The sequence below is a fragment of the Leisingera thetidis genome (genome assembly GCF_025857195.1).
GTDB classification, from domain to species: Bacteria; Pseudomonadota; Alphaproteobacteria; order Rhodobacterales; family Rhodobacteraceae; genus Leisingera; species Leisingera thetidis.
Genome location: NZ_CP109787.1, coordinates 2,305,189 through 2,358,950, shown reverse-complemented (window position 1 = coordinate 2,358,950; position 53,762 = coordinate 2,305,189). Strand labels below are relative to the sequence as shown.

The window sequence follows — 53,762 nt, the reverse complement described above, 5'->3', positions numbered from 1 at the left end:
TCGCAGGATTTCATCCGCACCGCGCGCGCCAAGGGGATTTCGCCGGCGCGGGTCTATTTCAAACATGCGCTGGGCAATGCGCTGCTGCCGATCGTCACCATCTTCGGGCTGAACACCGGCCTGCTGATTTCCGGCGCGGTGTTCATCGAGCTGATCTTCGACTGGCCGGGGCTGGGCCGCTACACCGCAAACGCCATCTCGGCCTCGGATTACAACGCCATCATGGCGATCACCCTGGTGGTGTCGGTGGCCTACACGCTGATCAACTTCCTGGTTGATCTGAGCTATTCCTTCCTTGACCCGCGGGTGGATCTGACATGAGCACCGGAACCTCTCTGCCCCAGGCCCGCGCCCGTCTGCCCGAAGCGCTGGGCCGCATCCTCCGCCCGGTGGCTGGTTTCGCCGGCTCGTCAGGCCAGGCGGCGCTGGCGGTGGCAATTGCCGCCCTGGTGGTGGCGGTTGCCATCCTGGCGTTCGGCGCCCATCTGATGGACACCCATATCACCGCCTTCGACCCGCTCAGGATGAACATCCGGGCGCGGCTTGAGGCGCCCTCGGCGGAGCATTGGATGGGCACCGACAAGATCGGCCGGGACATGCTGGCGCGGGTGGTGGCGGGATCCTGGATCTCGCTGTCTGTGTCCTTTGCGGTGCTGGCCGTTGCCGCAGTGATCGGCACCAGTTTCGGGCTGATTGCGGGCTACGCCGGCGGGCTGGCCGATGAGATCCTGATGCGCGTCACCGACCTGTTCCTGGCGTTCCCGGCGCTGATCTTGGCGGCTGCGATTGCCGCCAGCTTCGGCGGCGGCATGCTCTCCACCGCCATTGCACTGTCGGCCGTGTTCTGGCCCTGGTACGCCCGGCTGATCCGCAGCCGCATCCTGTCGCTGAAGGAACAGGAGTTCATCGCCGCCGCCCGCTGCATGGGCGCCTCGCACCTGCGGCTGATCTTCTCCGACCTGCTGCCGATGGTGTGGCCTCTGGTGATCGTTCAGGCCACCACTGACGTGGGCTTTGTGATCCTGGCGGCGTCGGGCTTGTCGTTCCTCGGGCTTGGCGCGCAACCGCCAACGCCGGAGTGGGGCGCGATGATCTTTGACAGCCTCACCCATCAGCCTGCCTCCTGGTGGCTGGCGGTGTTCCCCGGCGGCGCCATCGCGCTGGTCGCAATCGGCTTCAACCTGCTGGGCGACAGCCTGCGCGACCACCTGGACCCCTCGCTCGGCGCTTCCGAGGCCGGCATTTGAACAAGGAAATCCGATATGAACCGAAGACATTTTCTCGCCTCCGCAACAGCGGCGCTGACCGGCACGCTGGCAGCACACCCTGCCGCCGCGGCCCGGTCCGTAAACTACGCAAAGACCGGAGCAGAAGTTATTCCGGGCAGCGCTGCCGCGGATGGTTTTGCCTTCCCGGCCGAATGGGAGAGGCACGAACGCACGCTGATGCAATTCCCGCCGCCGCAGAACTGGCATTCCGGCCAGCTGAGGGCCGCACGGAGGGAATGGGCGGATGCGGCCAATACCGTGGCGGAGTTTGAACCCGTCACCATGGCGGTGCGGCGGCAGGACAGGACGGCGGCGGAAAAGCTGCTGTCTGCGGAAATCACCCTGATCGAGATGCCGCTGAATGACGCCTGGTCGCGTGACAGCGGACCGATGATCGTCCAGAACAAGAACGGTGAGCGCCGGGTGGCCGGATTCACTTTCAACGGCTGGGGCCGCAAGTTTCCGCCCTACAGGCAGGACACGCTGGCCAAAGGCCGGTTTGCGGCGCATCTGGGCCTGCCGATGCAGGTCTCGGACCTGGTGCTGGAAGGCGGTGCGGTGGCGGTGGACGGGCAGGGGACCCTGCTGACCACCGAGGAATGCCTGCTGCACAGGAACCGCAATCCGGGCTGGAGCAAGGCGCAGGTGGAAGCCGAGCTGAAGGCATTTCTGGGGGTGCGCAAGGTGATCTGGCTGCCCCGCGGGCTGACGCCGGACCCGATCACGGACGGGCATGTGGACGGCATCGCGGCTTTTGCCGCGCCGGGCGTGGTGCTGCTGCACACAACCGATGACCGTGCCGACCCGAATTTCCGGATCACCCAGACCGCCAAGCGCATTCTTCAGGAGGCAACGGACGCCGGCGGGCGGCGCTTTGAGATCCTTGAAATCCCGCTGACCAGTTATGACGTGGTCCACATGAATTTCTATGTCTGCAACGGCGCTGTCGTGGTGCCGGTGTCGGGCCGGAAGGGCGAGGATGACCAGCCGCTTGCCATCCTGCGCGAGGCTTTTCCGGGGCGGCGGGTTGTTGGGGTTTCCGGCCGCATGATCGGCGGCGGCGGCGGCGGGGTGCATTGCATCACCCAGCAGGTGCCCGCGGCCTGACTGCGGATTGAGTACAAAAAAGGAAGGGGCCAATTGCTTGGCCCCTTTTTCAGTCGGGGGAGAGGGGTTTGTCGTACTTCACGAAAGGTGTCAGCGCGGCAACCTGGTCGTAGAGCCTGCGTGCGGTGTTATTGAACTCCTGCGTGTGCCAGTACAGGAGCGTGGCATTTCCGGCTGTCGCGCGCCTTGCTACCTCGTCAATCAGCGCACGCCCGATGCCGGCGCCGCGCGCCTCGGGGCCGACATACAGATCCTGAAGGTAGCAGGTGTCCTCAACCGTCCACATGTCGCGGTGCAGCAGATAATGGGCGAGGCCAATGGCTTCGCCATTCAATTCGGCGATCAGCCCGCGGTACTCGCGTGCATCCGCCGACAGCAGTCTGGCAAAGCTGCTGTCGTAGATCTGCGCGGGGAGGGAAGTCTTGTAGAAGGTGAGGTAGCCGGTCCACAGACGGTCCCAGCTTTGACGGTCCTGAGCCTTGATGGGCCTGATGGTCAGCAGATCGGTCATCCCGGGCTCCCGGTCCTGCCGTCCAGTGTGTGCAGTGCCCCGTACATATGCGGCCTGCGGTCCCGGAACACGCCCCAGCTGCTGCGGTAGCGCGCGGCGGCCTCCAGATCGGCGGTTGCGGTGATGAAGGTCTCCTCCGCGCGGCCGGCCTCCGCCAGGATTTCCCCGGTGTGGCCGGTGATGAAGGAGGTGCCGTAAAACACACCGGCGGTTCCGCCCTCCCGCTCGGTGCCGACGCGGTTGGACGCCACCACCGGGATCATGTTTGCTGCCGCATGGCCCTGCATCGTGCGCCGCCAGTGGCCGCTGCTGTCCAGGTCCGGGTTTTTCGGCTCGGTGCCGATGGCGGTCGGGAACAGCAGCACCTCGGCGCCCTGCAGGGCGAGGCAGCGGGCGGTCTCCGGGAACCACTGGTCCCAGCAGATGCCGCAGCCGATCCGGCCGAATCGGGTCTCAACCACCTGAAAACCGCTGTCGCCCGGCGAGAAATAGAATTTCTCCTCATACCCCGGGGCCTGCGGGATATGGGTCTTGCGGCAGTTGGCCAGAATGGTCCCGTCCGCATCGGCGATGGCCAGCGAGTTGTAGCGCGCCAGCCCCGCCTCCTCGTAGTAGGAGATCGGCAGTACCACGCCGAGCTTTCCGGCCAGCGACGCGAAATGCGACACCACGCGGCTTTGCTCCAACGGCCGGGCCAGTGCCAGGTGGCCAAGCGACTGTTCGAGGCAGAAATACGGGGTTTCGAACAGCTCCTGCAGCAGGATGATCTGCGCCCCGGCTTCGGCGGCGCCGGTCACCAGCGCTTCGGCCTTGGCAATGTTATCGTCGATGTCCCAGCTGCAGGCCATCTGGGTCGCGGCAAGCGTTATCTGGCGCATGTTTCACTCCTGGCTGGCGATGAAGTCCCGGATCGAGCCGGCAACGGCCCCGATCAGCTCATCGCATTGGTCCCTGCTGATGATCAAAGGCGGCGACAGGACGATCCGGTCCCCGACCGGGCGCACGATGACGCCGCGCTCAACGCAGCCCTTGAACACCTTGGCGGCGGCCTGCTCGGACAGTCCGATCGGGGCCTTGCTGGCCTTGCCGGCAACCAGATCGATGCCCAGCATCAGATGGCTGCCGCGCACATCGCCCACGATTGGCAGGTTGAGCAGGGATTGGGCGCTGTTCTGAAAGTAGGGGCCAACTGCCTGTACATGCTCAAGAATTCCCTCGCGCTCGATAATCTCGATGTTCTTGAGCGCCGCGGCGCAGGCCACGGGATGCCCGAAATAGGTGAACCCCATCGAAAACACCCCGCCCTCGCATTGCGGCCTGGCGATGGTGTCATGGATTTCGTCCGAGATCAGGGTTGCGCCCAGCGGGATATAGCCGGAGGTCAGCCCCTTGGCGCAGACCAGGATGTCCGGCGCATAGCCGAACAGCGTTTCCGAGGCGAACCATTCGCCCAGGCGGCCAAAGCCGGTGACCACTTCATCGGCGATATAGAGCATGCCATGGGTCTTGCAGACCTCATGCATGCGCTTGTGGTAACCCTCGGGCGCAACCAGCACGCCGCCGGCGCCCATGATCGGCTCGGCAATGAAGGCGGCCACGTTATCGGGGCCAAGCTGCTGAATACGCGCTTCGAACTCGCGCACCAGATCATCGCAGTATTCGGCATCGCTCCAGCCCTCCGGCTTGGCATAGAGGTTGGCCTCCGAGACATGGCTGATGAAGTCCTCGCCGATCCGGTCGAACCCGTATTTGGTGCCATGGATGCCGGTGAGCGAGGCGGCCACGTAGGTTGCGCCGTGATAGCCGTTCAGCCGCGAGATGATCTTTTTCTTCCGGGGCAGTCCCTTCATGTCGAAGTAATAGTGCACCAGCCGCACCGCGGCATCATTGGCGGTGGAGCCGCCGCAGCTGTAATAGACGTGGTTCAGGTCTCCCGGCGCCAGCTCCGCCAGCTTGGCGCCAAGCCGGGCGGCCGGCACGTTGGTGCTGTGGCCGAACGGGTTGTAATACTGCATGTCCATCACCTGCCTGGCGATGGTCTCGGCCATCTCTTCACGGCCATGGCCGATGTTCACGCACCAGAGCCCGGCGATGCCGTCCAGCAGCCGGTTGCCGTCCGCATCAGTGACATGCATGCCCTCGGCGCGCTCGATCACATGGCAGCCCTCATCGGCAAATGCGGCGAAATCCGTGTAAGGGTGCAAAAGGTGGGCGCGGTCCTGTGCCCATGCTGTCTGCGTGCCGGGTGCGGTCATCGGGGCTCTCCTGAATGTGGCCGGGGTGTGCCCCAGCTTCCCTCAGGCCGCCATGCCATCACAGTCCCCCGCTGGGGGTATTGGCGCGGCCCGCTGCCTGCGAAAGACCCTGGTCCGGGCTGCGCGCACGGTGGCCACCCGTGCCGGCCGCTGAAAAGCAGCGCCTGAGGGGCAGACCGGAGCTTTACCGGACCGCCCTGCAGGGGCCGCCCGCCGCCGGCGTGCAGTGCATGCCACCGAAGCGGCCCGTTACGTCCGGCGGTTTTTCCATCATTGTTGTCCCTTGCCGCAGCCGGCTGCCGGCTATTCAGAAGACCGGCCTGAGAGAGGGTGCAGCCCAATTGCGCATGATTTCCGGACCACTGGGTACCCCGCCGCCTTGCTCGCCCTGGAACCTGCGGTTATCAAGGGTACACGCGCAGAACCCCGGTTTGGCAGCGCAAGGCGGGCCGGGCACTGCAACGGCTGGCGGAAGGAATGCGGATTCTGGCCTGGCTCTTTCAGAGGGGACCATTTCATGGCAAGCGGCAGTCCGGTATCCGAATTCCGCATTGAAGATTTCAAGATCCTGAACTATGACCCGGACCCGGCGGTCAAGATGCCGGTTGCGGTCTGAATTCAAAGGAAGACATTCATGATTACCCTGATCGCCGCGCGGGCGCGCAACGGGGCCATTGGCAAGGACAACGGCATTCCCTGGCACGCACCGGAGGATCTGAAAGCGTTTCAGCGTGAAACCCTGGGCGGCGCCGTCATCATGGGCCGCAATACCTGGGACAGTCTGCCGTTCAAGCCGTTGAAAAACCGGTTGAACCTGGTGGTGTCCTCGAATCCGGGCGCGGCAGAGACCGTGCTGCCCTCGATCGCTGACGCAGTGCAGGAAGCCTATGCGCAGGGCTACCGCCGCATCTACGGTATCGGCGGCGAGCGGATTTACCGCGGCATGCTGGACATGGCCGACCGGCTGCTGGTTACCGAGGTGGATCTGACTGTTGAGGATGCAGATGCCTTTTTCCCGGAGTTCCAGGCCGACGGCTGGAGCAAGGCCGGGGAAACCGTGCTGCGCGGCAGCGATCCGGCCTGCGTTATGGCCGAGTATCTGCGGCGGGCCTGACCGGCCCCGTTTGCCTGCGCCCAGTCTGACCCCGGGCGCAGTGCTGAATTGCAGATGTCAAATCGCCTTGAGTTCTGCCGCCATTTGCCGGCCGTCGCGCCCTTCGGACAGCTCGTAGCCGACTTTCATGTTGTCGGCGAGGCCGGTCATGCCGGACCGCTCAACCGCGGAAATGTGCACAAACACATCCTTGCCGCCTTCATCGGGTTCAATAAACCCGTACCCTTTGGTGGTGTTGAACCACTTCACGGTGCCGCTTGGCATTTCCCGTGTCTCCTTCTACTTTGCACTTCGCCTTGGGGCATCCCAAGGCATCCAGCCCGTCCCTTGGCCGACGTGCACAAGGCTTGGCTGGACAACTTCAAGTTTTACACGGGCTGACTGAAAATCAAGAGAAACTGGTGAATTCTACCATAAATTGTGCGAAATCGGCCGGGAACATAGGGGGATTTATGAAGATATTTGGGCTGAAGAACTGTGATGCATGCCGTAAGGCATTGAAAAACTTGCCGGGTTCCGTCCTGGTCGATATCCGCGCCGAGGCTGTGCCAGAGGCGGTTCTGTCCGCGGCCTATGCCGAATTCGGTGCCAAGCTGGTCAACACGCGCTCAACCACCTGGCGCGGCCTCGGCGAGGAAGAGCGGGCGGGTGAACCGCTGGCGCTGCTGCGCGCGCATCCTGCGCTGATGAAGCGGCCGCTGATCGAGCGTGACGGGGAATTATTCCTGGGTTGGGATCAGAACGTGCAGTCGGCTCTTGGGGCTGCGTGACCTGCTGCTTATGTCGGCAAGGCAGGTTTCGGGAGATTGAGGATGCGCAACGCGGCCCTGGTTCTGGGGATCATTGCCGGGATTTTCGGAATGATCGTTGGTTTTTTCGGCTATGGCTACACCGCCGCGGTGGAGCATTTCGGCGAGCTTGAGGGGTTGGCCGAGCAGGTCGAGAACGTTGAACAGCTGCGGCTTCTGTCGGTGCTGTCGCCAATGCTGGCGATTGCCGGCGGGGCGATGGCGCGGGCGCGCGCCCTTTGGGGCGGTGTGCTGCTGCTGGGCTCGGCGGCGGGGATGTATGCGGGTTTTGGCTTCAATGTCTTTACCATCTTCCCGATCAGCTTTGCTGCAACCGCCGGGCTGATGGCGCTGGCGGCGGGCCGGCCGGATGAGCCCAAGGCGCATTTCTGATCCTCACCGGCCCGCAGGAAAAAGGCGCCGCTGCCGGAGGCAGGGCGCCATTTCTGCAGGGGACAGCCGGGTCAGGCGGCAACAGGCTCCATCCGGCGGCGCAGCAGGGCGTCGACGGACAGGGCACCTGCGCCCTTGATCACCAGAACCGCCAGCAGGAAGACCCAGAACAGGCGCTGGTCGAGGATCACCGCATCGGGGAAACGGTCGAACAGGGCGCCGAGCGTCTTGTCATCGGTGGCGCCATGGCCGTAGACGTCGGTCAGCGACTGCACGGCGACAAAGCCGATCATGCCGAGCGAGGCAAGGCGGGCAGCCAAGCCGATCACGATCAGCAGCGGCAGGATGAATTCGGCATAGGTGCCGGCAAGAACCACCAGTTTATGGAAAAAGCTGAACTGGGAAACGTCATAGCCCGCGGCCTCCAGCTGTTTCGGAAAGATCTGGCTGTAGGCGCCGATCGAGGGGCTGAACAGGCCGCGGAAGCCGCTGCCCAGCTTGGTCAGGCCGGAGTTCCAGAAATAGAACAGCAGCGTGGACGCGAAGACAAAGCGCGCGGCCAGCGGCAGCAGCCAACTGCCGGCCCGTTCCACCTGGCCGAAGACTGCGTTGTGAATGGAGACAAGTGCGTGCATGGTCTTACCTTTTGCTGTCCAGTCCTGTGATCGCGCCACCCTGCAGCAGCAGGGCCAGGGTGGCACCCAGGTCGAAGGTTTCGTCTTCTTCGGCGGCCTGTTCCAGGGCAGCGCCGATGGTGGCGCCCCCCATCAGGGCGCGGATCCAGACCGCGCCTGCAGGCGGCAGCAGCTGGGGAATGGGGTCGAATTCGGGGCGGGTGATCAGCACGTCCTGTGCTTCGGCCCGGGGCTTGGGCGCGCCGTCTTCGGTGTTGTAGCGCCACAGGCCGTGAATGGGCCAGGGCGAGCGCAGCACCTGCAGCGCCGGCGCCAGCGTCAGACTGGTGTCCAGCAGCGCATCCGGTGGCAGCGCGCCAAGCGTTTCCGGCGGAATCGGGGCGGCGTCGGCGGCGTGGTAGGCACGGCGCAGGGCCAGCTCCAGCCTTGCCACATCACCGAGATAGCCGAGGTGGTTCAGCTGCTCCATACCCTCCAAAAAGGCCGGGAAGTGCTCGCCGTAGAACATCATCAGCGGTGAGGACGGCGGGTGCCGGCGCAGGTAGAGGCCGGCAAGGCCGTCCATGTTCTGCTTGCCCAAGAGCTTGGCAATCACCGGAAAGGCGCTGTGCATCGCCTCGGTCAATGAGACGGCGACATTGTTGCGGTAGACGCTGAAGCGGCGGCCTGCAGGCCGGGCCTGATGATCCACCAGCCCGTCCGGCACCGCCTGGCCCGCATCCATCAGGGCGCGGGCGAACTCTGCCTGGCTGACGCTCATGCCGGAATGCGCTCCAGCGCGGCTGCAGCGCGGGCGGCTTCGGCCTCCAGCACCACCCAGTCCGGCACGGCGTTGTCCCATTCGATGAGCACTGGCCTGGGGCCGGATTTGGCCAGCGTGTAATCCAGCAGTGCCCAGACCGGGTCCGCAACCGCGCGCCCGTGGCTGTCGATCAGCAGCGGGCGGCCGTCATCGTCCTCATCCGCGTCATGGCCGCCGAGGTGGATTTCGCCGACGTTCGCCAGCGGGAAGGCGTCGATGTAGCCTTGGGGCGAAAAATCCAGGTTGGCGGCCGAGACAAACACGTTGTTCACGTCCAGCAGCAGCCCGCAGCCGGTGCGGCGGGAAATTTCAGCCAGAAACTCCGGTTCGGACCAGGTGCTTTCGGCAAAGGCGAGATAGCTGGAGGGGTTTTCCAGCAGCATCCGGCGGCCGATGGTGTCTTGAAGTTCGCCGATGTGATCGCAGATCCGCTGCAGGCTGGCATCCGTGCAGGGCAGCGGCAGCAGGTCGTTGTAAAAGTGGCTGTCATGGGTGGACCAGGCCAAATGTTCGGAGAAGCTGGCGGGGTTCAGCCAGCCAACCAGATGCTTAAGCCGGGCGAGGTGATCCGCATCCAGCGGCCCTTCGCCGCCGATCGACAGGCCGACGCCATGCACCGAGATGGCAAAGCGTTCAGCCAGGCGGCGCAGCTGCGCGAGCGGACGGCCGCCGTCGCCCATGTAGTTCTCCGCGTGGATTTCTAGCCATTCGACGCAGCCCGGATCCGCAGTGATCCGGGTGAAATGCTGCGGCTTGTAGCCAACACCGGCGGCGGCGGGCAGGGTTTCATGGGCAGCGGCGTCAAGCATGGGGACTCCGGACTCAGGTTGCAAAAGGGGCGGGAATTCATACTCCCGCCCCTGAATTCACACAGCGCTTAGGCCGGCTGGTCGCGCTCCAGCGGCTCCAGCGAGCCTTTGCGCTCAGTGCCGTCTGCCATGGCCGGCAGTTCCAGGCCTTCGCAGGTGCCGGCGTCAACCAAGGTCCAGGCGTTGCCCTGGTAATCGGTGGTCGAGGTGCCTGCACAAGTGGTGCCGGGGCCGGCCGCGCAGTCGTTCTGGCCTGCCAGCGACACGCCGTAGCATTTTTCTTTGGTGGCGGCGGCGGCGGGGATGGTCGAAGCGGCGGTCAAAGCGGCAGCAACGGCGCTGGCAACGGCCAGGGATTTTGCAGTGTTCGACATCTCGTGAAATCCTTTCGGTTATGCATGCGGTGTCGTGGATGACAAGGAAACACTAACCCGCGGTTTTGCTGAGTGTAAATCACGAGGCCGTGTCTCACGCCCGCGTCAGCACATGTGACGGAAACTGCCGGGAAAACCCGGTGCAAAGCCATGTAATCGCGGGGCTTTGCCGCGGGCTGAAACAAAACGGCCCCCGTGTGGGGGCCGCTGAAGCTGTATTTGGCGCGGAATGTTACAGGAGGTCCGGCGGGGTGGCCTCGGTGGCCAGCGCCTTTGTAACATTTTCCAAGGACTCTACCTTGGTCTGCTTTTCGCCGAGGCGGCGCACGGAAACGGTGCGTTCCTCCACCTCGCGGTGGCCGACGGCGAGAATGACCGGCACCTTGCCCACGGAATGCTCGCGGACCTTGTAGTTGATCTTCTCGTTGCGGATGTCGGCCTCGGCGCGCACGCCGGCCTTCTGCAGCGCGGCCACGACCTCCTGCACGTAGTCATCGGCTTCCGAGGTGATCGAGGCAACCACCACCTGCCGCGGCGCCAGCCAGAACGGCAGCTTGCCTGCGTGTTCCTCGATCAGGATGCCGATGAAGCGCTCGAAGGAACCCAGCGTGGCGCGGTGCAGCATGACCGGGCGGTGCTTGGCGCCGTCGGCGCCGATATAGGTGGCGTCCAGCCGTTCCGGCAGAACAAAGTCGACCTGGTGGGTGCCGCACTGCCAGTCGCGTCCGATGGCATCGGTCAGCACGAACTCCAGCTTGGGACCATAGAAGGCGCCTTCGCCCGGGTTCAGTTCCGGCTCGATCCCGGCGGCGCGGGTTGCGGACAGCAGGGCGGCCTCAGCCTTGTCCCAGACCTCATCGGAGCCGGCGCGGGTGTCCGGGCGGTCGGAGAATTTGACCGAGAACTTCTCGAATCCGAGGTCCTTGTAGATCGTCGACAGGAAGTCGATGAAGGTGGCGGTCTCGGCTTCGATCTGATCTTCCGAGCAGAAGATATGCGCGTCATCCTGGGTGAAGCCGCGCACCCGCATGATGCCGTGCAGCGCGCCCGAGGGCTCGTAGCGGTTGCAGGAGCCGAATTCGGCCATGCGCAGCGGCAGGTCGCGGTACGATTTCAGGCCCTGCTTGAAGATCTCCACGTGGCAGGGGCAGTTCATCGGCTTCAGCGCGTTCACTGCCTTTTCGCGGGCGTGCTCCTCGTCGACTTCGACGATGAACATGTTTTCCTGATACTTGTCCCAGTGGCCCGAGCGTTCCCACAGCTTGCGGTCCACCACCTGCGGGGTGTTCACCTCGACATAGCCGCCGCGGCGCTGCTGGCGGCGCATGTAGTCCTGCAGCTGGGTGTAGACGGTCCAGCCGTTCGGGTGCCAGAAGATCTGGCCCGGCGCCTCTTCCTGCATGTGGAACAGATCCATCTCGCGGCCGAGCTTGCGGTGGTCGCGCTTGGCGGCCTCTTCCAGCATGGTGAGATGCGCCTTCAGCTTTTCCTTGCCGGTGAAGGCGACGCCGTAGATCCGCTGCAGCATCTGGCGCGAGGAGTCGCCGCGCCAGTAGGCGCCGGCAATCGACATCAGCTTGAAGGCATCGCCCGGCAGCTGGCCGGTGTGCTGCAGATGCGGGCCGCGGCACAGGTCCTGCCAGTCGCCGTGCCAGTACATCCGCAGCGGCTCATCGCCCGGGATGCTTTCGATCAGCTCGACCTTATAGGGCTCATTGTTGTCGGTGTAATGCTGGATCGCGCGGCCGCGCTCCCACACCTCGGTGCGGACCTCATCACGCTTGTTGATGATTTCCTTCATCTTTTTCTCGATGGCGCCGAGGTCCTCGGGGGTGAAGGGTTCGGCGCGGTCGAAGTCGTAGTACCAGCCGTTTTCGATCACCGGGCCGATGGTGACCTTGGTGTCGGGCCAGATTTCCTGCACCGCGCGGGCCATCACATGCGCCAGATCGTGGCGGATCAGCTCATTGGCCTGGGCCTCGTCCTTCATGGTGTGGATGGCGATGGCGGCGTCACTCTCGATCGGCCACTGCAGGTCCCAGTGCTGATCGTTGACGGTGGCGGAGATGGCCTTCTTGGCCAGCGAGGTGGAAATGCTGGAGGCCACCTGCGCAGGGGTCACGCCTGCGTCATAGGATCGTGCATTGCCATCGGGAAAGGTGAGAGAGATTTGGGCCATGGTCTGGCTGCTCCTCGTCGGTTTGGCGCCCACAGAACGCCCGGTTGCGGGTATGTGTTTGGTCCGCGCGTTTTGCGGTCAAAGCAGGGTCAAGTCAAGATGGGTCTGCATGTGGCTGATATCCCGCTGGAAATCCTCATTGTGTGCCTGTGCATGCGGTTGCACATATGTGTATACCGGTAAGCATCTGAAAAATAACAAAAAAATATTGCAATGGGAGGCGGGTTGGGGCAGTGTGGCCGAAAGCTGCGAAACTATGGACATACCCGGAGGAGTGTTCCGATGACCCGCCCGAACCCGAGCTTTGACCTGACGGCCGAAGATGTGGACCTGATTGAAACTGCGCTTAACCAATCCAAGCAGATCCTGGCGCACCGCCATTTGTCATATGAGCATTGCGCGCATGTCGAAGGCGGGCCGAGCGGCGAGAAGGCACAGCGGGTCGGCGAGACCTTGACCCGGATTCAGGATTTGCTGGGGCGGCTGAATTCTCAGAAGCTCGTCTGCGGCCCGGCTGCCAGCCTTTCGTGACACCGTCAGCGGCAAAACTGCGGCGCTGACCGGCTGGCAGATGGCCGGGCTGCCGGAGAACGCTCGGCTGCAGCGCATGCGGCCTCTTCGGATGCAAGGCAGGCGAGGGGCGGCCCCTCGCGCTTCCCGGGGCATTTCTGACCGGAAAAAAGCCGGATCAGTTCACGGCGGGCAAGGGGACCCCTTCGCGGATCACGCTGGAGAAGTCCGGGGTGATGCCGTGCGCCTGGGCGATGGGGGTGATGCTGCCAAGGGCGCGCAGTTCTTCGACGCTGCGGCTCTGGTCGAGCACGCCTTGCTCCCATGCGTAGTCGGGCAGATAGCCGTTTGCCAGAACCCGCCAGTCCAGCGGAACATCATCCGCAATGGTGCGGATCAGGGCCATCACCACGGTGGTGCAATTGGTGGTCAGCGAGTTGTACCATTGCGGTTGCGCGGCGAGGCTGTTGGCAGAGTCCACATATTTCATCAGGAGTGCCTTGGCGGTGTCCTGGCTGACGCCGATGCGGAACAGCTGCACGTCTTCGCCGCGGGCATTGGTGCGGGTGCCGACAAGGTCGCGTTCATCGGCGGCGATCAGGACCAGCGTGTTGGATTTGAACAGATCCGCGACAGGAGAGAAGCCGCCGCCGAGCCGGCGCCGCACTTCCGCCGACCAGGCGATCCGCTCGCCGTTCTCGAATCCGAAACTGACGATCATATGCGCCATTTGCGGGCCGGCCCAATACGACATGAACAGGTCCACTGTTTCGAGCGTGGCCAGGTGGTAGCTGCGGACCTCCCAGTTTTCGCTGTACTCTTCGGGAGTCTGCCAGTCGAAGTTGCGCACATCTGTAAGGGTGAGAACGCCGTCCTCCACTTGTCCTGTGACCTGGCGGGCCACGTCGGGGGACCAGTTGCGCTCGGCGGGCGGCGTGAGGGTGGACCACCAAAAGACCACCGCGGCCAGCGCCAGCGCAAATGTGGCCAGCGCGCGCAAGGCGCGCCTGCGGAACAGACCGGCGATGACGGCGAGGCCGAGCAGGGCAAATCCGGCGGCCAGCGCGCCGCGCGGAATTGTGCCGAGGGGCAGCCGGTACCATAGCGCCAGCGCGGCCCAGGCCGTCGCCAGGGCGACGGCTGCGATGATGATGGCGGCCAAAATGCCCCTGATGAGTCTGAACATGCCTCGGTCCCTTGAAATTTTGGCGGACCCTAAGGAGCGGGCGGATGGCTTGCAAGCGGGCTGTGCCGCCGCTTGCGGGGCAGGCGCTGCCGTGCCACATCATAGGAAAAGGACAGGAGACCAACGACATGCCCGCCACATCATTTCTCGACACCGCCCAAGGCCGCCGGATCGCCTATCACAAGAGCGAAGGGCAGGGGCCGTGCGTGGTGTTTCTGGGCGGGCTGAAATCGGACATGGAGGGCACCAAGGCGGTGCATCTGGAGGCCTGGGCCAAGGCGCGCGGGCTGGCGTTTCTGCGGTTCGACTATTCCGGCCACGGCGAAAGCTCCGGCACCTTCGAGGAGGGCTGCATCGGCGACTGGCACGAGGACACGCTGGAAGCGGTGGCGCATCTGACCGAAGGCGGGATCGTGCCGGTGGGCTCGTCGATGGGCGGCTGGCAGGCGCTGCTGCTGGCGCGGGCGGTACCGGAGCGGATCAAGGGGATGGTGACCATCGCCGCGGCGCCGGATTTCACCGAGGATGGATATTGGGCCAATTTTTCCGACGCGCAGAAAGCGGAGCTGGACACCCGCGGCTATGTGGAATTGCCCAGTGATTACATGGAGCCCTATCACATCTCCAAACGGATGATTGAGGACGGGCGCGCGCGGCTGGTGCTGCGCACGCCCTTGTTCCTGCCGTTCAAGGTCCGGTGCCTGCAGGGCACGGCGGATACCGCGGTGACAACAGAGACCGCGCTGCGGCTGATGGCGCATGCGGTCTGTCCGGATATGCGGCTGAACCTGGTGAAGGATGCAGATCACCGGTTTTCGGACGAAGCGTGCCTGACGATGATCGAAGACGCCGTGCAGGACGTTTTGGGCAGCGCCTGATGCGGCGGTTTGCCCGCTCCCCGGGGCACGGGCCGCAGGCGGCCTTTTTCATGCGGTTCCGCCAATGGCGGCGATGCTGAAACGGGTGCGGGGGATGGATATCAGCTGCCTTGATGTTCCTGTATTGTTCCGGTGACGAAATGCGGATAATGTGATGCCGCCTGATAGCACGCCGGGATTGCATTCCGGCGGGCGGGGCGGTTTTGCCCGGTCAGACGCAGGACGCTGCGGCGGGGCAGTTTGAAGTGGTCGGAAAAACAAGGGATTGAATCATGGAACAGAGGGTGAGCCTGATTACGCTGGGTGTGCCGGATATGGAAAAGGCAGCGGCTTTTTATCAAGCCCTGGGCTGGCAGCGGGCGGACAGTCCGGATGGGGTGATTGCCTTTGATCTGATTTCGCAGACCTTGGGCCTGTACCCGCTGGCCGCACTTGCAGCCGAGATCGGCCTGCCTGAAACGGAGCTGGGCACTGGCGCAATGACGCTGAGCCACAACACCCGCAGCAAGGAAGACGTGGCCGCGCTGCTGGCGGCTGCGGAGGAGGCTGGCGCAGAGGTTCTGAAGCCCGCGCAGGATGTGTTCTGGGGCGGCCACCACGGATATTTCCGCAGCCCCGACAGGCACATCTGGGAGATCGCCTTCAACCCGTTCTCTCCGCTGGCTGGGGATGGGGCGTTCCGCTGGAACGGTTACTGAACGTGGCGCGGTAGCGGCAGCCGTCTGGTAAAACGCCGCCGCCGCGAGGTTTTTCTTGATCCTTTGGTTTGCGCTCCGCACAGTTGAAGCAACGGGTGGCAGGCAAACCGCGAGGGCAGGACATGCCTTATGACCAGCAACCGTGCCGCGAACCTTTGGTTCTGCTGCCGGGAATGATGTGCGACGGCCGGATTTTTGACGCTCAGATCAGGACCTTTTCCGGCAGCATGCCGGTAATGGTGCTGCCGCTGGCGGGCGGCGACACGGTGGAAAAGATCGCCGCCCGGATGCTGGCCCACCTGCCGCCGCGGTTTTCCCTGGCAGGCATGTCGATGGGCGGGATGCTGGCAATGGAGCTGGTGCGCCGGGCGCCGGAACGGATCAGCCGGTTGTGCATCATGGGAGCCAGCCCGCTGGCGGAAACACCGGAGCAGGCCGCCGACCGGGAGCCGCATATCATCGCAGCGCGCAGCGGACGGCTGGAGGATGTGCTGCGCGAGACGCTGCCGATGGAGGCGCTGGCACCGGGGCCGGGACGGCTGGCGGTGCATAACCTGTTCTGCCATATGGGAATGGAGCTGGGGCCGGAGCTGTACGTGGCGCAGGCCCGTGCCTTGCAGCGGCGGCCCGATCAGCAGGCGACGCTGCGGCGGGTGCATGTGCCGACACTGGTGCTGGCCGGGGAGCATGACACGATCACCCCTGTCGCCAAGCTCCAGCTGCTGGCGCAGCTGGTCCCGGTTGCGCAGCTCGAGGTCATCCCCGAGGCCGGGCATTTCCCGGTTCTGGAACAGCCTGATGCAGTGAACCGGGCGCTGTTGCGCTGGCTGGCGGTGCCGGTTGCCTAAAGGCAGAGTTTGGCGCGCTGATCTTTGCTGAGCGTTGCGGGCTCGGCCACAGGCTTGCCGGTTTCCACGTTGAAGAACGGCGTTTCCCTCCAACGGCCGGACAGGCGCGATGCGATCATCCGGCTGAGGATGCCCCAAGCCATCGCCCCGCCGCCCTTGGTCCGGGACTGCTTGCCCGCTGCGGGGATGAACGCCCGGGCGCGGATCCTGCCGAGGGCTGGCTTGTCCTGGAACACATCCGAGCGCATGCCCGCAAAGGGCAGCGTGGGCTTGGCCAGCGTATTGGCAAGCGGCGTGCCGCAGCAGGCGGCGTACCAGCGCAGGGGGCCGCGGGGGCCGAGGCGGATCGCCTTCAGGTGCTCGGCGCCCTGGGTGATGGATATGCTGTCCGGCGCCAGCTGGATCAGGTCCACCGGATCCGGCGCCGGGTCTGGCTGACCGTGATACAGCTCATTGGCGCGGCAGTCGGCGCAATAGCAGACAACACGGGTGCCGCCCTTGATGCCCTGCGCGGAAACTTCACCGCGCAAGGCTTTGCAATTGCAGGAGAACGCCAGCCCGCCGCCCATGCCGTCAGGCAGCCGTGTTCTTGTTGGCCGGCTTGCGGGCCGGTTTGTTGCGGCTGTTGGAATTCATGAAATCGATCACGAGCGGGCGGATGTTGTCGCGCCAGCTGCGGCCCGCAAAGATGCCGTAGTGGCCGGCGCCCGGTTCCACATGGCTGGCTTTCTTGTCCTCCGGCAGGCCGGTGCAAAGGTCCAGCGCGGCGACGCATTGGCCGGGGGCGGAGATATCGTCCTTGGCGCCTTCAACGGTTTTCACGGCCACATCGGTGATCTTGCTGAAGTCCACCTTGTGGCCGTTGACGATGAACTGGTTGCGGGCGATCTCACGGTTTTTGAACACCCGCTCCACCGTTGACAGGTAGAATTCCGCGGTCATGTCCATCACCGCCAGATATTCGTCATAGAAACGGTTGTGGGCATCGTGGTCCGAAGCTTCGCCCCGGGAGACGCGCTGGATCTGGTCCATGAAGGCCTGGGAGTGGCGTTCGCCGTTCATCGACATGAAGGAGGCCAGCTGCAGCAGGCCCGGATAGACCTTGCGGCCCACACCCGGGTATTTGAAGCCGACCTGCTGGATCATGGTCTCTTCCAGCTGGCCCATGGTGACGCGGCGGCCGAAGTCGGTGACCTCGGTCGGGGTTGCGTCGGGGTCGACCGGGCCGCCGATCAGGGTCAGCGAGGAGGGCTGCGCGTTGGGGTCGCGCTCGGCCAGGTAGGCGGTGGCGGCCAGCGTCAGCGGCACCGGCTGGCAGACCGCGACCACATGGGTGTCAGGGCCCAGCTCGCGCATGAAATCGACGAGGTAGAGCGTATAGTCCTCGACGTCGAATTTCCCGGCGGAAACAGGAATGTCGCGGGCGTTGTGCCAATCCGTCACATAGACTTCACAGTTGACGATCAAGCTTTTGACGGTGGAACGCAGGAGGGTGGCGTAATGGCCGGACATCGGAGCAACCAGCAGCACCTTGCGCGGCTGTTCCTCGCGTCCGTTGACCTTGAAATGGATCAGATCGCCAAAAGGACGTTCAACCACGGTGGTGATATCGACAAGGTGATCCTTGCCGTCTTCACAGGTGAAGGTGCGGATGCCCCAGGCGGGTTTGGCGACCATCCGCTGGTAAGTACGTTCCGTCACTTCGCCCCAGGCGGCCATCCAGCTGAGGGCAGGGTTTGGCAAGGCGGAAAAGACCGGGTAAGATGCCATGGAGAGGGCGGTGGCGCCCAACCATTGGTTGGTGTTCCGGACGGTCTCCATCAGGTCGTAGGTCATCATGTATCGCATGTGCGTCTCCTTCGGGCTTTGCCCCTGCGTTATCGGACCAATAAATCCGGAACATTGGACCAGTCGCCGATTTGCCCTGAAAAATGCAGAAGAGTATTCTGCATAGCAGAAAGCCTATGAGGGATTCATTTATATGACAACTAGTGACGATTTATCCGCAGCGGCCAATTCTGAGAGCATTGAAAAGCTTAAGGAAAACATGAGCCGTGTCGAGGAGCTGAGCAAGCGTCTGGCGGATGTCATGTCCCGGAAGGTCCCGCACAACCCGGCTTTGGACGGTCCGAATCAAGAGCTTTTTGCGCGTGCAGCAACAGCCTACTGGACAGAGGCGATGCAAAACCCGGCCAAGCTTCTGGAGCAGCAGATCGGGTACTGGAGCCAATCTGTGCTGAATTTCGCCGAAGCGCAGAAGGCTCTGACCGGACAATTGGACAGCACGGATGACGGCGGCCCCAAGGACCGCCGTTTTTCGAATCCGCTGTGGGAAAGCAGCCCGTACTTCAATTTTGTGAAGCAGCAGTACCTGACCAATGCGGATGCGATCCGCAAAGCGGTGCAGGAGGCCGGCGAAATGAATGGCAAGGACAAGCAGCGCCTGAGCTATTTTGCCGACCAGATCATCGAGATGATGTCGCCGACCAATTTCCTGCCCACCAACCCGGATGCGCTGGAAAAAGCGGTGGCAACCGAAGGCCAGTCGCTGATCGACGGGCTCGAGAACCTGGTCACCGATCTGGAGGCCAATAATGGCGAGCTGGTGGTGCGGCTGGCGGATGAGAGTGCCTTTGAGCTGGGCAGCAATATCGCCACCACGCCGGGCGACGTGGTCTACCGCAACCGGATGATGGAGCTGATCCAGTATAAGCCGACGACGGAAACCGTGCATGAAACACCGATCGTCCTGTTTCCGCCCTGGATCAACAAATTCTATATCCTCGACCTGAAGGCGCAGAACAGCATGATCAGATGGGTGACCGAACAGGGTTATACTCTGTTTGTGGTGTCCTGGGTCAATGCGGATGCCAGCCATGCCGACGTGGGGATGGAAGATTACATCCAGGAGGGTTTCCTGACCGCAATCGAGACTGCCAAGGAGATCTGCAAGGTCGAGCAGGTCAACGCGGTGGGCTATTGCATTGCCGGCACCACGCTGAGCCTGACGCTGTCGCTGTTGAAGCAGCGCGGCGACAAATCGGTGAAGTCGGCGACCTTCTTCACCACGCTCAGCGATTTCGGCGATCAGGGCGAGTTCACGCCGTTCCTGCAGAATGATTTCGTCGATGGGATCGAGGCGCAGGTGGAAGAGGAGGGTCTGCTGCGCTCCTGGGTGATTGCGCGCACCATGTCATTCCTGCGTTCCAAGGATCTGATCTACGGCCCGGCCGTCAAAAGCTACATGATGGGCGAGACGCCGCCTGCCTTCGATCTGCTGTATTGGAACGGCGACGGCGCCAACCTGCCCGGCCGCATGGCGGTGCAGTATCTGAGGGGGCTTTGCCAGAACAACGAGTTTGCCGGCGACGGCTTTGAGCTGATGGGCCACAAGCTGCACATCAGGGAAGTCGATGTGCCGCTGATGTCGATCACCTGCGAGACCGACCATATTGCCCGCTGGAAGGACTGCTACCGCGGCGTTCAGCAGATGGGCGCGCGCAGCAAAAGCTTCATCGTGTCCGAGTCCGGCCATATCGCGGGCATCGTCAATCCGCCCAGCAAGAAGAAATACGGCCACTACACCAATGCGGATCTGTCAGGCGGCAGCGACGCCTGGATGGAAGGGGCCGAGTACCACGAAGGGTCCTGGTGGCCGCGCTGGAACGACTGGCTGAAGGCGCGGTCCGGCAAGCAGGTTCCCGCCCGCGAAGTGGGAGATTCGGGGTTTCCCTCATTGATGCCGGCCCCGGGGTCCTATGTAAGGGTCAAGGCAAACCGTTGATTTTCCGGAATTTACGATTTTTTTCTGCACCGCAGCATAGTAACTCTTGAAATGCTGCGGTGCAGCGAGCATATTCCTCTCATGCTAAGAGCGCAGGATGGTCCTGCTGCAGCTTTCTGAGGAATTAGAACTATGGCAAAGACCCAAGACTTCACCGCGATGATGAAAGACTTCATGGGCGCCTTCCCGGTCGACACCAAAGCGATGGAAGATGTGTTCAAGAACACCGCAGCCCTGAACGAGAAGCTGTCCGCCGTTGCGCTGGACGCTGCCGGCAAATCCGCCGAGATCTCGAACAAGTGGACCAAGGAAACCCTGGCCAAGCTGGGCGATGTCTCCAAGGTGAAGGCAGAGCCGGCCGACTACGCCAAGGCGGCAACCGATTTCGCCTCCGCTTCCGCTGAAGTGGCTGCCGAAAACATGGCTGCCTTTGCCGAAGTGGCCAAGAAGGTCCAGATGGACACCGTCGAGCTGATGATGGCGGCCGGCAAGGACGCAACCGAAGAAGCCACCGCTGCCGTGAAGAAGGCCACCGAAGAGGTGACCTCTGCCGCGAAAAAAGCTTCGGCAGCTGCCAAGTAAGAACGTCCGCGATCCGGCCCTCGCTCTCCTCCCTGACGGAGCCGGAACGTGAAGAAGGGCAGGCCGCAAGGCCTGCCCTTTTGCGATTCAGGGATCAGCCCGGCAATCCTGCCCGCCGCAGGCCGCTGCAGTAATGCTCCAGGTCTTCCAGCCGCACGAAGGGCAGCGTTCTGCCCACGCGGGCGGCCGAAAACGCCGGTTCCATGCCGAGGATGCGCCCGCATTCCCGAGCCGCCGCGGGCTTGTCGCCCAGCTGCGCATGGCAGGCGGCCAGGTGCCAGTGCGGCGCCGGGAAACCGGGATGCATCCCGACCGCTTTGTTCAGCTCTGCAATGCCCGGCTGGTATTCCCGGCACATGTACAGCGCAAGGCCGCGGAACCAGTGGAAATAGGTCGGGTGGAATGGATTCCGGACGGTTGCCTGCTCCAGTTCCGACAGCGCCGCTTCCGGCCGCCCCTGATAGACAAAGGACAGGCCGCGGAAGGCCATTGTGTCGGTGTCATTGGGGTTCAGCATCAGGGCGCGCTGAAAGTGATCCTCCGCCAGGATGAATTCCCCCCTGCACAGATGCATGACGGCCAGCCTGCGCTGAGGGACACTGTCCAGGGGATCAATAAGGGCCGCGTGGCGCAGCAATGGAAACGCCCGCTCCAGCGTCTGTTCGGGGGACTGGCACCAGCCGCTCATCCATTCAACAAGGTAGGTCAGCGCCAGCCCGGAAAGGGCTGGTGCATAACCCGGATCGGCGTCGCAGGCTTGCTGGTACAGCTCCCGGCACTGATGCAACGCACTGCGGGTGTCCAGCATGACAGCCTTGGCCTGCAGCACAAGCGCGCGCGGTTCGGGGGCGCTGCCGCTGGCGGCTGGGGTTGCGGATTTCCGTTTTGCGATGGTCTGGAACTGCACGGCCAGGGTTTGCGTCAACTGTCCGGACAGCACGTCCTGCTGGCCGAAGTCAAACGGATCCTGCCGGTCGTAACTGCCGCTCCACAGGGAATGGCCGCCGTTGCCATCGGCTAGCGTGATTGTGATCCGCAGCTTGCCGGCCAGCTGACGCACGCTGCCTTCCACCAGATAGCGGACACCCAGTTCCGCCGCGGTAAGGGAAGGCGAGGCCGTGCTGCCGGAAAAGCGCTGCGCAGCTGTGCGGGAGACGACGCGCAGATCGCGGAACCGCGACAGGCCGATGGTGATGTCTTCGGTCAGCACTTCTGCCAGGGTCGCGGCCCCGGCCTGCCCGGCGGGTTTCTCGGCAAAGGGGAGCACCGCGACAGTGATTTCCGGGGACGGCCCCTCGGCATCGGCCGCCGGCGGGGAATTCCTGATGACGCGGAACACCCGGACCGGTTCAGAGATGTTGCGGACGCATTGCAGGCCGAGATCGTCAAAAGCGGCACTGACCCGGCCGCGCGTCTGCTGCTGCACGGTGCCGGAAACGCAGATTTCGCCCGGTGCGGCGAGGCTTTCGAGGCGTGAGGCGACGTTGACGCAGTTGCCGTAACGGTCGTCGCCGGCGGCAATCACATTGCCCGCATGGATCCCCATCCGCAGCGGCAGCGGCCGGCCGGACAGGTCGGCCGCTTTGCGGGATATCTCCAATGCGGCTTTGACCGCCTGCACCGAGTTCGGAAACTCGAGCAGAAAACCGTCGCCCAGCATTTTGACAAGCTGCCCCGAAAACTCTTGCGCAACCGGCGCCATGACGCGCACGGCAAGATCGCGGACTGCTGCAACAGTGGCGGATTCCCCGGTCTCAACCAGAGCAGAGTAGCCCGCGACGTCAGCAATCAAGATGGCAGCTTGTCTTTGTCTGTCCCCTTGGTCAGCCATTGTTCCCGCCACCACAGACTCGAAAGACTTTCCGCTATTATATCATATTGAGAATTTATTGCTGCGTCGCATTGGCAGGAAAATCAGGGTTCTGTTCAATGAGTTCTGTCCTGACGTCAGAACTGCGCATCCCGGAAGCTGGTAAAAACCGGCTGCCAGCCCGTCAGGCGGCGCAGTTTTGCGGAGGCCATCTGCTGGTCCAGCGCAGGGCCTTCAGCCCAGCTGCCGTACTTGATCAGCACATGTTTCAGGCTGCGCACCACATAGCTGGCATCATGGCCGTGACGGCGGGCGATTTCCCTGGTGATCCGGGCCACCGGCACTCCGGTTTCAGCGCTGGCGTTGAAATGGCCGGTGAGGTCCGGATGTTCCAGCAGCAGCCGGTAGGCACGGGCCAGATCGGACCGTTGCACCAGCGGCCAGCGGGTGGAAATGCTGCCCCAGATTTCAAATGGCCTCGCGCTGCGGGCGGCGTCCAGATGGCGGGAGAAAGCACCGCCGCCTTCGTGGTAGACCATTGCCGGATGGATCACCGCGGCAGAGAGGGCGGGTGATGCCAGGACTGTGCCGGCGTTTTTCTGCATCCAGGCAAAAGGTCTGATCGGCCGCAGAGGACTGGTTTCATCAGCGACCCGCTCGCCGGTGGCGCCGTAAAGCCAGCAGCCGCCGGTATAGATCAGCCGCAGCGGTTCGGGACGCATGGCGGCCTGCCGCAGGATCGCGGCCATGGCGGCGGTGTCCGCCTCTGCCATACCGCCGTCAAAGGCGGCAGCCAGCTGGATCACCCCGTCCACGCGGGCAACTTCCCGGACCCAGCAACCGGGATGGCGCAGATCGCCGCGCAAGGGACGGGCCCCCATCGCCGCCAGCCTGCGGTCCGAGGCGTCCGAGCGGCTGAGGCCGGTGACGTCGTGCCCGTGCCGGAGCAGTTCTTGTGTGACGGCGGTGCCGATGGATCCGGTGCCGCCCAGGATCAGGACCTTCACTGCGTGTGCTCTCCTGCTGCAGATTCTGTTGCGGCCCAACCTGTAAAAGCTCAAGCGGGATTCAGGTCAAGCGGCTTGAATGCAGGCCCGGCAGGGCGGCCGGGACCAAATGTTGCGGAAAACACGCTGAGGCTTCCATTTTGTTCTGCGCTGGCATAGGCTTTGCTGCGATGCGTCATGACCGGGGAGGGATTACATGGCAGAGCAGGACAAACCCTTGCTTATCAAGCGGTATGCGAGCCGCAGGCTCTACAACACCGAGACCAGCGACTATGTCACGCTGGAGGATATCGCGGGGTTCATCCGGGAAGGGCGCGAGGTGCAGATCGTCGATCTGAAAACGGGGGACGACCTGACCCGTCAGTACCTCCTGCAGATCATTGCCGAGCATGAAAGCCGGGGCGAGAACGTGCTGCCGGTGAATGTTCTGAACGATCTGGTGCGCAGCTACATGGTGCCGGGCGGCGGAGTGATGCCGCAGTTTCTGCAGACGTCCTTTGATATGCTGCGCGAAAGCCAGTCGAAGATGATGGAGAACATGAGCGCCATCAATCCTATGGCGAAGATGCCGGGGTTCGAGGCGATGAAGGCGCAGCAGGAGGCCTTTCTGAAGGCGATGACCGGCGGCTTTGGCGGCGCGGGCTGGACCGGCGGCGCGCAGGAGGAGGAAAAATCCGGAAGCGGCGGAGAAGATTTGGACGCCATCAAGAAGCAGCTGGCCGAGCTGCAGGAAAAACTGTCCCGGATGAAGTGAGGCTGCGACGGCCGCGGCTGCGGGGGCAGGGCGCTCCCGCCCGGTCGCGGGCATTCCGGGAATGCTGTTTGCAGTTGGGCAGGGCACCGCAGGCGCGGTGCCTGTTTGTTCAGAGCGATTGAAACAGAGGGATTGAAGCTGCAGCGGAAGGCCCGGACGGCCCGCAGGCCTATGCCTTGATCTTCAGAATATTGTGCAGCCGGTGGTACGGCGCGTTCTGCACGATGTCTTCCAGATCCTTGGCCTCAGGCTGAGGCCGGGCGCGGCAGAACTGGTAGACGCTCGCAGCAAAAGAAAGAGTGCAAGCCCCTGCAATTGCGCTGACGATGACAGTTTCCATTCCCATGGCCTCAAACATGCTGTTCTCCGGTTCTGGTCCCAATATAGGCATGGATTGGTGAATTTTCCATATCAGTCTTCGCCTCCGCCGGATTTGGCGGCTTCCAGCACATGGCGCGCCAGGGACTCCGCGGCTTCGCGCTCCTGTGCCTTGAGGCGCATGCGGGCGCGGCCGCCAAGCCGGGAGACAGTGGAAAAGATGAAGCCTGAAAAGGACAGGAGGGTAAGGCCGAATGCCGGCCCGCCGGTCACGGTGCCTGCGATGGCGGCACCGAAGCTGGCCAGCAGGGCACCTGCCGCCAGCCGCTGCGCCCATTGGCCAATGACTTGGTCCGCATCGCGGTCCTGCGCCTCGGCCGCGCCGGATTCGGCGGCAAAGGCACTCAGCAGGTCGGCAACGGTCAGGCCGCTGTCAGGGTCGTTCGCGGCCCGGACCGCCGCCAGCAGCGCGGCACGTTCGGCGCGGCTGGAGACAACGGCCTGGATAATCCGGGTCAGGTCGGCGCCGGGTATCTCATCACCCATGCTGAGCGCATTGGCCATGGCCATCAGGGCTGTCGCCGGGCGGCGTTTGAACTCGGGGGGCGGTGTCATGGCGGCAAGGTGGACGGCACAAGCCAGGATTGCAATCATGAAAAAGCCCCGGCGCGGGGCCGGGGCTGCGGTCTGGAGGATGAGCCTGCGCCTCAGGCGGCGGCTTTGCCCATGGTTTCCTCAACTGCCGCCAGCAGGATATCTGCAATCATGTCCAGTTCCGCACGGCTGAGGCGCACCGGCAGGCGCACGTCGCAGGCTTTCATCAGCATGGCGCGGGTCTGCGGCAGGTCGGGCTGGTCCCGCAGGAACTGCCAGTTCCAGAAGGCGCGGGCGTTGTCGGTGGACAGGCCGAAGACCTGAACTTTGACGCCCTTGGCTTCGGCGGCACTGGCAAAGGCCCGGGTCTGCTCGGCGCTGAGGCCCGCCAGGTTGAACTGGATCGAATCCGGGGCGCGCCGTTCCGGGGCCAGGGGGGCCGGAACCGCGAAGTAGGGGGATGCGTTCAGCCGCTCTGCCACATAGTCGTGATTGGCCCGCCCGTCACGGACCCGGCGTGCCAGTTCCGGCAGCTGCGGGCGGATCACTGCGGCTGACAGGTTGCTCATCCGCAGGTTATACAGCGGCAGCTGGTTCTGCCATTTGGCAAAGGCCTGCTCGAGGTCCGGGGTGTTTTCCCCCCGCGGGCCTTTGTGCTTTTTCCAGTTGTGCTCATAGGCGCCGGACATGATCACGGCACGGGCAATCAGATCGGCGTCATCGGTGATCAGGATGCCGCCTTCGCCGGCGTTGACCATCTTGTAGGACTGGAAGGAGAAGCACCCTGCCTTGCCAATGGTGCCGATGTTGCTGCCGTTCCAGGTGGTGCCGAGCGAATGCGCCGCGTCCTCGACCACCGGGATGCCGCGGGCGTCGCACAGCGCCATGATCGCATCCATGTCTGAGGTATGGCCGCGCATGTGGCTGATGATCACCGCCTGCACGCTGTCCAGCTTGGCCGCGAAATCCTCGAGGTCGATGCGGTAGTTGTCGCCCACCTCGCACAGAACCGGCACGCAGTCGGCATGCACCACCGAAGACGGCACCGCGGCAAAGGTGAAGGCGGGGATCAGCACCCGGGCATCGCGCGGCAGGCCAAGCGCCTTCAGCGACAGGAACAGGGCCGCCGAGCAGGAGGAGACCGCCAGCGCGTATTTGCTGCCCAGAAGCTCCGCGTATTCCTGTTCCAGCAGCGTCACCGGCGCATTTTCCGGTGCGGTGTAGCGGAAGAGATCGCCCGATTGCATCAGTGTATCGATGGCTTCGCGGGCGGCGGCGGGAATGGGTTCAGCGTCATGAACGTTGGGCGGCAGGGCCATATTTCAAAATCCTGAATTGTTGCTTAAGGAAAATTAAAACTATGGGCCGCAGATGCCAAGGGGCGACGCAGCGGAAAGTACTGCCGCAGGCAAAATTTCACAGAACTGTTGCGGAGTTGCGCGGAAACCGGCCGAGGGTGCCTGCCTAGACCCCCAGCCGGTCGCGCAGCGCAAACCAGGTCATCGCCAGTGCCAGCAGCGGCGGGCGCATCCGCGGCCCGCCGGGGAAGCGCGGTGCGGGGACGCGGGCCAGGGTATCGAACCCTTCGGCTTCGCCCTGCACGGCCAGCGCCATCAGCTGGCCCGCGTGGGTAGCGGTGCCGACACCGTGGCCGGAGTAGCCCGACGCCGTCAGCACATTGGGTGCCAGCCGCGCCAGATAAGGCATCCGTTTCATGGTGATAGCCAGAGTGCCGCCCCAGGCGTAGTCGATCTTCACCTTGCGCAGATGCGGAAAGATCTCTGCCATCGGCTTGCGCACGGTGGCCTGGATGTCGGCGGGGAACCGGTAGCCATAGCTTTCGCCGCCGCCGAACAGCAGCCGCTTGTCATGGCTGAGGCGGAAGTAATTCACCACGAATTTGGTATCGGCAACCGCCACGTCGCGGGCCAGCACCCGGGCGGCGGCGTCGCCCAGCGGCTCGGTTGCCACGACAAAATTGTTGATCGGCATGACCCGCGCGGCGACCTGGCCGTTCAGCCCGCCGAGATAGCCGTTGCAGGCAAGGATCAGGTGGTCGGCGGTGACGCTGCCGCCCGCGGTGCGGATACGCAGCCGGGCGCCTTCCTGGATGTCCAGCACCTCGCTGCCTTCATGGATCCGGGCGCCGGCGGCGGCGGACGCTCGGGCCAGGCTGAAGGCATAGTTCAGGGGGTGCAGATGGCCTGCGCCATGATCCAGGATGCCGCCGTTGTAAGCGGGCGAGGGGCACATCGCCCAGCAGGCGTCCTTGTCCAGCAGTTCGATGCCGCTGTAGCCGTAGCGGTCCTGCAGGTGGCGGCCGTAATCGTGCAGCCCGGCCGCCTCCTTCGGCGAAAACGCCGTCCAGGCCACGCCCGGCTTCAGGTGGCAGTCCTGCCCGTGGCGCGCGATCAGCGATTTCACCAGATCCTTGGCGTCCTCGCCCAGCTGCCAGAGCTTCTGCGCTTCAGGTCCGCCCACCAGGGCTTCCAGCCCTTCCTGGTCCATCCGCTGGCCGCTGCCGAGCTGGCCGCCGTTGCGTCCGGAGGCGCCGAAGCCGACCCGCTGTGCCTCCAGCAGAACCACGTCCATTCCGGCCTCCGCCAGATGCAGCGCTGCCGACAGGCCGGTGTAGCCGCCGCCAACGATGCAGACATCCGCCTTCACATCACCCTCCAGCGCCGCAAAGCGCTCCATCGGAATGGCGGTTGCCGCATACCAGCTGTTCGGATACTCGCCCTTGCGGTCATTGGAATAGAGCAGGTTCATCCCCATCGCGCACCTCATCCGGAGCAGGCCCCCGCAATCGGGACACCTGCTCTTCCTCTTTCAGTGAATACTCAATTGCACGGGCGCTGCAGCCGGGCGCAGCGCCAGAGTTTCTAGACGTTCATCAGCAGATGCTCGCGCTCCCAGGGAGAGATCACCTGCAGGAACTCGTCGTATTCGGCACGTTTCACGATCGAATAGACGCGGGCGAATTCGGGGCCCAGAACCTGATGCAGCTCGGCGGCCCCGTCAAACAGGTCCAGCGCCTGGCCCATCACCTGGGGAATATCGCCTTCGCCTTCATAGGCATCGCCCTTGAACTGCTTGCGCGGGCGCTCCTCGTTGATCAGGCCAAGATAACCGCAGGCCAGAGACAAAGCGATGCCCAGATACGGGTTGCAATCCATGCCGGCGATGCGGTTTTCCACCCGCCGGGCCTCGGGGCCGGACAGCGGGATGCGGATGCCGGTGGTGCGGTTGTCGCGCGCCCATTCCAGGTTGATCGGCGCGGCGTGGTCCTTCACGTAGCGGCGGTAGGAATTCACATAAGGCGCCATCACCGCAAGCCCGGCGGGCAGGTGGTTCTGCAGACCGGCGATGAAGTTGTAGAACGCATCCGTCTCGCCGCCCTGCGGGCCGGAGAAGATGTTCCCGCCGGTTTCCATGTCGATCACCGAATGGTGGATATGCATGGCCGAGCCCGGCTCGTCCTCGATCGGCTTGGCCATGAAGGTGGCAAAGCAGTCGTGGCGCAGCGCCGCCTCGCGGATCAGCCGCTTGAAGTAGAACACCTCGTCCGCCAGCTTGACCGGGTCGCCGTGGCGCAGGTTGATTTCCAGCTGGCCTGCGCCGCCTTCCTGGGTGATGCCGTCGATCTCGAACCCCTGGGCCTCGGCGAAATCATAGATGTCGTCGATCACCGGGCCGAACTCGTCCACCGCGGTCATCGAATAGGCCTGGCGCGCCGCGGCCGGGCGGCCGGAGCGGCCCATCATCGGCTTGATCTCATGCGCCGGGTCGATGTTGCGGGCAACCAGGAAAAACTCCATTTCCGGAGCCACCACCGGCTTCCAGCCGCGGTCGCGGTAGAGCTGCACCACCCGCTTCAGCACGTTGCGGGGGCTGAAGGGGACCGGTTTGCCGTGCCGGTCATAGGCGTCGTGGATCACCTGCAGGGTCCAGTCGCCGGTCCAGGGCGCGGCGGTTGCGGTGGACATGTCCGGCTTCAGGATCATGTCCTTTTCGATCCAGCCGTCCTCATCCGCGGCATCGGCCCAGTCGCCGGTGATGGTCTGGTAGAAGATGCTGTCAGGCAGATGGAAATAATCGGTTTTTGCGAATTTCGATGCCGGTACCGCCTTGCCACGGGCGATACCGGGAAGGTCCGAGATAACGCATTCAACTTCGTCGAGACGACGGCCCTCCAGATAGAGTTTTGCTGCTTCGGGAAGGGCGTCGAGCCAGGCTGACATCAGATCCTCTCTTTCCTGTAAAATTCTGCGAGGAAGGTTGCGATTTCAGGGTTGTCCACGGGCGCGTCCAGATCGGCGGCGGCCCGGTCGAGCAAGTCATCCGGAACCACGCCGCGGCCGCGTTTTTCGATTAGGCCGCCAACAAAGGCGCTGGGGAATTCGGGGTGCGGCTGCCAGGAGATGATGTGGTCGCCATAGGCCAGGATGCCATTGCGGCAGAAGGCGTTGCCGCCCAGCACGCGGGCGCCCTCGGGCAGTTCCACCACCTGATCCTGATGCCAGGCATTGAGGGTCAGGTCCTTGCCGTCCACCTGGTAGGTGACGCGGCCCACGGCCCAGCCGCCGTCGAATTTCGCCACCTTGCCGCCAAGCGCCTGGGCGATGACCTGATGGCCGAAGCAGATGCCGGCCAGCGGTTGTTTGCGGGCGTGGATCTGGCGGATCAGCGCCTCCAGCGGCGCGATCCAGGCGTGGTCCTCATAGGCGCCGTGCTTGGAGCCGGTGATCAGCCAGCCGTCGGCGTCCGCCGGGCTGTCCGGGAAGATGCCGTCGACCACGGCCCAGGTCTGAAACTCGAACCCGTTGCCGTCCAGCATGTCGCGGAACATGCCGTCGTAGTCGCCGAACGGGCCAAACAGGTCTTCGGGGGAGTGGCCGGTTTGCAGGATGCCGATTTTCATGTGTCACCAAGGTAAGTATGTTCGCTGCGCAGGACGGAAGCCCGCCGCCAGGACGGCGGGCAAAGGGCCGTCAGACCGTGTCCAGATAGATCTCCACCCGCTCTTCCGGAGTGAGCTCTTCCATGTAGCGCAGCTCCTGGCGCTTGGTCAGCACCATGTTGCGGATCATCTCGGCAGAGAAGAAATGTGGAATGATCTCCGAGCCTTCGAAAGCGTCGATTGCGCTTTGCCAGGTGTTGGGCACCTGCGGCAGGTCCAGCGCATAGGCATTGCCGGTGATCGGCTCCGTGGGCTCGACCCGGTTCTCGATCCCGTAAAGGGCGGCGCCGAGGATGGCGGCCAGCATCAGATAGGGGTTCACGTCGCCGCCGGCAAAGCGGTGCTCGATCCGGCGCGCCTTGGGGTTGCCGGAGGGCACGCGGATGGCGGCGGTGCGGTTCTCGTAAGCCCAGCAGATGCCGGTGGGGGCGTGGGCGCCCGGCACCATCCGGTCATAGCTGTTGCCATGCGGCGCGAAGACCAGCGTGGAATCGCCCATCGCCTTGAGGCAGCCGCCGACGGCATGGCGCATGGCGTCGGTGCCCTTGGGGCCGTCGTCGTCAAAGATGTTGTTGCCGTCCTGATCCAGAACCGAGAAATGGGTATGCAGCCCGTTGCCGGCGTAATCCTCGTAAGGCTTGGCCATGAAGCTGGCGGCAAAGCCGTGGCGGCGGGCGAGCCCCTTGACCAGCATCTTGAACAGCCAGGCGTCATCGGCGGCGCGCAGGGCGTCCGGCCCATGCATCAGGTTGATCTCGAACTGGCCGAGGCCCGCCTCGGAAATCGCGGTGTCGGCAGGGATATCCATTTCTTCGCAGGCGTCATACAGATCGGTGAAGAAGGTATCGAACTGGTCCAGCGCCCGGATCGACATGGTCTCCGCCGCCTTGCGGCGTTTGCCGGAGCGCGGCGAGGTCGGCACCTGCAGGTTCTTGCCGCTGTCGTCGATCAGGAAGAATTCCAGTTCCACCGCAACCACCGGTGTCAGGCCCAGTGCCTTGTAGCGGTCGACAACGGCGCGCAGCGCATGGCGCGGGTCGCCCTCATAGGCGCGCCCGTCCTCGCGGTACATCCAGATCGGCAGCAGGGCCGAGGGGGCATCCAGCCAGGGCATCGGCACAAAGCCGCGCTCGGTCGGTTTCAGCACCCCGTCGGCATCGCCGCTTTCGAACACCAGCGGGCTGTCGTCGATGTCTTCGCCCCAGATGTCGAGGTTGAGAACCGACAGCGGAAACCGGGTGCCGTCCTCGACCGCTTTATCGGCAAAGCGGGCCGGGATGCGCTTGCCCCGGGCCTGACCGTTGATGTCTGCCGCAGCCACGCGGATGGTGCGCACATGCGGGTTTTTCCTGAGCCAGTTCTTCATCCAATCACCTGACGGTTTCGGGGGCGCCACCAGCCGCAGGCGCCCCCGGATGGGGCGCAGCAGGGCCGGGGAAGCTTCAAACCCCTGGTCCAATTTTTGATCATAATTCAGGGCGGGCTGAATTTAAGCCTTTGAGACGCATGATTCTGCAGTCAGAGGCTCAGCTGTGAATTTGATCAAATAATGGATACTACCGGATCAGATTAGGACGCAAGCGAAATCTTTGCCGCCGTTCCTGAGGCAGGTGCCGGTTCAGGAGCTTGTTCACCGCCCCGAAGATGGCGATGATCACCAATGTCAGCAGAATGAAGTAGAAGGCCAGGATCGGATAGGGGATGAACGGGTTGAAGGTCTTGTCGGCAAAATAGCTGGCATAGTAGAGCGCATCGCCCTGCTGCCGCCAGGCCGGGAAGCCGGAGAAGAACACCAGCGTGGTGGCATGGAACAGGAAGATTGCCTCGTTGGTGTAGGCGGGCCAGGCAAGGCGCAGCATGGTCGGGAAGGTGATGCGGCGGAACCGGGTGATGCCGGTCATGCCATAGGCATCCGCCGCCTCGATATCGCCCTTGGGGACCGACAGCAGCGCGCCATGGAAGATCTCGCCCGAATAGGCGGCGGTGTTGAAGAACAGCACGACCAGCGCACCCAGCCAGGCGGACGTGAACGGGTCGAAGACGCCGGAGACGCTTTTGAGGCTGAGGAAACACGCATAGGCAAAGAAGAACTGGATGAACAGCGGGCTGCCGCGGAAGATGAAGATGAACCACTCTGCCGGTTTGCGCCACAACGGGTTGGGGCTGGACTTGCCGACCGCCAGGGCCACCGCCAGGACGAACCCGGTCATCAGAGCCACCGCGCCGAAGTAAATGTTCCAGATCATGCCGGAGCCGATCAGGGTGAAATGCTCGCACAGGGTATACTCCCCGCGCGGCAGCAGCCTTTCGCCAATACCGAGCGAACGGAATGCATAAGCCTGGATGGTTTCTGCGCAGGTCATGCCGCTGCCTTTCTTTGTGCTTCGCCCGCCGCGGTCGCCTGGCCCTTTGTCAGGCGGGTCATGATCCGGTCCAGCACGACCTCGGACACTTTGGTGAAGCAGAGATAGAACACAAGCAGGGCTGCAAAGTACCAGACATGCCAGTTCGGATGCGGGTATTCGGTGAATCTGGCGGTCTTGGTGCCGCCCAGTTCCCGGGCCCAGTAGACGATGTCCTCGACTCCCAGCAGGAACAGCAGCGGGGTGGATTTGATCAGTACCATCCAGAGGTTCGACAACCCGGGCAGCGCATAAACCCACATCTGCGGCACCAGGATGCGCCAGAATGCCTGGCGCCGGGACAGGCCGTAGGCCTCGGCGGTTTCGATCTGCGCGCGCGGTACGGCGCGCATCGCGCCGTAAAGCACATTGGCAGCAAAGGCGCCGAACACGATGGAGAAGGTCAGCACCGCCAGAAAGAAGCCGTAGGTTTCATGCACCCATTGCGGAGAGGTGGACAGCGGCAGCTTGGCCGCGTCGCAGACCACAAAATCGATGCCGCGGCGGATCGGTTCGTCCCAGTCCGGACATTTCACCTTGTGGCGCATCCATTCGAAGGCCTGGTCCAGCGCGATCACGAAAAACAGAAAGAAGGCAATGTCCGGCACCCCGCGCACGATGCTGGTATACCCCTTGCCGAACCAGCGCAGCGGCAGGATCCTGGAGCGGGCGGCGCTGGCGGCGCCGAAACCGAACAGGAGCGCAACCGGGGCGGTGATGGCCAGCAGGACCAGAACCACGACGACCGAGATGTACAGGTTTAGATGCTTTCCCGTGGTCAGATAGCAGCTGAGCCAGGTCAGCCCCTCAAGCGTGGATGGGTCCGTGCAATAGGAAAACATATTCGAGCCTGTCTTTCTCTGGTCATGCCCGGCGCAGGACACGCCGTAAGAGAATGAATGAGGCCCGCGAGCCGCGGCTGCGGGCCTGCAGATCCCGGAACGGGATCAGTTTACCACTGGGAGGAGACTTCCCACTTGGCGATCAGTTCGTTCAGCGATCCGTCATCCTTCATCGACTGGATTGCCGCATCGAACTTGCCGCGCAGCTCCTGATCGGACTCCCGGACGCCGATGCCGACACCGCCGCCGAGCGCTTCGGTGCGCTCCAGCATCACCAGGTCGTCGCCAAGCACGGTGTCGAGGAAGCTCTTGTCAGCCAGGACTGCATCGGCTTCGCCGTTGCGCACGGCGGCGATGGTTTCTTCCGGAGTGGCGAATTCCACCAGGGTCCAGCCCTGTTCAGCCACAAAGGCGGACTGGAGGGTGGACGCCTGTGCGGCGATCACGCCCGATTCCAGATCGACGTCAGAGGACAGCGCAACATAGGCGGACGGATCCGGCGGCGTGTAGGGCTGGGTGAAGTCAATGACCTCGTCACGCTCGTCGGTGATCGACATGCCGGCGATGATGGTGTCGTAGTTGCCGGAAACCAGGTTCGGAATGATCGAATCCCAGTCGTTCTTGACCCATTCGCAAGTCAGCTCGGCGCGCTTGCACAGCTCGTCGCCCAGGTCGCGCTCGAAGCCGTCGATCTCGCCCGCGTCATTGACGAAATTCCACGGCGCATAGGCACCTTCGGTGCCCAGGCGCACGGTGTCCGCCAGGCCCATGCCCGCGGTCAGCGCCAGGGCAGCGGTGCCTAGGATCAGAGATTTCATTTGTTTACTCCCATTCTGGTTGGTTATTGGTTTCTTTTTATTGTTCGTGCCGGGTTGAAGACAAGAAAGCACGCAGCCGATCGGAGCGGGTTCCGCCAAAGACTTCATCGGGCGTGCCTTCTTCCTCGATCAGCCCCTGATGCAGGAACACCACATGGCTGGACACATCCGCGGCCATCTTCATGTCGTGGGTCACGATCAGCATGGTCCGGCCCTCAGCGGCGAGGTCCTTGATCACCTTGACAACCTCCTGCTCCAGTTCGGGGTCCAGGGCGGATGTCGGCTCATCGAACAGCAGCGCCTCGGGCTCCATGCACAGGGCGCGGGCAATGGCGGCACGCTGCTGCTGGCCGCCTGACAGCTGGGCCGGATAGACATCGCATTTGTCGCCGATGCCGACCTTGTCCAGATAGTAGCGGGCCTTTTCCTCAACCTCGGCCCGGTCGCGGCCCAGCACGGTGACCGGCGCTTCCATGACGTTTTGCAGGATGGTCATATGAGCCCACAGGTTGAACTGCTGGAACACCATCGACAGGTTGGTGCGGATGCGCAGGATCTGCTTGGCATCTGCCGGGCGGCGGTTGAGCCCCTGGCCGGACCATGTGACCGGTTCGCCCTTGAACAGAATCTCGCCCTGCTGGCTGTCTTCCAGCAGGTTGCAGCAGCGCAGAAGCGTGGACTTGCCCGACCCCGAAGACCCGATCAGTGAAACCACATCGCCGCCGCGTGCGCTGATGTCCACGCCTTTGATCACTTCCAGCTCGCCGTAGGATTTGTGCAGGCCGCGGATTTGCAGAACGGGCGATGTATTGGTCAAGGTGTCTTTGTCCCTATGGGTGGAAATTCATTCTTATTGGACCGAAAAAAACACCGATTGCAACGTTCAAACCGCACAAGCTGTCATCGCAGATGCCAAAATGAAGGGGCGGGCCGCCATTTCGGAAGCGGGTGTCAGGCCAGCTCCGCCGCGCGGATGCGCTGTTCGGTCAGCACCGGGCCGGGCGGGGTTGGCACCGCCAGATAATCGGCGGGAGAGACCTGCGCCAGACCCTTCAGATGCAGCAGGTTTCTGGCATCTTCATCCAGTGCGGGAATGGCGGATTCGATGGCTGCAAACAGCGCCTGCGGGTCCTGGCCCAAGGCGGTGATATAGGGCAGGGCCGGGGTCGGTTCGGTGCGTTCGATCTCGGTCAGCCCGGCGGCGAACCCATCATATTTTCCGATCATTTCCCAGCTCAGCGCGTCCAGGGATGCAAAATCGGCCCGGCCATCGGCAACAGCTTCGGCGGACAGCCGGTGACTGCCGGTTTCCACCAGCGCGCCGGGCAGGATGCCGCGGTCGTGCAAATGCACCATCGGTGCGGCCCAGCCTGATTGCGACAGCCCTTCGTTAAAGGCAAAACGACGCCCGGCAAAACCGGACAGCGGCTGGCCTGCATCCTCGTGGCGCGCCACAAAGACGCTGTTGTAGTAGCCTGGCGGGCAGCCGGGCAGGCCGTAGTCGGGGGTGCCCACCAGGTCCACCTCGCCATAAAGCCGGGTGCGGTAGGGACAGCCGCAGGTCTGCGACAGCAGCAGGTCCGGGGATTTCCAGACCTGCCAGAAATCGGCGTCCCGGGTCAGCTTTTCGGGCCCGCTGCCAAGATGGCCGCGGATCGAGGCCCAGAACCGGTCGTTTGCCGCCGCGGTTTCGGGGCGGTCGTACATTCCAAGATGAGCAATCATAAAGCAGCCTCTGCCCGTTTGCGCGCCTTTGCGCTGTCCACGTCCGATACCCCCAGCAGGCTGGACGACAGCCGCAGGAGCGCGTCTTCATTGGCATCGCGGCGGCCGTCGGCCAGCGCCACCTGCCACAGGGCCTCAATGACGCCGGTGCGGTCCTCATAGGCCACCGCCTCCTTGATCGCGCGGGTGAAGCGGACGGTGTCGGGCGCTTCGGCCTCCATCGCCTCGGCCTGTTCGCGCAGGATCAGCGCGCCGCCGGTGTCCAGGCCGTAGCGGGCGGCCAGAATGCGGTCGATCCGGTCCTTCTCCACCTCGGAGAAATTGTGGTCGGAGCGGGCGATCCGCACCAGCAGCGCGGTCAGCGCCAGCCGCGCGTCCTGGTCATCCAGCGGCGCTGGCGCAGGCTCCAGCAGGCGGTGCAGAAGCTCCCTGAACATCAGCTGTCTCCGGCCGGTGCGGCGGATTTCTGTTCGGCGCGGGCGCGGGCCTTCTGGCTGTCGGTGTAGGACAGGCCCATCGCCTTGCGCGCGTCCTCGAGAATGGTGACCTCGCCTTCGTGCGCGGCGCCGTCGGCCAGCACCACTTCCCACAGCGCGTCCAGTGCGGCCAGGCGTTCTTCCAGCCCGGTGGTCTCGCGGATCAGCTTGCCGAACGTGTCGGTCTCGGGTGCTGCGGCATGCAGCTTTTCGCAGGTGGCGCGCACCTTGGCGGCCTCGATCGCGTTGTGCTGGTAAAGCCGCGCCAGGATCCGGTCGATCAGGCTGATCTCCTCCAGCTGGTATTCGCGGTCCGATTGCGCCACCCGCACCAGCAAGGCACCCAGCGCCAGCTCGGCATCCGGATCCGGCAGCGCAGGCGTATCAGAGGGGCGGAAAGCTTGAAAGAACTTCTTGAGCAGGGGCATCAGCAGACCTTTGGACTAGCGGCAAGACCGGCGGTGCTACGCACCGTAACCTTCGATGATATGCATATCACCCGCCGAGACCAGATCGCGAAAGGCCTTGGCGTCCTGATAAGCCACGGAATCATAGCAGGCTTTGGCCGTTTCGAAATCCCTGAATTCCAGGACCACGGTCCGGGCGCGGAACGCGCCTTCGCGCACTTCTCTGTTGCCGCCGCGTATCAGGAACTTCGCGCCGTACTCTGCCAGCACCGGGCGGGCAGCGTCGATGTAAGCCTGATAGCGTTCCATGTCGCGCACATCCACGTGGGCCACCCAGTATCCTTTGGGCATGGGGTGCGGTCTCCCTTCTTATTATGGTTGCAGGCAGGCTGATACAAAAGCGCGGCAAAGACAATGGGGCGGTTGTTAAGAATTTCTCCGTTCCGCGGGAATTTGCGGTTGTTTCAAGGCGCTGCGGCAAACAGCAAAACGCCCGCCGGAGAGGCGGGCGTTCCAGACGTGCCGAACGGCGGGATCAGCCGATCTCGGCCAGGCGCGCCAGCGCCTCCTTGACCTTGGCTTCCTCTTCTTCCCGCGCGGCGAGGTTTTCGCGGGCTTCCGCAACCACTTCTTCCGGGGCCGAGGCCGCGAATTTCGGGTTGTTCAGCCGCCCGCGCAGCCCGCCCAGTTCCTTGGCCAGCTTGCCGAGGGTCTTTTCCAGACGCGCCTTTTCGGCGTCGACGTCGATCACGTCCGCCAGCGGCAGGCCGAAGGCGGCGCCGGGTGCGGCGACCGAGGCGCAGCCCTTGGGGAAGCTCTCCACCTGCTCCAGCGAGGTGATGCGGGCCAGTTTTTGGATCATCGCCTCGTTCTTCTCCCAGGCCGCGCGGGCCTGATCGGAGAATTCCGTCACCACCATCGGGATCTTGGCGCCCGCGGGCACATGCATCTGGGCGCGGGTGGAGCGGATGTTCTCAATCGCGGTGATCACCCAGTTCATTTCGCGGTCGGCATCGGCATTCACCAGCTCGGTGCCGTAGGCGGGCCAATCGGCATGCACCAGCATCTTCTCGCGCTTGGCAGTGTTGCCCCACAGCTCTTCGGTGATGAAGGGCATGATCGGATGCAGCAGGATCATGCACTGATCCAGCACCCAGCCCAGCGTCTGGCGGGTCTCGGCGATCACGGCTTCATCTTCCGAGCCGAACAGCGGCTTCGACAGCTCGATGTACCAATCGCAGACCTTGCCCCAGACAAAGGCATAAAGCGCATTGGCCGCGTCGTTGAAGCGGTAGGCCTCCAGGGCCGCGTCCACTTCAACCCGCACCTTGGCGGTCTCGCCGATGATCCACTGGTTCACGGCCGCCTTGGCATCCGGGCAGGCATGGGCAGGTACAGTTTCATCATAGACATTGTTGAAATGGGCAAAGTTCACCGCATTCCACAGCTTGGTGCCGAAATTCCGGTAGCCCTTGAGCCGCTCCATATCCAGCTTCAGCACGCCGCCCAGGGCTGCCATGGCAGCGGAGGAGAAGCGCAGCGCGTCGGCGCCGAATTCCTCGATGATTTCCAGCGGGTCGACCACGTTGCCGGTGGATTTCGACATCTTCTTGCCCTTGGCGTCGCGCACCAGGCCGTGCAGGTAGACGGTGTCGAAGGGGATGCGCTCCTTGACCGGCAGGTTTTCGTCCAGCACCGCCAGCTGCATCATCATCATCCGGGCCACCCAGAAGAACAGAATGTCCTGACCGGTGACCAGGGTCGAGGTCGGGAAGTATTTCTTGGTCTCCTCGGTCCATTCCGGCCAGCCCAGAGTGCCGATCGGCCAGAGGCCGGAGGAAAACCAAGTGTCCAGCACGTCGGGGTCGCGGAAGAGCGGAAATTTCCCATCTTTGAAGCCGTGTTCCTTGGCTTCCACAAGATCGGTAACTTCAAGGACATCCTCATCGTAGTATTCACGGGCTTGCTTACGCACGTCTTCAAAGTTTGCACCTGTGAAAACTGCGAATTCTCCGCGGTTGTGTTTCGCGTTCAGGGCCTCGTAGCGCTCAGGATTTGTCGAAGTCCGGTTGATGATTTTCGTACCATACCAAACCGGGATCTGATGACCCCACCACAGCTGGCGCGAGATGCACCAGGGCTCGATGTTTTCCAGCCAGTGATAGTAGGTCTTCTCACCGCTTTCCGGCAGGATCTTCACGTCGCCATTGCGCACCGCATCCAGCGCCGGGGTGACAACCTTTTCCGCGTCCACGAACCACTGGTCGGTCAGCATCGGCTCGATCACAACCTTGGAGCGGTCGCCAAAGGGCTGCATGATCGGCTTGTTCTCGACGTAGGGTTCCAGAACCTCAACCTCTTCGCCGGTGTCCGGATCTGTCTTGGTGACGGTGTGCATCACCGCCAGGCCTTCGCTGGTGATCTGCTCCACCACCAGTTTACGCGCCTCGAACCGGTCGAGGCCACGCAGGTCGTCCGGCACCAGGTTGACGGCGTCGGCCTCGTTCTCACTCAGGGTCTGCTCGCCCTTGGCCACCGCCATGGCGATGCCCGCGGTCTCGGCATAAGGCGCGCCGTCGGCCCGCATCTGGCCCTTGGTGTCCATCAGGCGGTACATCGGAATGCCGCCGCGCTTGGCGACCTGGTAGTCGTTGAAGTCATGCGCGCCGGTGATCTTCACCGCGCCCGAGCCGAAGTCCTTGTCCGGGTATTCATCGGTGATGATCGGGATCAGGCGGCGGTGCTCCTTGGGGCCAACCGGGATTTCGCACAAGCAGCCGACGATTGGCGCGTAACGTTCATCCGAGGGATGCACCGCCACCGCGCCGTCGCCCAGCATGGTCTCGGGCCGGGTGGTGGCGATGGAGATATAGTCGCGCTCCTCTTCGAGGATCACGTTGCCGTCCGCGTCCTTTTCCACATAGGTGTAGGTGGCGCCGTTCGCGAGCGGGTACTTGAAGTGCCACATGTGGCCTGCCACTTCGATGTTCTCGACCTCAAGGTCGGAGATCGCGGTCTCAAAATGCGGGTCCCAGTTCACCAGCCTCTTGCCGCGGTAGATCAGCCCCTTGTTGTACATCTCCACAAACACCTTGATCACGGCATCGTGGAAGTTGGGGGAGTTCTCGTGGCCGGTGCGGGTGTCTCCCGCGGCACCTGCCATGGTGAAAGCGGTGCGGGAAAAATCGCAGGAGGCGCCGAGCCGTTTCAGCTGCTCGACGATGGTGCCGCCGGACTTCTCTTTCCACTCCCAGACCTTCTCCAGGAATTTCTCGCGGCCCAGCTCGCGGCGCGAGGGCTGCTGGGTTTTCGCCAGCTCACGTTCGACCACCATCTGGGTGGCGATCCCCGCATGGTCGGTGCCCGGCTGCCACAGGGTGTCATAGCCCTGCATCCGCTTCCAGCGGATCAGGATGTCCTGCAGGGTGTTGTTGAAGGCATGGCCCATGTGCAGCACACCGGTCACGTTCGGCGGCGGGATCATGATGCAGTAAGCGGAGGCCTCGGGCTTGGCGTTTGCGCCGGCCTTGAAACAGCCCGCCTCTTCCCAGGCCTTGTAAAGGCGGCTCTCCGCTTCGGCCGCGTTGAACGTCTTTTCCATCGCCATGCGTCTAGATCCCTCATGCAATTGGCCGTTCAATTACCCAATGGCTGAGGGAAGGGGAAGCCGGATATGGGGTTTTCTTTGCCTCAAGCCGCTGCGGTCGGGGCCGGCGGAGGCGGATTGAGCATTTTTGACCAGAAAGAAGCAAGGCCGAAGCGCCCCCGCACGCGGGCTGTCCGTCCGCCAGGGGATAATCCTGCCAGCGGCGGGGGCAGCCTCTTCCTGGTGCGGTCATCGGCTCTCCAGCCTGTACCGCATAGGGAGAGTGTGCCGATTCTGGTTAAGAAAAACCTGCCGCCTCTTTCTGGTTGAAAATACTCAAAATCCGCGCCGAAGGCGCTGAAACCTGCGCGCGCCCACCGGGCGCGCACCGCTTGTATCCCTCTGCGTGCCTCATTCGCCGGACCAGATCCTGCGGCGGCGTTCCCTGACCATCCCGTTTCCCTCTTCGGTGCCGTCGTGGAAGGTGTTGAACCACGCGTCCCAGGGGGTCTCCCAGGTGCCGTAGTTGCAGTCGAAGAACCGGTGATGCAGCTGGTGGAAAAAGTCGCCGACCAGGAACTTGGCCGTGTTGCCGAACTTCACATGCTCAAATCCTGCGTGGGACGTCGGCGCACCGATCCCGTGGTGGAACAGCAGGAAAATCGCGTGCACCGGATGCGAGGGCAGCAGGAAGAAGACCATGGTGTCGAACATCAGGAAAAAGCTCTCAACCGGGTGCATCGCCAGGCCGGACCAGGGGCCGGTGTTGATGTTGCGGTGATGCCATGCGTGCACCTTGGCATAGAGCGCGCCCACATGCAGCAGCCGGTGCAGCCAATAGAAGTGGAAGCCCGCCCAGATCGGGATGAAGATGGTCATCAGGATGAAGGCGGCCGGGTTGCTCTCCAGCGAGATCATCGTCACCCAGCCGTTGGCATAGGCATAAAGGATGAAGCTCTCCCAGAAGGTCCAGAAGGTGAGCGCCGGGCCAAGGGTCCAGAACATGTTGTCCCAGACCTGGTTCTTGAAGGTGAAGACCTTGGCGCCCTTCATCATCGGGCGCATGTCGTAACGGTATTCATCGGCTTGCGTGCGGAACTTCCACAGGGCGAGATGCAGCCCGCCGGCGACCACCAGCAGGATGCAGAAGTTGCGCAGCCAGATCTCGAACACCCAATCCCAAGTGAAAGTCGCGATGCGATCCAGCGAGGGGGTGAAATACGTCCAGGTGATGATCGCAAACACCAGCAGGAGCGCCCTGAGCGCCAGCGGGTTCCAGCTTTGCAGCAGGTATCTTATCGAGGCCAAGGGCTTCATCGGCCAGTCCCAATAGGGAGAGGTCTGGATCGGCAACTGCGGGGTGAAGTTCCAAATCTTGCGCTTGGGGCGCGGGGCGTTGGCGGGACTTGTCATGTCTCGTCTCTCATCTGGCTGGTGGATATGCCGCCGGGGCGGCGGGCGTCTGTTCGCTGCTGCTCACCCTAGGCGCGGTCTGGAAAATCCCAGCACGGTACGTCTTGCCGGTCAGGCTAAGTTTTGCTTAGCCTTGGTCATGGCAACCCGGATTCCCTCTCTCAACTGGCTGCGCGTGTTCGAGGCGGCGGCGCGCACCGAGAGTTTTGCCCGGGCGGCGGCGCAGCTGAACATGTCGGCCGCCGCCGTCAGCCAGCAGGTGAAGGCGCTGGAGACCCAGCTGGGCACGCCGCTGTTTCACCGCCACGCTCATGCGGTGACGCTGACGGAGGCAGGAAGGGCCTATCTGCCATCGGTGCAGCAGTCGCTGCTGATGCTGGAGACGGCGACCACAGGCCTGTTTGGCGAAAGCCGCGAGCAACGGCTGTTTGTGCAGTCGGTGCTGCTGTTTGCCCACGGGGTTCTGGCGCGAGGGCTGCCTGCCTTTCAGACCGCGCATCCGCAGGTCAATCTGGCGCTCAGCACCGGGAACATGGCGGCCGACTTCGCCAATCAGTTCACCGATTTGCAGATCGTCTTCGGCAACCCGTCACTGTTCGGCACCGAAGGCGACGAGTTGCTGCGTGAAATACTGTATCCGGTGGCGCCGCCGCAGATTGCCGCGCAGATCCGCACACCGCAGGATCTGTTCCGCTTTCCGCTGATCGAAGTGTCCACTCACCGCGCCAGCTGGGTGCAGGTGTTCGAGCACCTGCGGCTGTCCCACGGGCAGGCGCGGTATTTTTTTGCCGACAACTCGCTGATGGCCGCTGAGCTGGCGGCGCAGGGTGTGGGGGTTGCGCTGGCGCGGGCGCCCGCCTCGGACGCGGTGGTCAGGTCCACCGGTCTGGTGCGCTGCCTGCCGGAGGTCGCGGTGCCGGGGCAGGAAGCCTATCACCTGATCTATCCTGACGGCAGTGCCCTGCGCCCCGCGGCCAGACTGTTCCGGGACTGGCTGCTGGCCTACGTGTGCGCGATTTAGGAACTACTGCCCGGTGCGGTCCAGTTTGGTTGCCAGGTGGATCAGACTTTCCGAGGAGCGCACGCCGCGGGCTTCGGCGATATGGTCGATGGTGTCGTCCAGTTCCGCGGTGCTTTGCGCCACCACCTGGGCCAGCAGGTCGAACCGGCCGGAGGTCGTATGCACCACCTCCACCCCCGGCAGTTTCCGCAGCCGGGCAAGCACCTCCGGACCGGACCGCGGCTCGATCGACATCAGGACGGTGGCCTGCAACGGCGGGCGTGAGGCGGCGGAAGATTTGAGCGTGTAGCCGGCGATCACACCGGTCGCCTCCAACCGCTCGATCCGGGCCTGCACGGTGGTGCGGGCCAGCCCCAGATGGCGGGCAAGCTCGGCCACCGGACGGCGGGCGTTTTCGCGCAGCAGCGTGACAAGGCGCTGATCGGTGTCGTCGGTTTGCATTGTTGGCCTTCGATATGACGTTTCTTTTCGTCACTATAGTAAAAGTGACGAATGGAATCGACGGAAAACCATTGGAAAATATACAAAACGAACGAGGCTTTTTCTGATGCAGCAAATTCCACCGCTTTGGCTTTCCCCGGAAACCCACCTGGCCCGCAGCACACCGGACCACCCGATCCTGTATTTCTCGCCGCGGGTGCTGCATGAGGTTGCAGGGCGCTTCCAGCGGGGGTTTCCGGGGCTGGTGACCTATGCGGTGAAGGCCAACCCTCACCCTGCTGTCTTGTCGAACCTGGTGGCGGCAGGGATCACCGCGTTTGATGTGGCGTCGCCGGCGGAGATGGCGGCGGTGCGTGCTGCCAGCCCGGATGCGGTGATGCATTACAACAATCCGATGCGTTCGGAAGCGGAGGTCGCTGCAGGCATTGAGCATGGCGTCGCCAGCTGGTCGGTGGATGAGCTGAGCGAGCTGGAGAAGCTGGATGCCGTCCCGCGGTCCTGCGAGATCGCTGTGCGCTTTGCGCTGCCGGTTGCGGGCGCCGCCTATGATTTCGGCAGCAAGTTCGGCGCCGCGCCGGACGAGGCGGTGGAGCTGCTGAAGCAGGTGGCGGCCAAGGGCTGGACGCCGGCTTTGTGTTTCCACCCGGGCACCCAGTGCGAGGACGAAAGCGCCTGGGTCGAATACGTCCGCGCCGCCAAGAGGATTGTCGAAGATGCCGGTGTCAAGATTGCGCGTCTCAACGTTGGCGGCGGGTTCGCGGCCAACCGCGATGGCGTGGCGCCGGATCTGGAGAAGGTCTTTGGTGCGATCGGCAAAGCGGCGGATCAGGCGTTTGGCGCCGGCAGGCCGACGCTGATCTGCGAACCGGGCCGGGCGATGGTCTCGGAGAGCTTCACCCTGGCCGCCCGCATCAAGGGGATGCGCAAGGACGGAGACGTGGTGTTCCTGAACGATGGCATCTATGGCGGCCTGGTCGACATCCGCGACATGGGCCTGCCGGGCCGGGTCGAGGTCGTGGCCGCAGACGGCACCCGCCGCAGTGGCGGCCGCAAGCCGCGGGTGGTGTTCGGGCCGACCTGCGACAGCCTGGACCGGCTGCCGGACGGGCTGCCGCTGCCGTGCGATACCGTGGCGGGGGACTATGTGCTGTTTCCGGGGCTGGGCGCCTATTCCTCCGCCATGAGCACGCAGTTCAATGGTTACGGCCTCAGTGACGTGGCGACGGTGATCGAGTTGGCTGGACAAGCGCCCCGCTGACAGTAGTCTCGCCCCCGGAACAGCGGCGAGAGCGGACAGGGGGCGAGCATGGACAAATTCGGCAAAAGCCAGCCAGTGAAACGGGTTGAGGATGTGCGTTTCCTGACCGGGCAGGGGCGGTACATCGAGGATACGGCACCGGCGGGGTCTCTGCGCGCCTGGGTGCTGCGCAGCCCGGTGGCGCATGGGAGGATCACCGCGCTGAACGTTGAGGCCGCGCGCGAAGCCGAGGGGGTCCACGCAGTGATCACCCTGGAGGATCTGGAGGCGGCCGGTATTGACGTGTCCATGGATGGCACGACGGTGAAGAACCGGGACGGCTCCCGCGGTGCCTCCCCCGAACGGCCGATGCTGGCGCGCGGCCGGGTGCGTTATGTCGGGGAGCCGGTGGCGGTGGTCGTGGCCGGCACGCTGGACCAGGCCCGCGATGCGGGTGAACTGATCGAATTGGGTATCGACGACTTGCCGGTGAAGCTGGATGTGCAGCCGGGAGGCGAGGCGCTGCATCCGGAAGTTCCGGACAACAAGGCGTTTGACTGGGGGTTGGGGGACGAGGCCGCAACCGCCGAGGCGTTCCGGACCGCGGCCCATACCGTTGCGCTGCAGGTGGAAGACAACCGGATCATCGTCAATTCGATGGAACCCCGCGGCTGCTTTGCCGAATGGGAGGACGGGCGGCTGCATTTCTGCCTGGGCGGGCAGGGGGTCTGGGCGATCAAGTCGCAGCTGGCGGCCAAGATGCATCTGGATGAGGCTGACGTCAAAGTCACGATCCCGGATGTGGGCGGCGGTTTCGGCATGAAGGCCTTTCCCTACCCGGAGTATTTTGCGGTCGCTCAGGCTGCCCGCGCGCTGGGGCAGCCGGTGTTCTGGATCGCCGACCGGACCGAGTCGATGCTGAGCGACAATGGCGGCCGGGACCTGACCTCGCTGGCGGAACTGGCTTTTGACGCGGATCTGAAGATCACCGCCTACAGGGTCAGCACCCGCTGCAATCTCGGTGCCTATAACTCGCATTTCGGCCAGCCGATCCAGACCCAGCTGTTCAGCCGGGTGCTGGCGGGGGTTTATGACATCCGGACCGCCTGGCTGCAGGTGGAGGGGATCTATACCAACACCACCCAGGTCGATGCCTACCGCGGCGCCGGGCGGCCGGAGGCGATCTATGTGCTGGAGCGGGCAATGGACCGCGCCGCGCGCGAGCTGGGGGTGGATCCGTGGGAGCTGAGGCGGCGGAACTTCATCAAGCCGGCCGCCTTTCCCTATGGCACCGTGACCGGGGAGACCTATGATGTGGGCGATTTCGGCAAAGTCCTGAGCCGGGCGGCGCAGGAGGCGGACCTGGAGGGATTCGCAGCCCGCCGTTCTGCAGATGGTAAACGCGGCAAGTACCGGGGCGTCGGGCTGTGTTACTATATCGAAAGTATTTTGGGCGATCCTTCAGAAGGCGCGGAAGTGGAGTTTCTGGAGGACAGCCGGGTGAACATCTATGTCGGCACGCAAAGCAACGGACAGGGGCATGAAACCGTCTATGCCCAGTTCCTGGCCGACCAGAGCGGTATCCCGGCAGAAAACATCCAGGTCATTCAGGGCGACAGCGACCGCATTGCCACGGGCGGCGGCACCGGCGGGTCGCGCTCGGTGACGACGCAGGCCAATGCCATGCTGGCGGCGGTGGACGCGATGATTGCCGCCTTCATTCCCTTCCTGGCGGAGGAGATGGGCGTCAAGGAAGAGGCCGTGGAATTCGACGGCGAAACGTTCCGCGCTCCGGGATCCAATCTGACGCCTTCCTTGCTGGAGGCGGCCGAGATGGCCCGCGCGCAAGGGCGGCTTGATCTGCAGCGTCACGCGGCGCGGGCCCGGCTGCCGGGGCGCTCGTTTCCGAATGGCGCACATATTGCCGAAATTGTTATCGATCCCGAGACTGGGCAAGCAGATGTCGAGCGCTACACTGTAGTCGACGATTTCGGTAATCTGATCAACCCGGTGCTGGCTGAAGGGCAGGTGCACGGCGGGGTGGCGCAGGGGCTGGGACAGGCCATGCTGGAGCGGGTTGTCTATGATGCAGACGGACAACTGCTCACAGCTTCGTTCATGGACTATGCCTTGCCGCGGGCAAGCGGCGTCCCCATGATTGGGTTTACCTCCGAGCCGGTGCCTTCGACGCAAAATCCCATGGGGATGAAGGGCTGCGGCGAGGCGGGCACCGTCGGCGCGCTGGCCGCTGTTGCAAATGCGGTGCAGGACGCCGTCTGGGACCGCGGCGTGCGGCAAGTGGACATGCCGTTCACGCCGCTGAGGATTTGGGAAGTGCTTAGGGATGTTTCTGACGCAGCTGAGTAAAAGGGTTCTTGGGTGGCTCGGACGGCCGCTGCGCTCGGAGCATTCCGGCGAAACCAAGCTGCGCGGGCCGCAGGCCCATGTGATCATCCTGGACGGCACCATGTCGACGCTGGATGAGGGCCATGAAACCCATGCCGGCCAGGTCTACCGGCTGTGCCGCCAGATGGGCGGGCAGGTTTCTGTATTCTACGAATCCGGCGTCCAGTGGAAGGGCTGGGGCAGTGCCCCGGACGTGATGATGGGGCGCGGCATCAACCGCCAGATCCGCCGCGCCTACGGGTATCTTGCTTCCCGTTACCGCCCCGGCGACCGGATCTATCTGCTCGGCTATTCCCGCGGCGCCTATGCGGTGCGCTCGCTGGCGGGGGTCATTGACCGGATCGGCCTTTTGAAGGCGGAGCACGCCACCGTGCGCAATATCCGCACCGCTTACCGGCATTACCGGCTGAACGGCCGCAGCAAGACATCGGACGCCTTTACCAAAGCCCATTGCCATGACGAGGTGGAGATCGAGATGGTCGGCGTCTGGGACACCGTCAAAGCGCTGGGCCTGCGTCTGCCGCTGCTCTGGCGCTGGGCGGAGAACCGGCACAACTTCCATAACCATCAGCTGGGGCACCACGTCAAAAGCGGCTACCACGCACTGGCGCTGGATGAGACAAGGGAAGTGTTCAAGCCGGTGCTCTGGGATTGCCCGAAGGGCTGGGACGGCCATGTTGAGCAGGTCTGGTTCCGCGGAGCGCACGGCGACGTCGGCGGCCAGCTCGGCGGGTTTGAAGAAGCCCGGCCGCTGGCCAATATTCCGCTGGTCTGGATGCTGGAAAAGGCCGAGGACCGCGGCTTGCCGCTGCCGCTGGATTGGCGGATGCGCTTTCCGGTGGACCCGAATGCGCCTTCGGTGGGCACTTGGCGCGGCTGGGGCAAGATCTTCCTGTTGCGCAGCCGCCGCCGGGTCGGGCTGGACGGCAGCGAGCGTTTGCACAGCAGCGTCGATGCGGGCAAGCGTGACGTGGCTGCAGCGGGCGGATGGCTGGCGATGTTCTCCAAGACTTGAGTGCGGACGGGACCCGGCTGCGGCCGGCTGCTCCGTCATGCGCAGCTGGCAGAAAGCGGGATTGAGCAAGGCCTGCTCGGGGGCCTTGTGGAACCCCGGGTGCTGTCAGCCGGCGGCCCTGCGCCGCGCCAGATCCTGCCGCAGCCGTTTCAGCATTATTGCCACGATCAGCCTGTGAGCGGGCCGGACAGGCACCATGTAAAGGCGGCCGAACAGGTTATGCGTTTGCACGGACGAGGTCACCGAGAGAACACCGCTTGCGCTGGAAATGCAGGTCATCACGTCCAGATGCCGATCCCGCACGGTGAGGGTCAGAACCTCGTCTGACACAGCTTCCACCAGGAAGAAATCCAGCATGTCGCCAGGTTGTACCTCCCTGTGCGGCCGCCCGGAAATGCCGCCGATGCGCTTGACCCCGAACCGGGCGGATACCGCGTCACGCAGCCAGAACGCCAATCTCAGGCCAGGCAGCGGCTGGGCGTGCATCATTGTCCAGGCCTCCAGCGGCGTGATCTGTACCGGCAGGACAATGGATTGCGTATCCAGGAAATCCAGCTCGGCGGCGGCGGCCAGAACTTGAATGCGGGCAGTGGCGGCCCGCGCGAAAGAGTTTGGCGGCATGACCGGCCCTTCTGCTGCACAATGGGATACTGACCAGTACATAACCGGATACCTGCCGCCGGCAAGGACGGGACCGGTATTCCGGCGTCCCGGCCTAAGCGGTCTTCATCACGATGCAGGTGGTGGAGCCGGTTGCATAGAGCCGGCCGTCCCCGGCGCCGCGGAGCTCGCCATGTGCGACACCGGTGGAGCGGCCGGCATGGTCAACGGTGCCGGTGCAATCGATCAGGGTACCCAGCGGCACCGGCCGCAGGATGTTGATCTTGTATTCCAGCGTTGTGTAGACCGAGCCTGCAGGCACCCTGGTCATCACCGCGCAGGCCATCGCGCTGTCCAGGAGCGTGCCGTACCAGCCGCCATGCACGGTGCCCATCGGGTTGCAGACGTGGAAATCCGGGGTGCCGCGGAACACAACCCGGCCCTCTTCGACGGAGTGCAGGCGGTAGCCCAGCGTTTCAGCGATCGGCGGGCCGGGCAGGCGTCCTTCCAGGATGCCTTGCATGAAATCAAGGCCGGAGATCCGGCTGATCTGTTCCGCCGTCAGCAGGTCGGAGGGCTTTTGGGCATGGATCATGGCGCGCGGGTCCTTGGCGGGGGCGTTCCCTCCATTTGAAACCGCGCGCCGATGGGCGCAACTCTTACGCCACGTTCTCCAGCACCACCTTGGGGGCAATGCCCAGTGCAAAGCAGACGTCGCGCGTCAGTTCCGGCCGGTTCAGCGTGTAGAAATGCAGCTTGCTGACACCGCCCTCCAGCAGGTCCGAGCACAGCTCGGTGCACAGCGCCGTGGCCAGCAGGTCCTCGCGGTCGTCACGGACAGCCTTGTCAAAGGCGTCCTCGACCCATTGAGGGATGATGGTGCCGCAGCGTTTGGCGAAGCTGCGCGCGCCCTTCCAGTTCTCGATCGGCAGAATGCCGGGGGTCAGCTTGCTGCCGTCGATCCCGGCTTTTTCGCAGGCATCGCGGAAGCGGAAGAAGGTCTCGGCCTCGAAGAAGAACTGGGTCAGCGCCTCATCTGCACCGGCATCCAGCTTGCGCTTCAGCCATTCCACATCTGCGGACTGGTTGGCGGCCTCCGGGTGACGGTCCGGGTAGGCGCCGACCTTGATGTTGAAATTGCCGCGCAGGGCCAGGCCCTTGATCAGCTCCACCGAATTGGCAAAGCCGTCGGGGTGCGGGATGAACTTGCCTTCGCCCTTGGGCGGGTCGCCGCGCAGGGCAACAATCTCGGTCACGCCGGCCTCGGCGAACTGATCGGCGATTTCCAGCGTTTCCGCCTTGGAGGCGTTGACGCAGGTCAGATGCGCCGCGACGTTCAGGCCGGAGGATTTGTGCAGCGTCGACACTGCATCGCGGGTTAGGGTGCGGGTGGTGCCGCCGGCACCATAAGTCACCGAGACAAACCGCGGGTCCATCGGGGCGAGGACCTGCACGGTGTCCCAAAGCCGGAAGGAGGCTTCGAGATTCTGCGGCGGGAAGAATTCAAAGGAAATCTTGGGCGTCGTCATCTCAGGTCTCTCGCTAGGTTGATTTCAGCCCTTGTTGCACGCGCAGCATTGTGAGACAATTTCATAATACTCAAGATTAACATGAGCGATCTGATAGGATGCATATCGAATTCCGCCATTTGCGCACCATCAAGGCCATTCACGAGGCCGGCGGCTTGGCCCGGGCTGCGGAGCAGCTGAACATCACCCAAAGCGCGCTGAGCCATCAGGTGAAGGGGCTGGAGGAGCAGGCGGGGGTGGAGCTGTTCATCCGCCGCTCCAAGCCGATGAAACTGTCGCCGGCGGGACTGCGTCTGCTGCGGCTGGCAGAGCAGGTTCTGCCGCAAGTGGAGGCGGCACAAGCAGAATTTTCCTCATTGCGGGAGGGGAACACCGGCAGGATGCACATTGCAATCGAATGCCACGCCTGTTTCGAATGGCTGTTTCCGGTGCTGGAGGGGTTCCGCAAGAACTGGGGGGATGTGGATGTGGATATCCGCCCCGGCCTGGCTTTTGACGCGCTGCCCGCGCTGCTGAAGGAAGACGTGGATCTGGTTGTCTCCTCCGATCCCGAAGATATCGCCGGTGTCGAGTTCATCGAACTGTTTGACTACAATGCCGTGTTTGTTGCCTCTGCCCAGCACCCGCTGGCGGAGAAGCCTTATGTCGAAGCCGCGGATTTCGTCGGCCAGAACCTGATCACCTACCCGGTGGACAAGACCCGGCTGGACGTGTTCAGCCAGCTGCTGATCCCGGCGGGGGTGGAGCCGGCCTCGATCCGCCAGGTGGAGCTGACGGCGGTGATCCTGCTGCTGGTCGCGTCGAACCGGGGGGTGTCGGTGCTGCCGGACTGGGTGGTGCGGGAGGTGAAATATTCCTCCGACTACGTGACCCGGCCGCTGACCAAATCCGGCATCACCCGTCGCCTCTATGCAGCCATCCGGGCGGAGGACCGCGAGAAGCCCTATATGCAGGAGCTGATCCGGCTGGCCAAGGTGGAGGCCCGCAAGCTGCAGCAGGTCTAGGAAAGCGCGGAGCGGCCGGGCGCCGTTCCGGCTTCCGTGCCCGCTCCGCGCGGTTGCGTGATCCGGCAGGTGCCGGGCTGCGCTTCAGACCAGTTTGACGATCTGCTTGCCGGTATTGCCGCCCTGCATCATCGACAGGAACGCCTTGGGCGCGTTTTCCAGCCCTTCGGCAATGTCCTCCAGGTATTTGATGTCGCCGCTGGCGATCTTGGGGGCCACCTCCTGCAGGAACTTCGGATAGCGGTCGTAGTGGTTGAAGATGATGAAGCCATTCACGGACAGGAAGTTGGTCAGCACCGAGCGCCAGATGGCGGGGGCGGTCAAATTGCTGTCGGCGCTGTTGTACCAGGCGATCATGCCGCAGACCGGGATGCGGCCGAAGTTGTTCATCAGCGGCAGCACTGCCTCCAGCACCTTGCCGCCGACATTCTCGTAATAGATGTCGATGCCGTCCGGGCAGGCGGCGGCCAGCGCCGCGCTGAGCGCCTCGGCGGAGCCCAGGGCCCGGTGGTCAAGGCAGCTGTCAAAGCCGAAGGCCTCCACTGCCAGCTTGCATTTTTCCTCGCCGCCGGCGATGCCGACGACCCGCAGCCCCGCCTGTTTCGCCAGCTGCCCCACCATCGAGCCGACCGGGCCGGTGGCCGCGGCGACCACCAGGGTCTCCCCGGGCTGCGGCCGGCCGTAGGCGTCCAAGCCATGCCAGGCGGTAAACCCCGGCATGCCGAGAACGCCAAGCGCGGTGGTGAGCGGCGCCATATCCGGGTCCAGCTTGCGGATGTCCGTCGCCCGTGCGCAGGCGTGGCTGGCCCAGCCGAACACCCCGAGGGCAAAGTCGCCGGGCCGGAAGTCAGGGCTGTTCGAGGCCAGCACCTCGCCCACGCCGCCTGCGGTCATGGTTTCCCCGATGTCGACTGGATCGGCATAGGATCTGCCCGCATTCATGCGCCCGCGCATGTAGGGATCCAGCGACATATAGTGAACTTTCACAAGCACTTCGCCTTCACCGGGCTGGGGCATTTCCACGGTTTCCAGCCGGAAGTTCTCCTCGCTGGCCTGGGCTTCGGGGCGGCTGGCCAGCACGATACGCTGCATCTGGTCGGGCATCTGTTTCTTCCGCTTTGTTTTATCTGCTGGCAAGAGTCTGTAGTCCGCATCCTGCGATTGCAACCGCTGGCAGCCGGAATATTCCGCAGCCGGCGCTTTGCCGCTTTGACCCCTTGGCAAGAAGGGGCAGGCGGCGTATAGGCACGGTTTGACCAGCACCTCCCCGACCGGCACAGGAATCTGCAGACATGATTGGCAGCGCAAACCTCAATGTGATGATCAAGGCCGCCCGCAAGGCTGGCCGTTCCCTGGTGAAAGACTTCCGCGAGGTGGAGAACCTGCAGGTGTCGATGAAAGGTGCCGGCGATTTTGTCTCCAAGGCCGACATCGCCGCCGAAAAGATCATCAAGGAAGAGCTGCGCAATGCCCGTCCGACCTATGGCTGGCTGGCCGAAGAGGGCGGTGAGGAAGCCGGCGAGGACCCGACCCGCCGTTGGATCGTCGATCCGCTGGACGGCACCACCAATTTCCTGCACGGGCTGCCGCACTGGGCGATTTCCATCGCGCTGGAGCACAAGGGCAAGATCGTCGCGGGCGTGGTCTATGACGCTGCCAAGGATGAGATGTTCTTTGCCGAAAAGGGCGCCGGCGCCTGGATGAACGACACCCGCATCCGCGTGTCGGGCCGCCACCGGATGATTGAATCGATCTTTGCCACCGGCGTGCCGTTCGGCGGCCGTGCCGATCTGCCGCTGACACTGCAGGATCTGGCCCGGCTGATGCCCGCCTGCGCCGGCGTGCGCCGCTGGGGCTCTGCCGCGCTGGATATGGCCTATGTGGCGGCGGGCCGCTACGAGGGCTTCTGGGAACGCCGCCTGAACGCCTGGGACCTGGCCGCAGGCATCATCATCGTGAAAGAGGCCGGCGGGTTTGCCGAGGCGATCGACCCGGAGGCGGGCATCATCGACAGCGGTTCCGTGGTCTGCTCGAACGAGCCGATTTTCGACAGCTTCGCCAAGGTGATCCGCGGCTGAATTAGCTTGGATGCTTGAGAACACGAAACGCGGCCTCTGAGCCGCGTTTTTTTCGCCTGGCCGATAGGCCGGGCAGCGCCCGACCCTCCCCCACGGGGAGGGCGCTTTCAGCACCCGCCCCGAGGCTCGGGCGCTGCCGTCATTGCAGTTTGCTCACTGGTCGGACGGGTGGTTCACCCCGTCGTTCCAGGGGATCTCGCCGTAGGTCTGCGCGTGCGTCCGCGGATTGGCGCCCTCGATGCAGCCCAGGTTGACGCCGCATTCCTTCGGGTCCGAACGGCGCTGGTGGTGGGTATAGATGCCGCAGGTTTTGCAGAAGTAGTGTTTTGCCGTGTGGCTGCCCCAGGTGTAGAGGCTGAGGTTCGCTGCGCCTTTCAGCACCTTCAGGCTGGCGGCAACGGCGGTGACGGCCGCTGCCCCGCGGCGGCGGCAGAACGAGCAGTCGCAGCGCGCGGCAGAGGCGAGGCCTTCGGGGAAGTCGGCCTCGATCTCAACAGCGCCGCAGTGGCAGGTGGCGTTCAGGTGGTGCATGGGCGTCTCCTTCACTTCCCCCAAGGTCCGGGATTGCGCTTCTTGCGCGGCAGTTTGGGAATGCGGC

General features: G+C 63.8%; 58 protein-coding genes (2 of these 58 only partly in view). 20 read left to right on the top strand and 38 right to left on the bottom strand.

Translation table 11 applies throughout. The annotated features are described in order from the left end of the window. The 3 genes in view from OKQ63_RS11285 to OKQ63_RS11275 are tightly spaced (at most 15 nt apart) and all read left to right on the top strand, a layout consistent with a single transcriptional unit that may run on beyond the window. On the top strand, positions 1-321 hold the final stretch of the coding sequence (locus tag OKQ63_RS11285; protein WP_264210174.1) for an ABC transporter permease. Its footprint begins 687 nt before the window's first position; the window shows 321 of its 1,008 coding nt (coding positions 688-1,008); the start codon falls outside the window, past its left edge; it ends in the stop codon at positions 319-321. Beyond that, positions 318-1,247: an ABC transporter permease gene (locus OKQ63_RS11280; protein ID WP_264210173.1), complete on the top strand. Its 930-nt coding sequence runs from the start codon at positions 318-320 to the stop codon at positions 1,245-1,247. Before OKQ63_RS11285 ends, OKQ63_RS11280 begins: the two co-directional genes overlap by 4 nt. 15 nt (positions 1,248-1,262) lie before the next feature. Beyond that, entirely contained in the window at positions 1,263-2,375 is a 1,113-nt protein-coding gene (locus tag OKQ63_RS11275) for an agmatine deiminase family protein (protein WP_264210172.1), read from the top strand. A 49-nt stretch (positions 2,376-2,424) separates the two neighbouring features. Here the strand turns inward: OKQ63_RS11275 and OKQ63_RS11270 are convergent, their stop codons facing one another. From OKQ63_RS11270 to OKQ63_RS11260, 3 genes are read right to left on the bottom strand one after another with little or no spacing between them, the layout of a single operon-like run. Continuing rightward, on the bottom strand, positions 2,425-2,886 hold the full coding sequence (locus OKQ63_RS11270) for a GNAT family N-acetyltransferase (protein WP_264210171.1): 462 nt from the start codon (positions 2,884-2,886) through the stop codon (positions 2,425-2,427). Further along, complete coding sequence (aguB, locus tag OKQ63_RS11265; protein WP_264210170.1) at positions 2,883-3,764, bottom strand: N-carbamoylputrescine amidase; 882 nt, start codon at positions 3,762-3,764, stop codon at positions 2,883-2,885. Before aguB ends, OKQ63_RS11270 begins: the two co-directional genes overlap by 4 nt. A 3-nt stretch (positions 3,765-3,767) precedes the next feature. Further along, complete coding sequence (locus OKQ63_RS11260) at positions 3,768-5,141, bottom strand: aminotransferase (RefSeq protein WP_264210169.1); 1,374 nt, start codon at positions 5,139-5,141, stop codon at positions 3,768-3,770. Between the two features lie 517 nt (positions 5,142-5,658). On the opposite strand from OKQ63_RS11260, the gene OKQ63_RS11255 reads away from it, so the two are divergent. Both OKQ63_RS11255 and OKQ63_RS11250 read left to right on the top strand, forming a co-directional pair. Beyond that, a complete protein-coding gene (locus OKQ63_RS11255) occupies positions 5,659-5,757 on the top strand; it encodes a thymidylate synthase (protein ID WP_264210168.1) in 99 nt (32 codons plus the stop codon). A gap of 18 nt (positions 5,758-5,775) precedes the next feature. Next, positions 5,776-6,255, top strand: a complete 480-nt coding sequence (locus tag OKQ63_RS11250) for a dihydrofolate reductase (protein ID WP_264210166.1) — start codon at positions 5,776-5,778, stop codon at positions 6,253-6,255. Between the two features lie 57 nt (positions 6,256-6,312). On the opposite strand, the gene OKQ63_RS11245 is transcribed toward OKQ63_RS11250, so the two are convergent. Continuing rightward, positions 6,313-6,519, bottom strand: coding sequence for a cold-shock protein (locus OKQ63_RS11245; RefSeq protein ID WP_264210165.1), 207 nt, complete (start codon positions 6,517-6,519; stop codon positions 6,313-6,315). Between the two features lie 188 nt (positions 6,520-6,707). Between OKQ63_RS11245 and OKQ63_RS11240 the strand changes: the two genes are divergently transcribed. Together OKQ63_RS11240 and OKQ63_RS11235 are read left to right on the top strand one after the other, a co-directional pair. Then, complete coding sequence (locus OKQ63_RS11240) at positions 6,708-7,025, top strand: ArsC/Spx/MgsR family protein (protein WP_264213910.1); 318 nt, start codon at positions 6,708-6,710, stop codon at positions 7,023-7,025. Between the two features lie 42 nt (positions 7,026-7,067). Continuing rightward, the gene (locus OKQ63_RS11235; RefSeq protein WP_264210164.1) at positions 7,068-7,436 is read left to right on the top strand and encodes a hypothetical protein; all 369 of its coding nucleotides are present in this window, start codon (positions 7,068-7,070) and stop codon (positions 7,434-7,436) included. 71 nt (positions 7,437-7,507) lie between these two features. Here the strand turns inward: OKQ63_RS11235 and OKQ63_RS11230 are convergent, their stop codons facing one another. From OKQ63_RS11230 to thrS, 5 genes are all read right to left on the bottom strand, one after another. Next, positions 7,508-8,071, bottom strand: coding sequence for a DoxX family protein (locus OKQ63_RS11230; protein ID WP_264210163.1), 564 nt, complete (start codon positions 8,069-8,071; stop codon positions 7,508-7,510). A 4-nt stretch (positions 8,072-8,075) separates the two neighbouring features. Then, positions 8,076-8,831 (bottom strand): HvfC/BufC N-terminal domain-containing protein, encoded by a 756-nt coding sequence (locus OKQ63_RS11225; RefSeq protein ID WP_264210162.1) that lies wholly within the window; start codon positions 8,829-8,831, stop codon positions 8,076-8,078. Beyond that, positions 8,828-9,682 (bottom strand): MNIO family bufferin maturase, encoded by an 855-nt coding sequence (bufB, locus tag OKQ63_RS11220; RefSeq protein WP_264210161.1) that lies wholly within the window; start codon positions 9,680-9,682, stop codon positions 8,828-8,830. Before bufB ends, OKQ63_RS11225 begins: the two co-directional genes overlap by 4 nt. A gap of 68 nt (positions 9,683-9,750) precedes the next feature. After that, complete coding sequence (locus OKQ63_RS11215; RefSeq protein WP_264210160.1) at positions 9,751-10,056, bottom strand: BufA1 family periplasmic bufferin-type metallophore; 306 nt, start codon at positions 10,054-10,056, stop codon at positions 9,751-9,753. 232 nt (positions 10,057-10,288) lie between these two features. Further along, positions 10,289-12,235, bottom strand: coding sequence for a threonine--tRNA ligase (gene thrS / locus OKQ63_RS11210; RefSeq protein WP_264210159.1), 1,947 nt, complete (start codon positions 12,233-12,235; stop codon positions 10,289-10,291). A gap of 282 nt (positions 12,236-12,517) precedes the next feature. Here thrS and OKQ63_RS11205 point away from each other — a divergent pair, with 282 nt between their 5' ends. Then, complete coding sequence (locus OKQ63_RS11205; RefSeq protein WP_264210158.1) at positions 12,518-12,766, top strand: hypothetical protein; 249 nt, start codon at positions 12,518-12,520, stop codon at positions 12,764-12,766. Between the two features lie 157 nt (positions 12,767-12,923). Here the strand turns inward: OKQ63_RS11205 and OKQ63_RS11200 are convergent, their stop codons facing one another. Continuing rightward, the gene (locus OKQ63_RS11200; RefSeq protein WP_264210157.1) at positions 12,924-13,931 is read right to left on the bottom strand and encodes an Lnb N-terminal periplasmic domain-containing protein; all 1,008 of its coding nucleotides are present in this window, start codon (positions 13,929-13,931) and stop codon (positions 12,924-12,926) included. Positions 13,932-14,059: 128 nt separating this feature from the next. Here OKQ63_RS11200 and OKQ63_RS11195 point away from each other — a divergent pair, with 128 nt between their 5' ends. The 3 genes from OKQ63_RS11195 to OKQ63_RS11185 all read left to right on the top strand — a co-directional run bounded on the left by OKQ63_RS11195 (position 14,060) and on the right by OKQ63_RS11185 (position 16,355). Continuing rightward, complete coding sequence (locus tag OKQ63_RS11195) at positions 14,060-14,809, top strand: alpha/beta hydrolase (protein WP_264210156.1); 750 nt, start codon at positions 14,060-14,062, stop codon at positions 14,807-14,809. Positions 14,810-15,081: 272 nt separating this feature from the next. Next, positions 15,082-15,507: a VOC family protein gene (locus tag OKQ63_RS11190; RefSeq protein WP_264210155.1), complete on the top strand. Its 426-nt coding sequence runs from the start codon at positions 15,082-15,084 to the stop codon at positions 15,505-15,507. A 122-nt stretch (positions 15,508-15,629) separates the two neighbouring features. Continuing rightward, positions 15,630-16,355, top strand: coding sequence for an alpha/beta fold hydrolase (locus OKQ63_RS11185; RefSeq protein ID WP_264210154.1), 726 nt, complete (start codon positions 15,630-15,632; stop codon positions 16,353-16,355). On the opposite strand, the gene OKQ63_RS11180 is transcribed toward OKQ63_RS11185, so the two are convergent. Together OKQ63_RS11180 and phaZ are read right to left on the bottom strand one after the other, a co-directional pair. After that, the gene (locus OKQ63_RS11180; protein WP_264210153.1) at positions 16,352-16,924 is read right to left on the bottom strand and encodes a DUF6151 family protein; all 573 of its coding nucleotides are present in this window, start codon (positions 16,922-16,924) and stop codon (positions 16,352-16,354) included. The genes OKQ63_RS11185 and OKQ63_RS11180 overlap by 4 nt on opposite strands. A gap of 4 nt (positions 16,925-16,928) precedes the next feature. After that, positions 16,929-18,203 carry a polyhydroxyalkanoate depolymerase gene (gene phaZ / locus OKQ63_RS11175; protein WP_264210152.1) on the bottom strand — a complete coding sequence of 425 codons (1,275 nt, stop codon included), beginning with the start codon at positions 18,201-18,203 and terminating at the stop codon, positions 16,929-16,931. Between the two features lie 133 nt (positions 18,204-18,336). Between phaZ and phaC the strand changes: the two genes are divergently transcribed. Further along, positions 18,337-20,139 carry a class I poly(R)-hydroxyalkanoic acid synthase gene (gene phaC / locus OKQ63_RS11170; protein WP_264210151.1) on the top strand — a complete coding sequence of 601 codons (1,803 nt, stop codon included), beginning with the start codon at positions 18,337-18,339 and terminating at the stop codon, positions 20,137-20,139. Positions 20,140-20,271: 132 nt separating this feature from the next. Continuing rightward, complete coding sequence (locus OKQ63_RS11165; RefSeq protein ID WP_264210150.1) at positions 20,272-20,721, top strand: phasin, PhaP; 450 nt, start codon at positions 20,272-20,274, stop codon at positions 20,719-20,721. A gap of 94 nt (positions 20,722-20,815) precedes the next feature. Here the strand turns inward: OKQ63_RS11165 and OKQ63_RS11160 are convergent, their stop codons facing one another. Continuing rightward, the gene (locus tag OKQ63_RS11160) at positions 20,816-22,513 is read right to left on the bottom strand and encodes an adenylate/guanylate cyclase domain-containing protein (protein WP_264210149.1); all 1,698 of its coding nucleotides are present in this window, start codon (positions 22,511-22,513) and stop codon (positions 20,816-20,818) included. Between the two features lie 155 nt (positions 22,514-22,668). After that, positions 22,669-23,538 carry an NAD-dependent epimerase/dehydratase family protein gene (locus OKQ63_RS11155; RefSeq protein WP_264210148.1) on the bottom strand — a complete coding sequence of 290 codons (870 nt, stop codon included), beginning with the start codon at positions 23,536-23,538 and terminating at the stop codon, positions 22,669-22,671. Positions 23,539-23,734: 196 nt separating this feature from the next. Here OKQ63_RS11155 and phaR point away from each other — a divergent pair, with 196 nt between their 5' ends. Continuing rightward, entirely contained in the window at positions 23,735-24,292 is a 558-nt protein-coding gene (gene phaR, locus OKQ63_RS11150; protein ID WP_264210147.1) for a polyhydroxyalkanoate synthesis repressor PhaR, read from the top strand. 169 nt (positions 24,293-24,461) lie between these two features. On the opposite strand, the gene OKQ63_RS11145 is transcribed toward phaR, so the two are convergent. From OKQ63_RS11145 to OKQ63_RS11065, 17 genes are all read right to left on the bottom strand, one after another. Next, entirely contained in the window at positions 24,462-24,650 is a 189-nt protein-coding gene (locus tag OKQ63_RS11145; protein WP_264210146.1) for a hypothetical protein, read from the bottom strand. A 53-nt stretch (positions 24,651-24,703) separates the two neighbouring features. Next, a complete protein-coding gene (locus OKQ63_RS11140) occupies positions 24,704-25,264 on the bottom strand; it encodes a hypothetical protein (protein ID WP_264210145.1) in 561 nt (186 codons plus the stop codon). A gap of 53 nt (positions 25,265-25,317) precedes the next feature. Further along, positions 25,318-26,523 carry a DegT/DnrJ/EryC1/StrS family aminotransferase gene (locus tag OKQ63_RS11135; protein WP_264210144.1) on the bottom strand — a complete coding sequence of 402 codons (1,206 nt, stop codon included), beginning with the start codon at positions 26,521-26,523 and terminating at the stop codon, positions 25,318-25,320. Positions 26,524-26,668: 145 nt separating this feature from the next. Further along, entirely contained in the window at positions 26,669-27,979 is a 1,311-nt protein-coding gene (locus OKQ63_RS11130; protein WP_264210143.1) for an NAD(P)/FAD-dependent oxidoreductase, read from the bottom strand. A gap of 107 nt (positions 27,980-28,086) precedes the next feature. After that, complete coding sequence (locus tag OKQ63_RS11125) at positions 28,087-29,445, bottom strand: glutamine synthetase family protein (protein ID WP_264210142.1); 1,359 nt, start codon at positions 29,443-29,445, stop codon at positions 28,087-28,089. Continuing rightward, positions 29,445-30,125: a type 1 glutamine amidotransferase gene (locus OKQ63_RS11120; protein WP_264210141.1), complete on the bottom strand. Its 681-nt coding sequence runs from the start codon at positions 30,123-30,125 to the stop codon at positions 29,445-29,447. The genes OKQ63_RS11125 and OKQ63_RS11120 overlap by 1 nt, the downstream gene beginning before the upstream one ends. 70 nt (positions 30,126-30,195) lie before the next feature. Further along, positions 30,196-31,530, bottom strand: coding sequence for a glutamine synthetase family protein (locus tag OKQ63_RS11115; RefSeq protein ID WP_264210140.1), 1,335 nt, complete (start codon positions 31,528-31,530; stop codon positions 30,196-30,198). 190 nt (positions 31,531-31,720) lie between these two features. Next, on the bottom strand, positions 31,721-32,527 hold the full coding sequence (locus OKQ63_RS11110; RefSeq protein ID WP_264210139.1) for an ABC transporter permease: 807 nt from the start codon (positions 32,525-32,527) through the stop codon (positions 31,721-31,723). Then, positions 32,524-33,408, bottom strand: a complete 885-nt coding sequence (locus OKQ63_RS11105; RefSeq protein WP_264210138.1) for an ABC transporter permease — start codon at positions 33,406-33,408, stop codon at positions 32,524-32,526. The genes OKQ63_RS11110 and OKQ63_RS11105 overlap by 4 nt, the downstream gene beginning before the upstream one ends. A 110-nt stretch (positions 33,409-33,518) precedes the next feature. Beyond that, positions 33,519-34,226 carry a transporter substrate-binding domain-containing protein gene (locus OKQ63_RS11100; protein WP_264210137.1) on the bottom strand — a complete coding sequence of 236 codons (708 nt, stop codon included), beginning with the start codon at positions 34,224-34,226 and terminating at the stop codon, positions 33,519-33,521. 37 nt (positions 34,227-34,263) lie between these two features. After that, positions 34,264-35,043, bottom strand: coding sequence for an ABC transporter ATP-binding protein (locus OKQ63_RS11095; RefSeq protein ID WP_264210136.1), 780 nt, complete (start codon positions 35,041-35,043; stop codon positions 34,264-34,266). A gap of 134 nt (positions 35,044-35,177) precedes the next feature. Beyond that, positions 35,178-35,951, bottom strand: coding sequence for a phosphate/phosphite/phosphonate ABC transporter substrate-binding protein (locus OKQ63_RS11090; protein ID WP_264210135.1), 774 nt, complete (start codon positions 35,949-35,951; stop codon positions 35,178-35,180). Continuing rightward, on the bottom strand, positions 35,948-36,388 hold the full coding sequence (locus OKQ63_RS11085; protein WP_264210134.1) for a tellurite resistance TerB family protein: 441 nt from the start codon (positions 36,386-36,388) through the stop codon (positions 35,948-35,950). The genes OKQ63_RS11090 and OKQ63_RS11085 overlap by 4 nt, the downstream gene beginning before the upstream one ends. Then, a complete protein-coding gene (locus OKQ63_RS11080) occupies positions 36,388-36,849 on the bottom strand; it encodes a tellurite resistance TerB family protein (RefSeq protein ID WP_264213909.1) in 462 nt (153 codons plus the stop codon). Before OKQ63_RS11080 ends, OKQ63_RS11085 begins: the two co-directional genes overlap by 1 nt. Positions 36,850-36,891: 42 nt before the next feature. Next, positions 36,892-37,185 carry a DUF1330 domain-containing protein gene (locus OKQ63_RS11075; protein ID WP_264210133.1) on the bottom strand — a complete coding sequence of 98 codons (294 nt, stop codon included), beginning with the start codon at positions 37,183-37,185 and terminating at the stop codon, positions 36,892-36,894. A 184-nt stretch (positions 37,186-37,369) separates the two neighbouring features. Beyond that, entirely contained in the window at positions 37,370-40,441 is a 3,072-nt protein-coding gene (locus OKQ63_RS11070) for a valine--tRNA ligase (protein WP_264210132.1), read from the bottom strand. A 390-nt stretch (positions 40,442-40,831) separates the two neighbouring features. Further along, positions 40,832-41,833, bottom strand: a complete 1,002-nt coding sequence (locus OKQ63_RS11065) for a sterol desaturase family protein (RefSeq protein WP_264210131.1) — start codon at positions 41,831-41,833, stop codon at positions 40,832-40,834. Between the two features lie 139 nt (positions 41,834-41,972). On the opposite strand from OKQ63_RS11065, the gene OKQ63_RS11060 reads away from it, so the two are divergent. Next, positions 41,973-42,854 (top strand): LysR family transcriptional regulator, encoded by an 882-nt coding sequence (locus tag OKQ63_RS11060; RefSeq protein WP_264210130.1) that lies wholly within the window; start codon positions 41,973-41,975, stop codon positions 42,852-42,854. 3 nt (positions 42,855-42,857) lie between these two features. Here OKQ63_RS11060 and OKQ63_RS11055 read toward each other — a convergent pair whose 3' ends face one another. Beyond that, positions 42,858-43,295 carry an Lrp/AsnC family transcriptional regulator gene (locus tag OKQ63_RS11055; protein ID WP_264210129.1) on the bottom strand — a complete coding sequence of 146 codons (438 nt, stop codon included), beginning with the start codon at positions 43,293-43,295 and terminating at the stop codon, positions 42,858-42,860. 106 nt (positions 43,296-43,401) lie between these two features. Here OKQ63_RS11055 and OKQ63_RS11050 point away from each other — a divergent pair, with 106 nt between their 5' ends. Genes OKQ63_RS11050 through OKQ63_RS11040 form a run of 3 tightly spaced genes read left to right on the top strand, consistent with a single transcriptional unit; the run spans position 43,402 to position 47,953 of the window. Next, on the top strand, positions 43,402-44,553 hold the full coding sequence (locus OKQ63_RS11050; protein WP_264210128.1) for a type III PLP-dependent enzyme: 1,152 nt from the start codon (positions 43,402-43,404) through the stop codon (positions 44,551-44,553). A 48-nt stretch (positions 44,554-44,601) separates the two neighbouring features. Next, the gene (locus tag OKQ63_RS11045; RefSeq protein WP_264210127.1) at positions 44,602-46,899 is read left to right on the top strand and encodes a xanthine dehydrogenase family protein molybdopterin-binding subunit; all 2,298 of its coding nucleotides are present in this window, start codon (positions 44,602-44,604) and stop codon (positions 46,897-46,899) included. Then, entirely contained in the window at positions 46,877-47,953 is a 1,077-nt protein-coding gene (locus OKQ63_RS11040) for a T6SS phospholipase effector Tle1-like catalytic domain-containing protein (protein WP_264210126.1), read from the top strand. Before OKQ63_RS11045 ends, OKQ63_RS11040 begins: the two co-directional genes overlap by 23 nt. A 105-nt stretch (positions 47,954-48,058) precedes the next feature. Here the strand turns inward: OKQ63_RS11040 and OKQ63_RS11035 are convergent, their stop codons facing one another. The 3 genes from OKQ63_RS11035 to metF form a co-directional block, all read right to left on the bottom strand. Further along, on the bottom strand, positions 48,059-48,574 hold the full coding sequence (locus OKQ63_RS11035; RefSeq protein WP_264210125.1) for a DUF2867 domain-containing protein: 516 nt from the start codon (positions 48,572-48,574) through the stop codon (positions 48,059-48,061). Positions 48,575-48,668: 94 nt separating this feature from the next. Continuing rightward, the gene (locus tag OKQ63_RS11030) at positions 48,669-49,148 is read right to left on the bottom strand and encodes a PaaI family thioesterase (protein WP_264210124.1); all 480 of its coding nucleotides are present in this window, start codon (positions 49,146-49,148) and stop codon (positions 48,669-48,671) included. Between the two features lie 64 nt (positions 49,149-49,212). Further along, complete coding sequence (metF, locus tag OKQ63_RS11025) at positions 49,213-50,082, bottom strand: methylenetetrahydrofolate reductase [NAD(P)H] (protein ID WP_264210123.1); 870 nt, start codon at positions 50,080-50,082, stop codon at positions 49,213-49,215. Between the two features lie 98 nt (positions 50,083-50,180). On the opposite strand from metF, the gene OKQ63_RS11020 reads away from it, so the two are divergent. Next, positions 50,181-51,086 (top strand): LysR family transcriptional regulator, encoded by a 906-nt coding sequence (locus OKQ63_RS11020; RefSeq protein WP_264210122.1) that lies wholly within the window; start codon positions 50,181-50,183, stop codon positions 51,084-51,086. Positions 51,087-51,170: 84 nt separating this feature from the next. Here the strand turns inward: OKQ63_RS11020 and curA are convergent, their stop codons facing one another. Then, entirely contained in the window at positions 51,171-52,190 is a 1,020-nt protein-coding gene (curA, locus tag OKQ63_RS11015; RefSeq protein WP_264210121.1) for an NADPH-dependent curcumin/dihydrocurcumin reductase, read from the bottom strand. Positions 52,191-52,378: 188 nt separating this feature from the next. Here curA and OKQ63_RS11010 point away from each other — a divergent pair, with 188 nt between their 5' ends. Continuing rightward, a complete protein-coding gene (locus OKQ63_RS11010) occupies positions 52,379-53,164 on the top strand; it encodes an inositol monophosphatase family protein (RefSeq protein ID WP_264210120.1) in 786 nt (261 codons plus the stop codon). Positions 53,165-53,317: 153 nt separating this feature from the next. Here OKQ63_RS11010 and OKQ63_RS11005 read toward each other — a convergent pair whose 3' ends face one another. Together OKQ63_RS11005 and OKQ63_RS11000 are read right to left on the bottom strand one after the other, a co-directional pair. Then, positions 53,318-53,695 carry a GFA family protein gene (locus tag OKQ63_RS11005; RefSeq protein ID WP_264210119.1) on the bottom strand — a complete coding sequence of 126 codons (378 nt, stop codon included), beginning with the start codon at positions 53,693-53,695 and terminating at the stop codon, positions 53,318-53,320. An 11-nt stretch (positions 53,696-53,706) separates the two neighbouring features. Further along, positions 53,707-53,762, bottom strand: partial view of a rhomboid family intramembrane serine protease gene (locus OKQ63_RS11000; RefSeq protein ID WP_264210118.1) — the end only. The gene runs 715 nt beyond the window's last position; the window shows 56 of its 771 coding nt (coding positions 716-771); its start codon lies beyond the right edge, outside the window; the stop codon is at positions 53,707-53,709.

What these genes read in the sequence shown, in the direction of transcription:
- OKQ63_RS11280 (WP_264210173.1), top strand. Translation starts at nt 318, where the DNA reads ATGAGCACCGGAACCTCTCTGCCCCAGGCCCGCGCCCGTCTGCCCGAA.
- OKQ63_RS11275 (WP_264210172.1), top strand. Translation starts at nt 1,263, where the DNA reads ATGAACCGAAGACATTTTCTCGCCTCCGCAACAGCGGCGCTGACCGGC.
- OKQ63_RS11270 (WP_264210171.1), bottom strand. Translation starts at nt 2,886, where the DNA reads ATGACCGATCTGCTGACCATCAGGCCCATCAAGGCTCAGGACCGTCAA.
- aguB (WP_264210170.1), bottom strand. Translation starts at nt 3,764, where the DNA reads ATGCGCCAGATAACGCTTGCCGCGACCCAGATGGCCTGCAGCTGGGAC.
- OKQ63_RS11260 (WP_264210169.1), bottom strand. Translation starts at nt 5,141, where the DNA reads ATGACCGCACCCGGCACGCAGACAGCATGGGCACAGGACCGCGCCCAC.
- OKQ63_RS11255 (WP_264210168.1), top strand. Translation starts at nt 5,659, where the DNA reads ATGGCAAGCGGCAGTCCGGTATCCGAATTCCGCATTGAAGATTTCAAG.
- OKQ63_RS11250 (WP_264210166.1), top strand. Translation starts at nt 5,776, where the DNA reads ATGATTACCCTGATCGCCGCGCGGGCGCGCAACGGGGCCATTGGCAAG.
- OKQ63_RS11245 (WP_264210165.1), bottom strand. Translation starts at nt 6,519, where the DNA reads ATGCCAAGCGGCACCGTGAAGTGGTTCAACACCACCAAAGGGTACGGG.
- OKQ63_RS11240 (WP_264213910.1), top strand. Translation starts at nt 6,708, where the DNA reads ATGAAGATATTTGGGCTGAAGAACTGTGATGCATGCCGTAAGGCATTG.
- OKQ63_RS11235 (WP_264210164.1), top strand. Translation starts at nt 7,068, where the DNA reads ATGCGCAACGCGGCCCTGGTTCTGGGGATCATTGCCGGGATTTTCGGA.
- OKQ63_RS11230 (WP_264210163.1), bottom strand. Translation starts at nt 8,071, where the DNA reads ATGCACGCACTTGTCTCCATTCACAACGCAGTCTTCGGCCAGGTGGAA.
- OKQ63_RS11225 (WP_264210162.1), bottom strand. Translation starts at nt 8,831, where the DNA reads ATGAGCGTCAGCCAGGCAGAGTTCGCCCGCGCCCTGATGGATGCGGGC.
- bufB (WP_264210161.1), bottom strand. Translation starts at nt 9,682, where the DNA reads ATGCTTGACGCCGCTGCCCATGAAACCCTGCCCGCCGCCGCCGGTGTT.
- OKQ63_RS11215 (WP_264210160.1), bottom strand. Translation starts at nt 10,056, where the DNA reads ATGTCGAACACTGCAAAATCCCTGGCCGTTGCCAGCGCCGTTGCTGCC.
- thrS (WP_264210159.1), bottom strand. Translation starts at nt 12,235, where the DNA reads ATGGCCCAAATCTCTCTCACCTTTCCCGATGGCAATGCACGATCCTAT.
- OKQ63_RS11205 (WP_264210158.1), top strand. Translation starts at nt 12,518, where the DNA reads ATGACCCGCCCGAACCCGAGCTTTGACCTGACGGCCGAAGATGTGGAC.
- OKQ63_RS11200 (WP_264210157.1), bottom strand. Translation starts at nt 13,931, where the DNA reads ATGTTCAGACTCATCAGGGGCATTTTGGCCGCCATCATCATCGCAGCC.
- OKQ63_RS11195 (WP_264210156.1), top strand. Translation starts at nt 14,060, where the DNA reads ATGCCCGCCACATCATTTCTCGACACCGCCCAAGGCCGCCGGATCGCC.
- OKQ63_RS11190 (WP_264210155.1), top strand. Translation starts at nt 15,082, where the DNA reads ATGGAACAGAGGGTGAGCCTGATTACGCTGGGTGTGCCGGATATGGAA.
- OKQ63_RS11185 (WP_264210154.1), top strand. Translation starts at nt 15,630, where the DNA reads ATGCCTTATGACCAGCAACCGTGCCGCGAACCTTTGGTTCTGCTGCCG.
- OKQ63_RS11180 (WP_264210153.1), bottom strand. Translation starts at nt 16,924, where the DNA reads ATGGGCGGCGGGCTGGCGTTCTCCTGCAATTGCAAAGCCTTGCGCGGT.
- phaZ (WP_264210152.1), bottom strand. Translation starts at nt 18,203, where the DNA reads ATGCGATACATGATGACCTACGACCTGATGGAGACCGTCCGGAACACC.
- phaC (WP_264210151.1), top strand. Translation starts at nt 18,337, where the DNA reads ATGACAACTAGTGACGATTTATCCGCAGCGGCCAATTCTGAGAGCATT.
- OKQ63_RS11165 (WP_264210150.1), top strand. Translation starts at nt 20,272, where the DNA reads ATGGCAAAGACCCAAGACTTCACCGCGATGATGAAAGACTTCATGGGC.
- phaR (WP_264210147.1), top strand. Translation starts at nt 23,735, where the DNA reads ATGGCAGAGCAGGACAAACCCTTGCTTATCAAGCGGTATGCGAGCCGC.
- OKQ63_RS11145 (WP_264210146.1), bottom strand. Translation starts at nt 24,650, where the DNA reads ATGTTTGAGGCCATGGGAATGGAAACTGTCATCGTCAGCGCAATTGCA.
- OKQ63_RS11140 (WP_264210145.1), bottom strand. Translation starts at nt 25,264, where the DNA reads ATGATTGCAATCCTGGCTTGTGCCGTCCACCTTGCCGCCATGACACCG.
- OKQ63_RS11135 (WP_264210144.1), bottom strand. Translation starts at nt 26,523, where the DNA reads ATGGCCCTGCCGCCCAACGTTCATGACGCTGAACCCATTCCCGCCGCC.
- OKQ63_RS11130 (WP_264210143.1), bottom strand. Translation starts at nt 27,979, where the DNA reads ATGGGGATGAACCTGCTCTATTCCAATGACCGCAAGGGCGAGTATCCG.
- OKQ63_RS11125 (WP_264210142.1), bottom strand. Translation starts at nt 29,445, where the DNA reads ATGTCAGCCTGGCTCGACGCCCTTCCCGAAGCAGCAAAACTCTATCTG.
- OKQ63_RS11120 (WP_264210141.1), bottom strand. Translation starts at nt 30,125, where the DNA reads ATGAAAATCGGCATCCTGCAAACCGGCCACTCCCCCGAAGACCTGTTT.
- OKQ63_RS11115 (WP_264210140.1), bottom strand. Translation starts at nt 31,530, where the DNA reads ATGAAGAACTGGCTCAGGAAAAACCCGCATGTGCGCACCATCCGCGTG.
- OKQ63_RS11110 (WP_264210139.1), bottom strand. Translation starts at nt 32,527, where the DNA reads ATGACCTGCGCAGAAACCATCCAGGCTTATGCATTCCGTTCGCTCGGT.
- OKQ63_RS11105 (WP_264210138.1), bottom strand. Translation starts at nt 33,408, where the DNA reads ATGTTTTCCTATTGCACGGACCCATCCACGCTTGAGGGGCTGACCTGG.
- OKQ63_RS11100 (WP_264210137.1), bottom strand. Translation starts at nt 34,226, where the DNA reads ATGAAATCTCTGATCCTAGGCACCGCTGCCCTGGCGCTGACCGCGGGC.
- OKQ63_RS11090 (WP_264210135.1), bottom strand. Translation starts at nt 35,951, where the DNA reads ATGATTGCTCATCTTGGAATGTACGACCGCCCCGAAACCGCGGCGGCA.
- OKQ63_RS11085 (WP_264210134.1), bottom strand. Translation starts at nt 36,388, where the DNA reads ATGTTCAGGGAGCTTCTGCACCGCCTGCTGGAGCCTGCGCCAGCGCCG.
- OKQ63_RS11075 (WP_264210133.1), bottom strand. Translation starts at nt 37,185, where the DNA reads ATGCCCAAAGGATACTGGGTGGCCCACGTGGATGTGCGCGACATGGAA.
- OKQ63_RS11070 (WP_264210132.1), bottom strand. Translation starts at nt 40,441, where the DNA reads ATGGCGATGGAAAAGACGTTCAACGCGGCCGAAGCGGAGAGCCGCCTT.
- OKQ63_RS11065 (WP_264210131.1), bottom strand. Translation starts at nt 41,833, where the DNA reads ATGACAAGTCCCGCCAACGCCCCGCGCCCCAAGCGCAAGATTTGGAAC.
- OKQ63_RS11060 (WP_264210130.1), top strand. Translation starts at nt 41,973, where the DNA reads ATGGCAACCCGGATTCCCTCTCTCAACTGGCTGCGCGTGTTCGAGGCG.
- OKQ63_RS11055 (WP_264210129.1), bottom strand. Translation starts at nt 43,295, where the DNA reads ATGCAAACCGACGACACCGATCAGCGCCTTGTCACGCTGCTGCGCGAA.
- OKQ63_RS11050 (WP_264210128.1), top strand. Translation starts at nt 43,402, where the DNA reads ATGCAGCAAATTCCACCGCTTTGGCTTTCCCCGGAAACCCACCTGGCC.
- OKQ63_RS11045 (WP_264210127.1), top strand. Translation starts at nt 44,602, where the DNA reads ATGGACAAATTCGGCAAAAGCCAGCCAGTGAAACGGGTTGAGGATGTG.
- OKQ63_RS11040 (WP_264210126.1), top strand. Translation starts at nt 46,877, where the DNA reads ATGTTTCTGACGCAGCTGAGTAAAAGGGTTCTTGGGTGGCTCGGACGG.
- OKQ63_RS11035 (WP_264210125.1), bottom strand. Translation starts at nt 48,574, where the DNA reads ATGCCGCCAAACTCTTTCGCGCGGGCCGCCACTGCCCGCATTCAAGTT.
- OKQ63_RS11030 (WP_264210124.1), bottom strand. Translation starts at nt 49,148, where the DNA reads ATGATCCATGCCCAAAAGCCCTCCGACCTGCTGACGGCGGAACAGATC.
- metF (WP_264210123.1), bottom strand. Translation starts at nt 50,082, where the DNA reads ATGACGACGCCCAAGATTTCCTTTGAATTCTTCCCGCCGCAGAATCTC.
- OKQ63_RS11020 (WP_264210122.1), top strand. Translation starts at nt 50,181, where the DNA reads ATGCATATCGAATTCCGCCATTTGCGCACCATCAAGGCCATTCACGAG.
- curA (WP_264210121.1), bottom strand. Translation starts at nt 52,190, where the DNA reads ATGCCCGACCAGATGCAGCGTATCGTGCTGGCCAGCCGCCCCGAAGCC.
- OKQ63_RS11010 (WP_264210120.1), top strand. Translation starts at nt 52,379, where the DNA reads ATGATTGGCAGCGCAAACCTCAATGTGATGATCAAGGCCGCCCGCAAG.
- OKQ63_RS11005 (WP_264210119.1), bottom strand. Translation starts at nt 53,695, where the DNA reads ATGCACCACCTGAACGCCACCTGCCACTGCGGCGCTGTTGAGATCGAG.